This window comes from Rubneribacter badeniensis (assembly GCF_002899695.1).
GTDB lineage: Bacteria > Actinomycetota > Coriobacteriia > Coriobacteriales > Eggerthellaceae > Rubneribacter > Rubneribacter badeniensis.
In genome coordinates, this window is the sequence record NZ_PPEL01000013.1 from 1 (window position 1) to 45,015 (window position 45,015).

Sequence of the window (45,015 nt, forward strand, 5' to 3'; positions counted from 1 at the left end):
TCGGCCGCCTCGGTCAGGCTGAACCCCGCCGCGACGGCCTCCACGGCGAGCTCCCTGGTCTCCAACGGGTACATGCGGACTCCAATCCGGACACCGGAGTGTCCAACTTTTTGTCCGCACCCCCAATGAGCACCTGATCGGTCTTATAGGCTCCGTTTCCCTGTTTTTCGTTGCAAATACAACGAAAAACAGGGCGCTCAGGGTGCTTTTCGCCGACCGGCGACTCGATACGGTAAAATATTGCGCATTCTTTTCGTTTTGCTTACCGAAGTCCGTGATTCGCAGTGCGCACAAGCGGGAGTGATCGATTCGATGCGGCGCGTCACGGCCGTCGCGTGGAATTCCCTTCGCGCTTATCGCGTTGGGGATGGCTTGCAGATATGGGGTTCGTGCTGTGGACGGCGGGCGATGATCTCGGCTGGAAACCGCCTGATGTGGGCTGGCGTGAGCGGGTCGCTGCAGACGGGCCGTGGGGCGAGTGGGCTGCCGTGCTCGCTTCGCAGCGGCGGGCGCCATGACCGGACGCGGGTGAGGGGGCGAGCGCTCGACGGCGCCTGCGCGTGAAGGACGAGATTCGGGCTGGTTAAGGGCGAGGGCTCCACCTGCTGTGATTGCCGGCAAGGCATCCGATGCGGGTTGGTTGCAAGCGGGGCGCCGCAAGAACCAGCAGACTGGCGAGTGGGCAAAGCACCCGATGCGGGTTGGCTGCGAGCGGGGAGGTCGTTTGCCCCAAGCGACTGCGAAGCAAGGGAGTGCCGCCTGCTGAGGGTTGGCCTCAGGCCGGGTGCCGTCTGCTGCCAATAGGGCGTTCGATCCAGGTTGGGACGTTCGATCCGGGTTGGCCGCAGACGAGCACGCTTGCTGCTGGCGGCGGTGTTTCGGGGAGGGGAGGATGACCCCGCTTCCCATAAGGTGTCAAGATAGTAACATTTTGCCGACGGGGGGTGTTGCCCCAAGCATAATGGCGTTGTTCGCACGGTTGCGACGCATTGCGAATCCCCTGGAGAGGAGACGAACGATGAGGAAAGCAGAGATGCTCTTGAAACGGACCGCGCCGATCGCCGCCTCGGTGGTCCTTGCCCTCTCGCTGGGCACCCTTGCAGGATGCGCTTCGGCGGGTGGTTCCGACGCGCAGAGAATCGCTGAGCTCGAACGTCAGATCGACGAATTGAAATCCCAAAAATCGAACGACGGTTCCTCCTCCGGCGATACGTCGGCGAATTCGTCCGATGGCTCGTCGACGAATGCGCCGGATGCATCTGCGTCCGAAGGCGCGGGGGGCGCCGGCTCTGCGGGAAGCGGTTCGGCGGCTGCCGGCTCTGCGGGCTCGGGTATCCAGATCACCGATGCCACTGCCCAGGACTTCTCGTCGCGTGCAGACGCGCTCATTGCGGAGGCTGATGCCGCACAGCCCGATGCGGACTTCGGAGCGCGCGTTGCCGCGTACATGGACTTCGAGCAACGATTCGACGCACTTGACCGCGAGATCGACCTTTACGACGATCAGAAAGAGCTGGAATACAAGGGTGGAACTCTTGGTTGGGAGGACTATCGCTCTATCAAAGTGCAGCTTGACTACATCGAGGATCGTCTGGACTTCGCGATGAATTCCCTCGAGTTGAGATTCGGCATCGACGACTAAGCCAGTTCCCGTCTGCGACATTGGCGTGGAGCGTGGCAGAGATGGGGGCGTGGCGGGGACGCGACAGAAGGACGGAATCGTGGCGGGGACGGGAATAATGTGACATTCCGCAAAACGACCAAGGCGCAGTAAGCTTTTTGGAATGTGACATTTTCCCCGTCCCTCTGTCACGTCCCTCTGTCACGCCTGAAATACCTGCCTCGTCGGTGGCGGTCTGGCGTTTTGTGTCAAAACGCCGCACTTCCCTGTCAAACCGCTATCAATGTGACGCTATCCTCGTCGTTTCATAGCCCCTTGTCATTGTCGTGGGTTCCGGCGCTTAGTCAGGCGGGAGATGGTTTTCCGTCGGCGGGGTATCGAAGTCGGTTTTCAATCGGAGGGAGGGTTGGTTCCCTGCTGGGTCGCGCGCACGTGCGCGATGGCGTGGGCGAGGCTCGCAAATGTGGCGAACGCGGCGAACCCCAAAGAAGCCCCGAGGGAGACGGCGTGAAGCTGTCGGCCTTGCGGCCGGGGTGCGCTATACTGGGCTGATCAACGAACCCGACCGGAGAAGGAGCGCGACCATGCTCGACATCAAATTCGTCCGCGACCACCAGGAAGCCGTCGCCGAGGCGATGAAGAACCGCAACGCTTCGTGGGACGCGTCGCGCTTCTCCCGGCTTGACGAGGCGCGCCGCGCCGCCATCGCGAAGGAGGAGGCGCTGCAGGCCGAGCGCAACGCCACGTCGAAGTCCATCGGCCAGATGATGGCCGCCGGCCAGAAAGCCGAGGCCGAAGCCGCCAAGGAACGCGTGCGCGCCATCAACGACGAGATCGCCGCCATCGGCGCCGAGCGCGAGGAAGCCGACGCCGAGCTGCGCGCGCTGCTGTTGCGCACGCCCAACATGCCAGCCGACACCACGCCCGTGGGCGCGAGCGAGGACGACAACCCTGAGGTGCGCCGCTGGGGCACGCCGCGCGATTTCGCCGCCGAGGGCATCGAGATGAAGCCGCACTGGGATCTGGGCCCGGAGCTCGGCATCATCGACTTCGAGCGCGCGGTGAAGCTCGCGCGCAGCCGCTTCATCCTGCTGGGCGGCCTCGGTGCCCGCCTCGAGCGCGCGCTCATCAACTTCATGGCCGACACGCACGCCTCCCGCGGCTACAAAGAGTGGTGGTGCCCGGCCATGGCCAACGCCGAAACGCTCACCGGCACGGGTCAGCTGCCGAAGTTCGAGGAAGACCTGTTCCACACCACCGAGGGCCTCTACCTCATCCCCACGGCCGAGGTGCAGCTTACGAACATCCACGCCGGCGAGGTGCTTGACGCCAGCCAGCTGCCGCTCAAGTACTGCGCGTTCACGCCGTGCTTCCGCGAGGAGGCCGGCAGCGCCGGACGCGACACGCGCGGCCTCATCCGCGTGCACCAGTTCGACAAGGTGGAGATGGTGAAGTACGCCAAGCCCGAGGAGAGCTTCGCCGACCTCGAGGCCATGGTGGAAGACGCCGAGAACATCCTGCAGCTGCTGGGCTTGCCGTATCGCGTGATCAGCCTGTGCACGGGCGACATCGGGTTCTCCGCTGCGAAAACCTACGACCTGGAGGTGTGGCTGCCCAGCTACAACGGCTACAAGGAGATCTCGTCCTGCTCGAACTGCACGGACTTCCAGGCGCGCCGCGCGAACATCAAGTACCGCGACCCCGAGAACTTCAAGGGCTCGCGCTACGTGCACACGCTCAACGGCTCCGGCTTGGCGGTGGGCCGCACGATGGCTGCCGTCATCGAGAACTACCAGCAGGCCGATGGCACCGTGCGCGTGCCCGACGTGCTCGTGCCCTACATGGGCGGCGTCGAGGTCATCGCGCCCGAAGAGCGCGGCTGATCTCGCGGGAGAAGGCGAAGGCGTTTTTCGTGGTAACGAAGCGCACGCGCACAACCGAGGCGAATCGGAAGCGGGTGGCGGCCAAGCGCGTCGTGCCGCCCGCTCCTGCCGTCCCGCCCGCTTCGGTTCCTCCGGCCTCTCCGTCCTCCCCGACGGTTCGCCCTGTGTCGAGTGTCCGCTCTGCGGGCTTGTCCGCGTCTGGACGCTCTGCGGGAGCAACCGGGCAGGGGCGTTCCTCGGACGCGTCGCCGGCCGGTCGGGCCGTCGGCAATCGGGCCGCCGATGATCGGGCTGTCGACAACCGAGCCGCTGGCGCATCCGGATCAGGGCGCTCCGCTCGGGCCGATCGGCGCTCGCGCGCAGTCAAGAAGCGGCGCTGGCCGCTCGTCGTGGCGTTCTCGCTGCTGATTGTGGTGGCGGCGGCAGTCGGGCTGTTCTCGTGGGATCGCTGGCTGCGCTACGACGACGCCGCCGAGTTCCAGGGATCGTGGCAGGCGCACGGCACCACGGGCGTGGTGGTCATCGACGGCGAGCGCATCAACCTCACCGACGACGTGGCCTATTCCTATCGGATTGACCCGATGGCGAAAACCGTCTCGTTCTCGTTCGGCTCCTTGGAGGGGCAGGGGCGCTACCGGTTCTCGCTCGATCGGTCGCAGCTGGTCATCACGGAGGGCGCGGGCTACTCGTGGCTCTCTACGCTCGTCGACGACATCGGATGGATGGCCGATCGGCTGACGCGTTTCGTGCAAGGCCAACCGCAGGCCGAGGTGCTTCCCGGCGACGGTGTGACCGTGCTCGACCGCTTGTCGTCCGCTGCGACCGCCGCGCAGGACGACGGGGCGCTTGCGCAGGAGGGGCCCGCTGCAGATGCCAGCGGGACGTCGGACGGGGCCGCGGCCGATGACGCCGCCGGTGCCAATGGCGTCGCCGAAGCGGATGACGCCAGCGATGCGAATAGCGCGGACGGCGCCGACGATGCGAGTGGCGCGGACGGCGGTCTTGCGGAAGGGGCTGCGGAGGCGGGCGGCGCCGGCGCCGACGATGCGCAAGGCGCGCTCGGCGCCCCGAGCGCATCCGACATCCCAGGTGCGTCTGACGAAACGTCGGACGCCGCGTTGTGAGCGGGCGTTCAGGATGAGCCGTCGAACCCGCCCCTCCTTCTGCCGCCCCCGCCAAGCCGGTGGCTTGCAGGAGGATCCCCTTGCGAGCCCTGGCCGCGCTCTTCCCTCCAGCCCTCCCGCCTCCTCCGGTCTTCCCGGCTTTCCTGATCCTCCGGCTCGATCGCGCCTCTCCGAGCGTCCGTCTCGACCCGGCTCAGCAGCTTGCTCCGGCCGAAGCTCGGCGCTCCCGCACGACGGCGCTCGAAAATCTCTCGATCGACCCGATCGCCGCTGCGAGCCGGCCTCTTCCCTCGACTCTTTTGCGCCTTCCGCTCGCTCGACGTCCCGCCCCGCGCTCGTCGTCGAACGGTTGACGGTGCGCATGGGCCGCCTCGTTTGCGATGTGGCGCTCGCTCCGAGCGCCCCGCGGCTCACCTCGCCCGCGCTCGCCGCGCGCGTGCGCGCGACGTTTCCCAACCTGCCGCGCCATGCGTGCGTGAACGACGCGGGCGACACGTTCGCCGCCGTCATGGACTGCACGCCGCTGCCGCATCTGCTCGAGCATCTTGTGGTGGACCTGCAAGCCCAGGCCGCCCCTCCGGACAGCGACGACGTGTACGTCGGCGTGACCGAGTGGACCGACGAGGAGGCCGGTCGCGCCCGCATTGAGGTGAGCTTCACCGACGATTTGGTCGCTTTGCGGGCTTTTCGCGACGCTGTCGATTTTTTGAACGCCGTGGTGGTACTCTAGGCCAATGACTTCGGCTCACCTGACATTCGACCACACGAGCGACAAGATCGCCAACCGCGTCGTGAAGATGCGCTCTTCTGCCGTGCGCGATTTGTTCGCCGCTGCGTCGAACCCCAACATCATCTCGCTGTCGGGCGGCATGCCCGACGTGTCGCTTTTGCCGCACGCGGCCATCCGCAAGGCCACCCGCGCGGCGTGCGACGATGAGCGCGCCGTGGCGCTGCAGTACGGCTCCACCGATGGCCGCGTAGAGACGAAGCGCGTGTTCTGCGACCTCATGCGCGACATCGGCGTGCGCGCCAAGCCGGAGAACGTCATGATCACCACGGGCGCGCAAGAGGCGCTCGACCTCATCGCCAAGACGTTCGTCAATCCGGGCGACATCGTGCTGGCCGAAGGCCCCACCTACCTCGGCGCGTTGCAGGCGTTCTCTGCCTACGAGCCGGATATCCGCTGCATCCCCTTCGATGACGAGGGCATGCGCATGGATTTGCTGGAAGAGGAGCTTGCGCGCATCGGCAAAGGCAATCCGCGCCTCAAGTTCCTCTACACCATTCCGAACTTCCAAAACCCCGGCGGCGTCACCATGGTGCCCGCGCGTCGCAAGCGCCTCATCGAACTGTCGCACGAGTACGGCTTCATGGTGGTGGAGGATGACCCCTATGGCCGCTTGCGCTACGAGGGCGGCCACGTGCTGCCGCTCAAGGCGCTTTCGGACGACGTGGTGTACCTCGGCACTGTGTCGAAGGTGTTCGCGCCGGGTTTGCGCACGGGTTGGGTCGTGGCGCCGAAGAGCGTGCTGGCGAAGATCAACCTTGTGAAGCAGGGCACCGATCTGTGCGGCAGCGCGTTCAACCAGGTGGTGGTGGAGCACTACTTCACCGACACCCCGTGGCAGAAGACGCTGCGCACGTTCGTCAACACCTATCGCACGCGTCGCGACGCGATGCTGGCGGCGCTCGACGAGCACTTCCCGCCCGAGGCGTCGTGGACGCGCCCCGAGGGCGGCTTCTTCGTGTGGGTGACGCTTCCCGACTACGTGGACACCGGCTCCATGCTGGGCGCGGCGCTCGAGCACGGCGTGACGTACACTCCCGGAGACGGGTTCTTCCCCGACGGCAAGACCGGCAAGAACTGCATGCGCATCGCGTTTTGCTACGAGAGTCCGGAGAACCTTGCCGAGGCCGTCAAGCGACTTGCGGGTGTTATCAACGAGCGGTTGGAACTGTATCGAGCGTTCATTGATGCCGGCGCTTTGCCGAACGCCGGACGAGCCGACGCTGCGAGCCGTTCCGGCACCCAATCTTGACCCCTGTGCGCTTGCCCTCACGTGCGAAAGCACGCTTAGCCGCGCGGCGAGTCGATTTTGGACATTGGACGGCTCTCGCTGACTGATTAGGACTGGCGGTTTGGCTGCTGTTGAAAGGAAACGACATGGGCCTCAAAGTTGCAGTGTTGATGGGCGGCGCCTCGTTTGAGCGCGAGTTCTCCCTGTCCAGCGGCAAAAACGTGTGCGCGGCGCTTGAAGAGGTCGGCCACAAGGTGGTGCCGCTCGATACCACGAGCGACCTCGTTCCCACGCTGCGCAGCGAGCGTCCCGACGTGTGCTACAGCGCCCTGCACGGCAAGCACGGCGAGGATGGCACCATTCAAAGCCTGCTCGAATTCCTCGACATCCCGTTCGTCGGCTCGCCGTCGCATGTGTGCCATCGCACGTGGAACAAGGACTCCATGCATTACGAGCTGGCGACGTATCGCGCCATCACTGGCGATGCCCCCGTCGCTTCATGGCCGCAAGGCATCTACTTGGCGCGCGACGCTTTCAAGGACATGGGTGCCGCTACGGCGCTCGACTTGGTGGAAGAGCGCGTGATCGGCGGCTATCCTGTGGCGGTGAAGCCCGCGCACGGCGGTTCGGCTATGGGCGTGCATCGTGTGGATTCCGTCGATGAGCTGGGCGAGGCCATCCTCGATGCGCTGTCGTTTGACGAGGCGGTGGTGGTCGAACAGTGGGTCGAGGGCGTGGAGATGGCCGTGTCAGTGCTGGGCACCGGTTGGGACGCCTATGCGCTGCCGCCGGTGGAGATCGTGGCGAAATCGGGCCGCTATGACACCGAGGCTCGCATGACACCCGGAGCTGTGGAGTACTTCGCGCCCGTTCGGCCTGCGTCGCTTGCTCAGGATGAGGCCGATGCGCAGGCCATTCGCGCCGAGATCGAGCGCGCGGCGCTCGAGGTGTACCGCGCCTACCAGGTGCGCGACCTTGCTCGCATCGACCTCATCTGGGACGGTGCCCAAGCGCGCGCATTCGAGGTGAACGTGTCGCCCGGCATGGCCGAGCACTCCCTGTTCCCCACGGCATGCGCCGCCGCCGGGCTGTCGCTGCCGAAGGTTCTCGACAGCCTGGTCAGCCAATACGCACGATAGGGCAGGCACGTGGTAGGGGCGTGACAGGGGGACGGGGATAACGTCACATTTTGCGAGATAATCGAACGCGGTAAGCCTTTTGGGAATGTGACATTATCCCCGTCCCCCTGTCACGCCCCCGCCACGCTCGGTCGTTGCTCTCTCTCGACCTCTCTGCCTCGCTGCGTTGCAAGCGGCTTCAACGAAACGGCAACCGAATTCTATTGCGCCTGTGTTTTCCCTCCGGGCGCGCATGGATGCCCGTATAATGATCGGACAGACGAACATCCCCAGAAGGAGGCTGTCATGGGCAACAAACTAGGTGCTTTCTTGGCCGGAGGGCTTGCGGGCGCGGTCGTCGCGCTTCTGTGCGCGCCCCGTTCGGGTCAGGAAACGCGGGCCATGGTCACCGATAAAATGAACGCCGTGTGGGGCGAGGCCCAGGAGCTTGGCGCGCAGGCTGGCAGCAACGTGCAGCAGGCGTACCACGAGGCCACGGCCAAGGGCCAGGAGGTCGTCCACGACGTGGCGGCCAAGGGCCAGGAGCTGTACGGCCAGGCCACGCAGCGCGTGCAGGATGCCGCCGACACCATCAAGCCGGCGTTCTCGCAGAAAAACGACGAGCTGCGCGAGAAGATCGAGGCCGCGCGCCAGCGCATCGCTGCGCAGGTGGCGAAGAACGCCGAGCAGGCGCACGATTCGGCGAGCGAAGCCATTCCCGTGGCCGCCGACACGGCTCACGAGGTTGTCGACGCCGCGCAAGGCAAGGCCGAGGACGCGGTCGACGCCGTGAAGGGCACCGCAGAGAGCGTTGCCGACAAGATCGACGGCAAGGACGCGCAGTAGCGCTGGGTTATCGAAAGGGAAGCGGCACGCGAAATGCGAGGAGCGGCGCTGCATGCGCCGGAGGAGCCTCGTCGCGCGCCGCTTCCGTGCATCTGAACGCACGCATGGCGCTGGGGGTGCGGCTCCGAACCGCGAAGCGCGCCGTGCCGTACGGGAGAAGGACATGGCAAGCACACTCATCACCACGGGAGAGCTCACCGGCGTGCGCGTCGTGGGTGGAAAAAGCGGGCAGAAGCGCATCGGGAAGGTGCGTCATTTCGTGTTCCATCCGAAGGAGAAGCGCTGCGTCGGCTTCATCGTGAAGCGCCCCGACTTTCTGTGGATGTTTCGCCGCAAGGACAAGTTCGTGTCGATCGAGGGATACGACTTGGTGGACGGTCGCGTGGCGATTCGCGACGTTTCCGAAGCCACCGACCGGGCCGCATGCAAGGCGCTCGGCGTCAACTGGGACGACTGCGTGCTGTGGGTGGGGCTTCCCGTCATGACCGAGGACGGCCAGTCCTTCGGCGTGGTGGGCGACGTCGCTTTCAACCGGCGCACGGGCGCGGTGGAGTCCTTCGACACTGATGCAGGTGCCACGGCCAACGCCCTTTTGGGCACACGCACGATTCCGGCCGATCTCATCAAGGGGTTTCGGCGCGGCATGGGCGCGGCGGTGGCTCCAACGGGGCAGGAAGGCGTGCAGACCGACGAGGTGACGTTGGGGGCCATCCTCGTGTCCGACGAGGTCAAAGCGCTCGCGACCGAAGGCGGCGTGGCCGAGAAGGCCGGAGCCGCCACGGCGGTGACCGTCGACAAGGTGCGCACGACCGTGGACAAGGCCAAGCCCGTCGCCAGCGAGATGGCTCGGAAAACCGGCGAGGTGGTGAACAAGGGTGCCTACGCCACCGGCAAGCAGATCGCCGCGACGAAGGGCATGTTCTCCAGCTTCAAGGAGGAGTACGACAAGGCGCGCGGCCCCAAGCCTGCGAAGGGCGGTCGGGCCATCGAGAAGGCAGACGATGCGTCGAAGGGCGTCGCGAAGCCTGCGTCGAAGCCCGCTGCGAAAGCGTCGACGACTGCCAAGAAACCCGCCGCCAAGAAGCCCGCTCCGAAGAAGAACATGTTCGCTGCATTCAAGGAAGAGTACGACAAGGCCCGCCACGATGACTGACAAATTCGACACCGGAAAACTCAAGGCCCGTGCCGAGGAGCGTCGGGAGGCGTTGCATGAGAAGGCCGAGCAGGAAGTGACCGTGCGCGGGCACGCGATGGAGAAGGGCGACATCTTCAAGTTCGCCGGCCTCATCGCGTTCTTCGCGATCATGGTGCTCATCTGCGTTTTGCTGTGGCCGTATTTCCACGACCTGTTCGAGCCCGGCGGCATCGACCGCATCATCGCCGACGTGCGGGGCGCAGGGCCGGTTGGGTTCCTCATCCTTTTGGGGTTGCAGTTCCTGCAGATCGTGGTCGCGTTCATTCCCGGCGAGGTCGTGCAGGTGGCGGCGGGCATGCTGTACGGTCCGTGGGTCGGCGCGCTCGTCATCTTCGTAGGATGCGTGCTTTCGAGCGCATTCATCTTCGCGCTCGTGCACAGGCTGGGTGCGCCGTTCGTGCAGAGCATGGTGCCCACGCGCTACCTCGAGAAGTTCCGGCGATTCGAGGCGTCGGGCAAGCTCAACATCACGGTGTTCATCCTGTTTCTCATTCCCGGATTGCCGAAGGACGTGTTCACCTACCTGGTGCCCCTCACCGACATGCGCATGCGCACGTTTCTGGTGCTGTCCAACGTGGGGCGCATTCCGGGCATCGTCGTCTCCACGTATGCCGCGGACGGTTTGGTGGACGGGCGCATTTGGGAGAGCATCGTCATCTTCGCTGTGGCGGCGGTGATCGCCATCCTGGGGATCGTGTTCCGCGAGCGCATCATGAGGATGCTCGACCGCTCATCGCGCCGCGACGGCAAGTGACGGCGGGTGTCGTCGGGGCGCAGGTGCGCGGGTGTCGGTGCGGAGCGGGGCGGTGCAGGGCGCGAGTGCGCGCGTGATGGGATGGATTTGCAACGCGGCGTGAACCCCCCCCCCTCATTGGGGTGCGGGTGCGTGTGCGAAGGCGTGGAACGGGACGCGAGTACGGGGCGAGACTCGACGGCAGGCGCGGTGGATGCGCCGCGTGCGGCAGAGGCGGGGCGCGACGGCGGGGGCGATGTGCGCGGCTGGTGTTCCGCCCTTAAGAATCGATGACATCCTTAACGGTATCGTGACGGAATCGGCGAGTCGGCCTTGTCGGGCACTACCATGACGCTCAAGGAATGCCGAAGGTGAAGCGAAGATTGAGAGAGGTCCCTTATGGCTACGAACGAACCCTTGAGCAGCGCGGCAGACGAAGTTGCCGCCGCTGAAGCCGAGTTGAAGGCCGCCCAAGAGCGCTTGGCGGCTGCCAAGGCGAGGATGGCCGCAGAGTCTGCCGAGGATGCGGCGGCAGATGACCGTGGTGATGAGCGCGACGATGCGGCCCATGACGAGCGCTCTGGCGACGAGTTGGGCGGCGGGAGTGCGGATACCGAGGCGACCGCGGTTGCCGTCGCCGAAGCCGACGCTTCCGAGGCACCTGGGATGGCTGAGAGCTCCGGCGCTGCCGCGTCCGAGGCTGCCGATGTCTCCGATGATTCCGATGATTCCGATGCCGCCGGCGCTGCCGGCGCAGAGGCGCCCAACCCCGGCGTTGCGGCTGTTCGCACGACTGAGGACATCGCGGAGCCTTCCAGCGCGGGTGATGTGCCGAGTGCTGTTGGCCCTGAGGGCGCTTCCTGCGTTCCGACCCCTCCGGCACCTGTCGATGCCTCTTCAAGTTCGAATGCCCCTCGACAGGAGCCTTCTGCGACGGTTGGCGAACCCGATTGGGTCCCGTACTCCACGGCGCAGATACCCACGCCTCCTTCGTACGGTTCTCCCGTGCGGCATCCGGGCGATGCCGTCTTCCACCAGCCGCCAGCACCGGCAGGGTACGGGTATGCACCGCCGCAGCCCCAGTATCAGGCGCAACCTCAGCCTTCGGCTCAGCAGCCGCCGCATGCCGGCCCCGGCGCGGTTCCTCCGCAGCAGCCGTATTACGGTTACGCTCAGCAACCCTATTACCAACAACCCTACGCTCAGCCGGTGGTCAGCACGAAAGACCATGTCGCCGCAGGGCTGTTGGCCATCTTCCTGGGACCGTTGGGCATCCATAAGTTCTATTTGGGCTACAACACGGCTGGATTCATCATGCTTGCCGTGTCCATTGTGGGAGGGCTTCTCACGCTCTCGTTGGCGATGTGGGTGATCTGGGTCATCTCCATCATCGAGGGCATTTTGTACTTGACGAAGTCGCAGACCGAGTTCGAGCAGATGTACGTGCTGAACAAGCGCGAGTGGTTCTAGCAACCGCGCGGCAGGGCGGTGTGGCGGGGGTGCGACAGGGGTGTGACAGGGGGACGGGGATAATGTCACATTCCCGAGAGGCTTGCTACGTCCTATCATATCGCAGAATGTGACATTATCCCCCCCGTCACACCCCCGTCACATGCGCCATCGTGCTCCCGTCGCGCCGCCTCCGTGTCGCTGCGTCCCCGCCGCGCTGCACTCTCCCGTCGCATCTCCGCACTCGTTTTCCTGCTGCGCTCCCGGTCGCACTCGTCCTTCGCAGCGCTGTGACCGCGTCCCCGTCATCCCCTCCCCTCTCTCTTTCGTTGCTCCGTCGCCCGTTTTCCTGCCGCGTCTAGAAAGAAGGTCGCAGAAAATGTTTCACGTGAAACATTTGTTCTCTTGTCGCATGACATTGCAACAAGTGTTTCACGTGAAACACCCCTGCTCTTCGTTCGACTCGCTCCAGCCCGCCATCCGACTCGCTCACAACTCGCCCTCGGCTCGCCCTCAACGTCTCCAGCCCCCAGCCCGGCTCGCCCTCAACGCTTCTCAATCCGCTCCCAGCTCGCTTGGGGTTCCGCTCGCGGGGTTTTTCGATGGAACGAAGTGTTTCCCCGCGCTTTTTCGCTAGAATGACCGTATCGCTCAGGCGCTGATCCCATAAGGAGGAAATCATGCCCAAAATCACTCGTGACCAGGTGCGCGTTCCCGTTGACGTCATGCCTGAATCCCGTGACGAGTACATCGAGAACTACCTGAAGGCCACGCGCGGCACGGGCCGCCTCATGCTGTTCGCGTGCGACCAGAAGATCGAGCACCTCAACAAGGACTTCTACGGCGAGGGCATCGACATCGCCGATGTCGAGCCGGAGCATCTGTTCAAGATCGGCAGCCAGGGCGTGTGCGGCGTTCTGGCCGGTCAGCGCGGCCTCATCGCGCAGTACGCCGCCGACTACCCCGAGATCAACTACCTCGTGAAGATGAACTCCAAGACGAACCTCGTGAAGACGAGCCAGGACGACCCCTACTCGCCGCAGCTGCACGACCTCGACGCCGTGCTGGCCATGCGCGAGGCGGGCGTGAACATCGTGGGCCTGGGCTACACCATCTACCTGGGCAGCGAGTACGAATCCACCATGATGGCCGAAGCCGGCCAGCTCATCGCGCAGGCGCACGCGAACGGCCTGCTGGTGGTGCTGTGGATCTATCCGCGCGGCAAGGCCGTCACGGCCGAGAAGGACCCTGACCTCATCGCGGGCGCGGCGGGCGTGGCTTTGTGCCTCGGTGCCGACTTCGTGAAGGTGAACCCGCCGAAGCCCGAGGGCGACGACACCCGCACCCCGGCCGAAGCCCTGAGCATCGCCTCGAAGGCCGCGGGTCGCACGGGCCTTGTGTGCGCCGGCGGCTCCACGGTAGATGCCGAGACGTTCCTCACGCAGCTGCACGACCAGATCCACATCGGCGGCGCGTGCGGCAACGCCACCGGTCGCAACATCCACCAGCGCTCGCTGGACGAGGCCGTGCGCCTCACGAAGGCCATCAGCGCCATCACGCTGGCCGACTACTCCGTGGCCGACGCGCTGGCCGTGTTCAACGGCGAGAAGGACTTCGCGCTGTAAGCCGCGCACTCGACGCACTCGGCGAGTTGCAAGATACGCCGGCTCCCGCGTTCCCCCGGTGTTGCTTTCGGTGCCCCCTCCGCACAGCGCGGAGGGGGCGCTTTTTCGTTGATGCGCAGATAGCGACTGCCATTGTCGGCGCCAGTCGGTGGTCGGCGGGGCGGGGGTGAGGGGCGGTCAAGCGGTTTGGGAGGATTCTCAACCTCTTTGAGAATTCTCCCAATACGAGCCTGTTTTCTCAACTTATTTGAGAAAACATGCCATAGGAAAACGCTACATGGTGGATGCGGGATTGCGCAACGCGTTTCTTGGGAAGCGGCCGAGCGATGTGGGGCACGTGCTCGAAAACGCGGTGTTCATGGAGTTGCTGCGCCGCGGTTTCAAAGTGACCGCGGGTAAGATCGACAAGAAGGAAATCGACTTCGTTGCCGTCGGCCATACTGATCGAGTGTACGTGCAAGTGTGTCGCACGCTTGCTGATGAGAGGGTCGAACAGCGCGAATTCTCGCCCTTGCTTGCCGTCGCGGACGCCTATCCGAAATTCGTTTTGAGCATGGATCGAATCGACTACTCTCGCGAGGGCATGCATCACCTGAACATCGTCGATTTCCTGATGGGCGCTTCTTTGTCTTAGAACGGCGACTTTTTGAAGCGAAATCATGGTGGGATTTCGGGCGGCGACGGTCTGCTTAAGGGCGCTTTTCAGCTTGCAGAGCCTTGTTGCATTTCGCGTGAAGCATCAAGAGGGATTCGGTTCCTGTCTGAGATATCGGCAGACGCTATGTTGGGCAAGTCAAGGGGCACGTCAACTGCGCCGGGGGGATGCTCACCCGCTTCGCATCTCGTTGGTCAGTTCGATGATCTCCTGCTTGCTGTGGACGTCGAGCGCGGCGTAGATCTTCTTCGCATGGGTGCGCACGGTGTTCTCGGACACGAACAGCTTCTTCGCGATGGCGCGGACGTCGTAGCCGTGCGCCAGCAGCACGAGCACCTCGGTTTGCCGCTGGGACAGTTGATGCTCTGCAGCCAAGTGCTGGCAGCTCTGTTCGATGGGGTCGATCGGCCCAGGTGCGCCCGCCTTTCCGCTTCCATCTTCGGCCCGTCGATGGCCGCCGTTCGCCGCGCTCGGCTCGTTCGTACTTGCTCTGTCCGTCGCGTCCGGTGCGCGCGCGACGAAGAACATGACGATGGAGCATCCGTACAGCAGGGCCGCCACCGCCACCGCAGTGGTCGTTTCTTGCACAAGCAGCTGTTCGCGCGCGGCCTCCATCGCGAAGTTGCTCAGCCGGTTGGCACCGTAGAACAATCCGGCGAACAGACCGTACACCGCGGTCAGCCCCAGATTCCGCTCCGTGCTCACCTCGATGCTCTCGATCATGACGATCATCGAGAACACCACGAACGCGATGCCGCTCACGTAGGGGACGACGATGCGCAGCGGCGGGTCGAGGACGAGAAACAGCAGCAGGGCCGTTGCGATGATGGGGAACAGCACGGTGAACGCCCCGATGAGCGTTGTCTTCCGCTTCATCCCGAGCCAGACGATGCCCAGAACGAGCGCGGCGATGATGTTCTCGGAATGCACCATGAGCGACTGCTCGACGAAGGACATGCCAGCCATCGACCCCTCCGACACCGTGGCGATGACCGGCGTGGCGAGCCCGATCATGGCGCAGCAGAGCAAGGGCCTCCAAAACGAGGACGCCAGCGCGCTCGGCGAAACGGTGCGGGTCGGCACCTCCGCTCGGCCCTCGCGGCGGGCGATCCGCTCGTGGCCGAGCAGCGCCGCCACGTTGAGCGTGGCGAGCGCGGCGATGGTCAGCGCGATGGTGGACGCATCCAGCGTGAAGAACGCCAGGTACGGCACAGCCGACAGCACCGACCCCAGCACGATCTCCACCTTCGCCATGTCCGGCCCGTCGGCGAACAACGCGCGCGCCCAGCAGAAGAAGCAGCAGGTGGTTCCAACGCCCATGCAGGTGCCGGCTGCGACAAGCACGGCGGGGTTCTGCAGGAGCGTCGACAGGCACATCAGCGCCACGGCGGCGCTCAGAAGCGCGATCGCCGCGACGAGGGGGCTTCGACCGAACAGGCGCGGTGCACGGTACGCCCCTGCGAAAAACACGGCGAACGCTGCCACGTTGCTCAGCGACAGCGGTGTGTTCCAAAGGAGCTGGGCGTGCTCTCCGAGCGTCGTTTCGGGCAAGAGGGCGAACCCCCAGAGCGAGAACGAGTTGAGCGCCAGGAAGCACGCGAAGCCCGTGGCCGAAAGCAGGATATGCGCGATGGTTTTCTGCATGGAACCCTCCTTGCGGCATTGTACCCGATGTGGTTGCTTGAAACGACGGCTTGCATGTTGAAGAAACCGGCCGAACTGCGATTTCCCTTTGAATTCACCCAACTTATGTGAAGGTTTGACGGCCAAACGCTCATCGCGGGTGAGCGCGGGAGGCGTTGCGACGTGTTAGATTCGAGCGGTAGTTTCATCCGAAGTAAGGAGGGAAAGCATGGAATTGAACCGACGCGACTTTCTGAAGGGCGCGGGCGCGCTCGGAGCGCTCGGAGCCATGGGGACGTTGGCCTCGTGCGCGCCCGCTTCGCCGAAAACCGCGGCCGACGGTGCGGGCGAGAGTGCGACCGCTGACGGCGCGCTGACCGCGCAATCGGCCACGCAGAAGTGGAGCTTCGAGATACCGCCCGAGCCCATCGCCGATGAGGATATCGCCGAGACGTTCAGCGCCGACGTGATCGTGGTGGGCGCCGGCATGGCGGGCACGTGCTGCGCCGTCTCGGCAGCCGAGGGCGGTCTGAGCGTCATCCTCATCGACGCCGGCACCAAGGCCATCTCGCGCGGCGGGTCGAACCAGGCCATCGGCACGAAGTACCAAAAGGAGATGGGCATCGACTACACGCCGAAAGACGCGCTCGAGCACGTGAAGATCGAGCAATTGGCGGGTTTCTACAGCATGGACAAGATGAAATGGTCGCGGTGGCTTCAGTACAGCGGCGAGTCCATGGACTGGATGATCGACAAGATGACCGCCAAGGGCCTCAAAGTGAACCTCGAGCCTCCCTACACCGATCCCGACGGCACGCTGGCCGCGCCGGCCTCGGTCCACAACTTCTGGAACGACGAGAACCCGCTCGGCGTGTTCCAAGGCGCGCCCTTGTGCGCCCAGGCGTACGCCGACACGCTCACGCAGGATTTGGGTCAGGAGATACACTTCCAAACCCGCGGCGTGCAGCTCGTCCGCGAGAACGACAACACCGGGCGTGTGAGCGCCGTCATCGCGAAGCGCGCCGACGGCACCTATGCCAAGTACGAGGCCGCCAAAGCCGTGGTGCTGGCCACGGGCGACTTCTCCAAGGACGAGGACATGATGGCCAAGTACGCGCCGGACATCTACCATGCGCTGAAAGACCAGCTCACCTTCGGCGAGGACGCGGTCGATTTCGATGCCGGCATGAACTACTCCGGCCTCATGCCCGGCGACGGCCACAAGATGGGCCTGTGGGTGGGCGCGGCTTGGCAGCGGGTGTTCCCGAACCCCTGCGCCGTGAACGGCGGCGTTCCGGGCCCCAGCCACTGCGTCATCGACAACTTCTGGGGCATCAACCTCAACATCAACGGAAAGCGCTTCCAGAACGAGAACACGAACTTTGCGTTCGGTGCCCGCTCGCTGCTCACGCAGCCGCAGACGACGGCCTTCGGCATCTGGGACTCCGCGTATGCGTACACCCAAGACGAATGGGAGACGCTCGGATGCTCGGTGAACAACGTCACGCCGCAAAAGCCGCTGACCCCCGAGCAGATGATCGCCTCGTGGGACGCCAACGTGGAAAAGGGGACGTACTTCAAGGCCGACACGCTCGAAGAGCTGCTTGACCAGCTCGAGGGCATCGACAAGGAAGAGGCCCTGGCCTCCATCGAGCGCTATAACACCTACGCCGAGCAGGGCTACGACGAAGAATACCAGGTGAACCCCAGCATCCTGTTCCCCATCAGCACGCCGCCGTTCTACGGGGCTAAGACCACGGGCGTGACGTTTCTCACGGTCATGGGCGGTTTGCGCACGAACGAGAACCTTCAGATCTGCGAGGAGGACGACACCCCCATCGAAGGTTTGTACTGCGTGGGCACGATGATCGGCGACTTCTTCGCCGGCACGTACAACTTCGGTCTGCCCGGCCAGAACCTGGGAGCCTGCTGCTGCACGTTGCCGTACGTGCTCGGCCGCGACCTGGCCAAGCTTTAGCGTTCCTGTTCGGCCGCCCTTTCCCGCGCGCAAGCGCGCGGGAAAGGGCGGTGCTTGCGGGATCGCGTTGCCTTTGCCGCTCCTCGTTTGCGTCTGTGAAGGCTTACGCGCTTTGTGTCGCTCTGCGGGCGGGGAGGGGATTGGCGCGCCCGCCAGCCAATCGGCTTCTTTTGGCGGGTTTTGAGGCTCCTATTTCCCGTCAAGCCCTATTCTGGGCTTTCCCGTCTTTCTCCGGCGGACAGGCTCTCGAGCCAGCTCCGGTACCTTTGGAGAAGGGGCGCATCCGCGAGGCGCCCCCTTTCCATCTCGCTTATCCGCGCGCTCGCCACGCCGAGGGCGCGGGAGGCCTGGGCCTGCGTGGCCCCGGCCCTCAGGCGCTCCGACTTGGCCGCCCTCGCCGACGTCCTGTAGGGCTCGCAAGCCGCGTCCGTCGGGCGCACGAGGGCGCCGTACGCCTCCCGCGCGATGTAGCGAACGAGGATGCGCTCGATCTCGCGCCCGCTCTTGCCCTCCTTCGTGCGCTTGTCGACGCACGGCTTCGTGCGGGAGTCCCGCCTCATGCGCTGGCGGGCGATGGCGTGCAGCGCCCGGTTCGCCTGCCGGTCGCCGCCGCGGTTCAGGCGATGCCGCTTGACCTTGCCGCTGGAGGCCTCGACGGGGGAGGCTCCGCAAAGGGAGGCGAACGCCGACTCGCCGCCCGCCCTCTCGGGGTTGTCCCCGGCGGTCACGGCGAGCCTCGCGGCGCTTATCGTGCCGCAGCAGCGGATGCCGGGCAGGGCGGGCGCGTTGGCGAGCAGTATCTCCCTCATGGCCTCCTCGTGGGCCGCGGCCGCCTTCTTCGCGCCGATCCACGACAGCGACAGGGACCGGAGGGACTCCCAGAGCGACGACTCGACGACGTCGCGGGCCCTGCGCCTGCGGGAGAGCGCCTTCATCAGGGCGGGGGCCTTCATGCCGCCGAGCTCCCCGCGGATCGGCGCCGGCGCGGTCACGATGAGCGCGTGCGCGGAGTTCGCCGCCCTGGCCGGCCCGCTGACGGCGGCGTCGCGCGCGACCATGCGGAACCTGAGGGCCTCCACCCAGCCGCCGCCGGCCTTCGGGGCGCCGGACGCCTTGCCGGCCAGGGCGTCCCGCGCGGCCCTCTCCGCGTCGGCCGGGTCGTTCTTGTCCCGGCCCGCCATCCTCTTCTCGCGCTTGGGCCTCACCGCCTCGACGACGTCGTAGCCCAGCTCTGCGAGCCTCCTGGAGATCCCGGCCCCGTACGAGCCGGTCCCCTCCACCCCGACCACGACGCAGTCGCGCGGGTCGCCGATCGCCGCGGCGATCCGGTCGTACCCCTCGCCGTCGGCGGCGTACGCGCCGGTCGCCACGACGCGGCCGACGAGGTCGATCACGCACAGCGCGCGCGTGTCCTTGCGGGTGCCTGTCCCGGCGGCGACCGTCCCTCTCTCGTTCATCCTTCTCCTCTCCTCGGGTGCTCGGCGACCCTCGGGCGGGCAGACGCGTCACTGGCGGGAGCGCTATAATGCAGATGCTGCTCTGCGGCCGCGCCCATGCTCCTATCAAGTCATGGCCGGTCCTCGGGTCGCCGGGACGGCGCGGGGCGACTCAAACCAAAGACAGCCCTCGGGCGTCGGACGGAAAACGAGCCACCGCGCCGTCCCTGCAACGCAGGTTACCCTTCTCTGGCCAGAAGAAAAAAAGAAGGGCGAACCCATTGACGATTATCAGTGACGGAAATCCGCCTTTCGTCTTGCGCCTCTTCGACGCATTCGGATGACGGCGCTTCTCTGAACAGGCATAACATATTTTCCCTTGCTTGGTAAGGTGTTCGCGCCGTCGGTTTCGAAGGCTCCGACCGCGGATTTCCGCCAAAACCCGCCACGAACACGGGCGCTTGCTGCCGGAAGTACATGCGCTCGGCGTGCGCCATGCATCCAGCGGGTGCGATCCGGCGTGCGCGATACGCTGACGATCCGGTGCGCGCTCGTTGTCTTCCCGTTGCCCCTTGTCGGATACCATGGTGGCAAGGCGATCGAAAGGAGCGAGCATGAGGGAGCTGTCCGGTTTGGCGAAGTTCGGGTATTTCTGCGTTGGATTGTTCGGGGGCCTTCCCGGTGTGCTGGTCGCCTGGTTCATGGGCAAAGACGGTTGGGGATGGAGCGAGGGCGGCAAGAGGTTCGCTTGGCTCGGCTGCCTGTTCTTCCTTGTTCTTGGCGCTGTCATGGTGCTGACGGGCGGAGTGTTCGTCCTGCTAGCGCTCGTGACCGGCAACGCAACCGTAAACGTCTCATGATCGGTCGCTCGGTTGCGCCGCACAACTCGGAAAAGCGGCGAACCCCCGAGGCATGTGCTTCGGGGGCTCGCTTGTCTGCGGATGGTGCCCGAGGCGAGAGTCGAACTCGCACGTCAAAGACAACGGTTTTTGAGACCGCCGCGTCTGCCATTCCGCCACTCGGGCGCATCGCAGAAGTATACCGGATGTGCTGGGGCGCGTCGAGGGAAAAATGTCGCGCATTCGCGCTTGCATGCGTATACGCGCGATGGTGCGGAACGGTGATGCGGGCGGTAACGCGATAGCGCGACTGGGCGCGAAGGGTTCGCGGTAAAAACACGAGCATGTGCTGGGTGCGCGATGCGTTCGTTTGCGCGAGACGCATCGTGGAAAGCGGGCTCGTCATCGAAAGCCGGAGCCTTTGGCAAGGTGGGCTTTCAAAAACTCGGATAATCCTATGTGGCATGGTTATATAAAAATGAAGATTCCATGGAAAATGTTCTCCGGGGGGGGGGCTCGTCTGTGACTAATGAAAGAAAGGACTCGCGTCAAGGCTGTTCAGAGGGCTGTCGTCTGTGAATAATTGTCGCAGGTTGTGTGATACTCGGCTTCCTGATCGTAGTCGAATTTTTTCTAAATCGTTGCATATTTTCTGGGAGAACGGGTATGCTGGCTGTATGTATGGATTCGGCGGGTTGTTGCGGCATCCGGATCCGCACGTATGCGCGACGTGGCAAGAAATGGAGCAGAAAATGACGGCGAACAGAATCGAAAGAATAGCTCAGGGGGGGGGGGCAGCGTTCTAGGCTGTTCGCTTGCCTGATTGCCTTTGTGTTGGCGCTCTTGGTAGTGCCAACGGTTGCCTACGCAGCCGAAGGAGACGCCGTCGCCGACGGGTCTACTATCAATTCGTGGAACGGCTACGTTGAGGAGAACAACACCCAGACGGTGGGCCGCATCTGGACGGATAAGACCGTCTCCGCCGGCAACATCGAGTTGACGGGCGATATTCAGGACGGCATCATTGAAATGGATGCCGGTGCCGACTTCTTGGTTGGCCTTTCGGCGTTGTCCTCTACGTCCAATCTCACCACTGCTACCAACCAGCCGCTTGATATCGTGCTTGTGCTTGATACGTCCGGCTCGATGGCGTACGCCATGGACGGAAGTGAGAACCTTTACAACGAGGTTTATGGGCCTCAGCTTGATACGAGCAAGGCTTATTACATTAGTAGCGGCTGGAATGGCTATCGGGAAGTTACCTACAGCTCCGATGAAAACGAGTGGGGCTATCGCGATGGACGCCGTTGGCGGTCTGTTACTCCGAAAGAAAACCAAGGCGACTGGCGGAACACCCAGTTCTACGAGCGGGAGTCCTCGCGCCTTGAGGCGTTGCAGTCGGCGGTGAAGGGCTTCGTTTCCCAAACGCTTGAGGAGAACCAGAAGCAGGGCGATGAGAGCCTGATGCACCGCATCGGCATCGTCACCTTCTCCGGAGGGGCGGAGATCGAGATGGGGCTGACCCCGGTTACCGCGGATGCTGCCGGTAGGATGAACGATACGCTCGACGGCCTCCGGGCCAACGGGGGCACGGAGGCGGATGAGGGCATCGAGGCCGCCCAGAGGGAGATGCAGAGCGCTCGCGACAACGCGCAGAAGGTCGTTATCTTCTTCACTGACGGAGAACCAGGCAACTACGCGTTTGACGGCACCCGCGCCGCATCCGTCATCAACACCGCTGGGGAGATGAAGGAGGAAGACACTCTCATCTACACCATCGGTATCTTCGAGGGCGCCGACCCTTCGGACACTTCAGACAAGACCAACAACTACATGAATGCCGCTTCTAGCAATTATCCCGACGCCACCGCGACGGGCACTAAAGGCGGTGCCGATAATGCGTGGAATCCTTCCGACGGCACCCTCAGCGTGGATTTCGGCGTCCGTGAGAAGGACGCGGATTACTACAAGGCCACCTCGGATGCCGACGAGCTGAACAACATCTTCCGGGAGATCTTCGAGGACATCAAGACGCCTGGCTCCTCGCCGACCGAGACGACCGACGGCTTCGGTATGGACGGCTACATCACCTTCACCGACACGCTGGGCAAGTACATGGAGGTCAAGGGCGATACCATGACGGTGGTTTTCGCCAACGAGAAGAAGATCGGAACGCGCCAGGAGGACGGCACCATCTTCAAGTTCGAGGGCAAGTTCGAGGGCAACGGCGTGTACCAAGAAGCCGACCTCTCCAACCTCATCGTTACGGTGACGCCGGGCCAGGACGGCGAGGGCGACACGGTGACCGTGAAGGTCCCCGCGCAGCTCATCCCGCTGCGCAACTACGGGATCGATACGGATGAGGACGGCACCGTCAGCATGAGCACTGCAAAGGCGTATCCCATCCGCATCTTTTACAGCGTGGGCCTGAAGGACGGCGTCGACGAGTTGCTCGCCAAGCCTGATGCGAACATGACGGACTACATCGCCGCCAACAAGACCGAGAACGGCGAAGTGAACTTCTACTCCAACGACTACACGAAGGGCAGCGACACCGGCAACACCACTGCCGAATTCACGCCTGCCACGAGCAACAAGTTCTACTACTTCACCGAGAACACGCCGCTGTACACGGATCCGGAGTGCATGCAGCGTGCGACTCTCAACGACCTCGAGGGCAACAGCGGCGTCGAAACCGTCTACTACAAGAACGACTATTTCAAGCAGGAAGGCACCGCGGGCATCCCTGTGCCTGACCATATCTCGATTCCCGTCGCCGCTTTTACGACCGTCCATGCCGGCCACTACGGCTCGGACGCCGAGGGTGCCTTCATGAAGGCTGGCACCGCGCGCCTGAACCGCACCAGCGATTTCGACTGCGTCAAGGGCGAGGACCAGTTCAGCAGCAATGAAACCGGCACGGCGACCAAGTACATCTTCCCCGATTGGGTGGGAGAGAAGTCCATCAAGGTGTCGCTGGGCAACAACGGCAAGCGCTCCGTCGAGCAGCCCGCCACCCTCGAGGTGAGCAAGAATGTCGAGGCGGCTGATGGCTTCGACGGCAAATTGGCGGACTACCAGCAGAAGGACTTCACGTTCAACTTCACGTTCACAAACGTGCCTAATGACTCCTATCAGGCTGAGGTGAAAAACGCCGAAGGCGCCACCGTGGGCAACCCCTTCGAACTGTCCATCCAGGACGGCGCGGCCACCCACTCCCTGAAGCACGGCGAAACGCTCTACATTTACGGCCTGCCCGCGAACGCTACCTACACGGTGGCCGAGGACTTGACGACGACGCCCGGATTCACCTCGCAGGTGACCAGCGGCACCGCCGAGGGCAACCTCGCCGCCGGCAAGAACGCCGCAGTCGAATTCACCAACACCTATCAGGCAAGCCCTGTCACCGAGTTGCCGGCTGAGTACGCCATCAGCGTTGAGAAGATTCTCGAAAACCGAAACTGGCGCGACGCCGACGAGTTCACGTTCGGCATCTCGGGGGTGAACGACACTCCCGCGTTCAATCCCGCGACCGTGACCATCAAGGGCACGGACGCCAACAAGACGGCCTCCTTCAGCAAGGTGACTTTCGACAAGCCCGGCAAGTACACCTACGACGTTTGGGAGCAGGACGAGCCCGAGAGCCCGATTCCCGGTATCAATTACTCCAACGAGTCGTACCGGGTGGTCATAACCGTGGCCGACGACGGCGAGGGCGCGCTTGAGGTGACCGGCGTCACCATGACGAAGATGCGCGGCGAGGGGGAGCAGGGCGTGGACGTTCCGAATCGCGTCGCGACGTTCACGAACAGCTACGCTCCGGATGACGCCACGCAAGCGATTGTCGCCGTGAAGAGCTACGATGACAAGTCGGGCGGCGCCAACCCGTTTACCCCGGGCAAGTTCAAGGTCCAGCTCAAGGCGCTCGGCGGGTACGAGACCGTCGGCGGCTCCAGTGAGAACTACACCGTGGAAGCCGCCGATGTGCCGATGCCCGCGGATGCCGCTGAGGGCTCAACGACCGTCGAGATTGGCAACGTCAGCACTGAGTTCCGCTCCAAGGACATCACGTTCGACGGGAACGACGTCGGTTTCACCTACGAGTACGAGTTGACCGAGCTGCCGGGGTCCGAGGAGGGCATGACCTACGACACCGCGACGAAACGCGTCGTGAAGCTGGTCGTCGAGGAGGTTCCTGCGCAGGGTGATGACCCGGTGACTATCAAGGCGACCCAGCAACCCGTCAAGGATGATGTGGTGTTCGAGAACGTCTACAACCCGACGGATGTTGTGCTGTCCGACGAGACGAAGACCGCTATCAGCGGGACGAAGACCATGGTCGGGCGTGACATGCTCGGGGGCGAGAGCTTTGAGTTCGTACTGACGCCGACGGGGAACACGTTGGAGGCCATCGATAGCGGTGCCGTGATGGGCATCACAGAGGATGGCTTGAAGGCGACCGCTTCTGGCGGTGAAAAGGGTGTTACCGTCCCGTTCGCGTTCGGCGGAGAGGCGGGCATCACCTTCACGAAGGTCGGCACGTACACCTTCGATATGAAGGAGAATGCGCCGAGCGACACTGACAACTTGAAGTACGACCGCCACACCTGCGAGGTGACGGTGACCGTCACATTGAACAAGGCCGAGGGCAAACTCGAGGCGAGCGTCGTGTACGGAAGCGTCGATGCTCCGACGAACAGCTTCACCAACACCTACACCAACTCTACCAGCTACGGCGAGCTGACGAACGGCGGCCTTGAGGTGAGCAAGACCATGACCGGGCGCACGATGGACAACGGCGAGTTCGCCTTCACCATCGCGGGCGTGGAGCATGGGGGCAGCGTTCCCGCCGCCGATGCCGAGGCCAAGCTAGCCGACGCGGATAAGAGCTTTACGAACGACCGCACCGCCGCCAGCGTGGCATGGACCGTCAAGAAGCTCGCCGACGTGACGTTCACGCAGGACGACGCGGGCAAGACGTTCTCCTACTTGGTCGATGAGGCCGAGCCCACCGATGCCGAGAAGAAGCCCGGCGTGACCTACGACAAGAGCGAGTACCGCGTCGACATCACCGTGTCCGACGACGGTGAGGGCAACATGTCTGCCAAGACCACCATCACGCGGGTGAAGGACGCTGAGGGCGCTACCGCTAACGACACAGTCAATGTCGTCGCGTTCGCGAACGCCTACCAGCCCGGTGAGGTGACGATCGATTCCGGGGCGGATAACGCTTTGGCGGTCACCAAACAGGTTGAGGGCGCTCCTGCGACCGAGGCGTTCAACTTTGAACTGACGCTGGACGGCGACGCTTCTGCCGTGTTCGAGGGCTCGGGCGAAGGCAAGACCGCCTTCGACGGCATGTCCGCGACCACGCAGGAGAGTCTCGCCGATGGCGCGACCGAGACGCTGAAGTTCGGCGACATTACCTTCACGGAGGCGGGCACCTACACCTTCAAGGTGACGGAGACGAGCCAGGACGACGAGAAAAGCGGCTGGACGTACGACAACGAGCCGAAGACCATCACGGTGGTTGTGACCGATAAGGCCGAGGACGGCACCTATGCTGACACGCTGCGCATCGAGAGCATCACGGGCAACAACCCCACCGTCACCAACACGTACGCTGCGAAGCCGGTCATCATCGGCGGCGAGGGTGCCGAGAAGAGCCTGACCGTGCAGAAGACGGTCATGGGCCGCGACAACGCCGAGGACTTCAGCTTCACGCTGGCGCCGGTTGACGAGGGCGATGACAAGTGGGGCAACGTCGAACCCGTTGCGGGCTTCGATAAGACCGTGAACATCACGGATGACTTCAAGGCGGGCGAGGACAAGCGCGCCACATGGGGAGCCATCTCCTTCAACGCCGTGGGCATCTATGACTTCACGGTTGAGGAGGTTCAGGGCCGCGATGACGTGGTGGACGGCTGGAAGTACGACAACCACACCGCGACCATCATTGTCACGGTGACGGATGACGGCTACGACGGCCAGCTTGATGCCACCATCGAGTACAAGAACGACACCGCCGAGGTGGACGCCGACAAGAACGTGACGGATGCCGCCGCGTTCACGAACAGCTACACGGCTGGCCCCAATGAGGGTGTTGACTGGACCAGCGCTGCTCTGACCAAGGTGTTCACGGGCAAAGCATGGGAAGACGAGGAGTTCGAGTTCGCCATCGAGGCCGATAGTGCAAAGACGCCCGATGGTGCGGCGATCGATCCTATCCCCATGCCCGCAGAGGACACCAAGACGGTCGGGGCCCCCGAGGACGGCGGCAACACCGCGACGTTCGACTTCGGTAATATCACCTTCACCACGCCTGGCACCTACATCTATAAGGTCACCGAGACCAAGGGTGATCTGCCCGGTGTCACGTACGATGGCGGTACCGCCACGGTGACCGTTGAGGTTTCGGACAGTGGCGCGGGCAAGCTGGCCGCTGTTGCCACCGTCGCGAACGGCGAGTTCGCCAACGAGTACAAGTCCTCGCTGGACTACAACGCCAAGGGCGGCTTGACGCTCGTGAAGAACCTCGATGGCCGCAGCATCGCAGCCGACCAGTTCTCCTTCGAGGTCGCGCCCACGAACGATGACGCCAAGGCTAAGACGGGTGCGGATGCCAAGACCATCACGGTGTCTGCAGCTTCCATGAACAAGAAGACCGGCGTCGCGACGAGCACCGCTTCCGTCTTCGACAGCTTGGTGTTCAACGAGGCCGACGCGGGCAAGACCTTCACCTACACGGTGAAGGAGAACGGCACCGCGCCGACGGGGTACACCTACGACGGCACGACCTACACCGTGTCGATTGCGGTGGCCGATGACGGCAAGGGCGTCATGACGGTGAAGACTACCGTTTCCGCTGATGGCAAGGACGATGTGGTCTACACCTACACCGTTGCCGATGAGGCCGCCCCGCGCGCCGAAGTGGTCTTCAACAACTCCTACGACGCCACGGGCTCCATCCCCGCCACGGGCGAGGGCGCGCTCAAGGCTCACAAGGAGCTGACCGGCCGTGACCTGGTGTCCGGGGAGTTCACCTTTACGGTGAAGGACGACAAGGGCAACCAGGTTGCCACGGGTGCGAACGATGCCAACGGGGCTATCTCGTTCGGCGAGATCAGCTACAGCATCGACTCGCTGAAGGATATGGTTGCCCAGGGTATTGCCGAGGTGACGGATGAGAACGGTGTCGCTACGTACGCCATCAACTACACCGTTGCCGAGGACATCGCGGGGCTCGCGGAGGCTGGTGTGACCGCGACTGTCTCCAGCTTCTCCATCACGGTGAACGTGGTGGACAATGGGTCGGGCACGCTCGCCGTGTCGATTGACTATGGCAACGCGGGCAGCGAGCTGGTGTTCGAGAACACCTACGGCGCCAAGGACGAGAACCTGGCCGTCAAGGGTCAGAAGGTTGTCAAGGGTGTCGAGGGCAAGGACCTCAACGTGCCGGCGCTCAAGGGCGGGGAGTTCACCTTCACGCTTTCAGGCGAGGTCGGTGCGCCTATGCCCGAGAACGCTACGGCCCAGAATGATTCTGCCGGTAACGTGGAGTTCGACCCCATCACCTACACGCTTGAAAACGTGTGGCCCGAGGACGTGGCCGCGGACAATGGCGATGAGGGCGGTGTCGAGGCGCTTTCTGAGCCTGCGGGCCAGGTGCGCTCCAAGACCTTCACCTACACGGTTGCTGAGTCCGGCGGCATGTCCGGCGTGACGAACGAGGGCGGCGTGAAGACCTTCACGGTGACGGTGACCGACAACGGCAAGGGCAACCTGACCGCTGCCGTGACGGAGCCCTCCGGGGGCGCGGCGTTCACCTTCACGAACACCTACGACGTGACGGAGACCAGCTCCTCGCCGACCGACGGTGCGGTGACGGTGGCCAAGAGCCTTGTTGGCCGCGACCTTCAGGCTGGAGAGTTTGAGTTCACCATGACCGACCAGATGACGGGTGAGGTTGTGGCTACCGCGAAGAACGAGGCCGACGGAACGGTGAGCTTCCCGGCTATTCCGTTCAGCGAGCAGGGCACGCACACCTACACCATCGCTGAGACGGATAACAAGCTCGGCGGCGTGACGTACGATCCCGCTACCTACACGGCGACCGCAACAGTGACCGACGACGGCCAGGGCAACCTGAGCGTTGCGTGGACGGTGACGCGCGGCGAGGAGCAGGTGAAGGAGATCGTGTTCGAGAACACGTACGAAGCCGCTCCGACGAGCATCGTCTTCAACGCGAAGAAGGAGCTTGTAGGCCGCGAGCTCAAGGAAGGCGAGTTCACGTTCGAGCTGCGCGAGAACGGCGAGGTTGTTGGCACTGCTACGAATGACGCCGAGGGCAAGGTGGTATTCGAGGCTGTTCCGTATACCGAGGTGGGCTCGCACATCTACGAGATCGCCGAGGTGAAGGGCTCCGATAGCACCATCACCTACGATGACGCGGTGTACACGGTGACGGTGAACGTGACCGACAAGGATGACTCCGGTGCGGCGACCGGTAAGCTTTCGGCTGCTGATTGGGCTTACGGCGAGAACGGCGCGCCGGTGTTCGAGAACACCTACACCGCACCCGAGGAGCCCAAGCCGCTGCCTCCGGCGGACGATGCCGGCGACGGCAACACGCTCGTCAAGACGGGCGACGCCGCACCGACGGCCCTGCTGGCCAGCGGGGCTCTGGCGGTTGCGGTCGTCGCATGCGGGACAGCGCTCCGCTTGCGTCGTTCGCGTCGGAACGGGCGTTAGCGCCTAAGACGAGTGGTTGGCAAGGGGCCGCCGAGCGATCGGCGGCCCTTTTTTCATGTGGTGTCGAGAGCGGCAGGAGGGCGGGCAGGGGGGGGGGTCGCGCGCCTATCCTTTGCGAACTCTTCGGTGCGCACGGGAGACGCGGCCTCTCGATCCGAACGCTCGCTTGCCCGACAATCCTGCAACATGCTTTCGCCCGTCTGGCGCATCGGTGCCCGATGGCGCATAATAGGCCGAAACGCACGCGTATCCAAGAACAGGGAGGCATCTATGGAGCACGAAGAGCTCACGAAGAAAATCGACGCTTATTTTGAGGCCCATTGGGACGCCATGGTGGAGGACATCGCCTCCCTCGTGCGCATTCCCAGCTTCGAGGAGTTGGACAAGGCATCCGAGGGCGCGCCGTTCGGCCCCGGCCCGCGCAAGGCGCTTTCGGCGGCGCTCGACATGGCTGCTGACATGGGCTTTCAGACGCACGATGTGGACGGCTACATCGGCTACGCCGACTTCCCCGGTGAATCCGACACGCAGCTTGGCATCATCGGCCATATGGACGTGGTGCCCGCCGGCCCCGGCTGGACGTTCGAGCCCTACGACGTCGCCCGCAAGGACGGCTACCTCATCGGCCGCGGCGTGATCGACGACAAAGGTCCCAGCGTGGTGGCCCTGCACGCCATGAAGTTCTGGAAGGACATGCAGGACGCGGGAGAAGCGCCGCGTTTCCCCTACACGCTACGCTTCCTGTTCGGCGCGAACGAGGAGACCGGCATGGCCGACGTGGCCTATTACCGCGAGCGCTACGACGACCCGGCCTTTCTGTTCACCCCCGACGCCGAGTTCCCCGTGTGCTACGGCGAAAAGGGGGGCTACAGCGGCTCGTTTTCCAGCAAGCCCATTCCCGAGGCCGAGCGCGTGGTGATCGCGTTCACGGGCGGTGCTGCCACGAACGCGGTGCCCGGCATCGCCGAGGCCGTGGTGAGGGCCGATGCCGCCAGTCTGCCCGCCGCCGAGCGCCTTTCCATCGTCGCCGACGGCGAGGGCCACGCTCGCATCACCGCGTCGGGCAAGGGCGCGCACGCCTCGCTGCCCGAGACGGGCGTGAACGCCATCGGCCTTATCGTGGACTACCTGCTGGCCAACGATCTGTGCTCGCCCGACGAGCGCGCCTTCTTCGAGCTTGACCAGAAGCTGCTCGCCCACACCGACGGCAGCGGCATCGGCATCGCGTGCGAGGACGAGCACTTCGGGCCGCTCACCGTGGTTGGCGGCACCATCAAGATCGAGGGCGACCGGTTCGTGCAGACGCTCGACAGCCGCTATCCCACCTCCATCACAGCCGAGGAGATCGCCGCGCGCCTCGGGCGGCTTGTCGAAAGGGTTGGCGGGTCGCTTGGCGAGGCGCACGTGATGCCGCCGTTTCTCGTGGAGCCGGACAGCCCGGTGATCCAAGCGCTGCTCAACGCTTACAACGAGGCCACGGGCGAGGATGCCAAGCCGTTCACGATGGGTGGCGGCACGTACGCGCGCAAGTTCTCGAGCGGCGCCAGCTTCGGGCCCGAGAAGCCGTGGATCGAGGATCCCGTCTGGGTGGGCCTCATGCACGGCCCCGACGAGGGCGTGAGCGAGGAGTTGCTCAAGCAGGCGTTCAGGATCTACGCGCTCACCCTCGACAAGCTGATGAGGCTCGATTTGCGCTAGGCGCGTCTGCGCTACGCGGCCTCCTGCGGCCCACCTCGCGAATCTCCCCGCGCTTGCTGGGCGGCGCACGGCCCGATCATCCCTCCCCGCGTGCGCAGAGAAGGGGAGGGGCGCTCGCGCAGCGGGCGGTTGCGGTTCGCGGATGCGGGCAGGGCGCGGGGCGTTTGCCCTGCCCCCCTCCCTCCCGCTCGCCGGATCGTGCCTCCCGCGTGCGGGTGCGGGACGGGGGTGGCGCTCCGTCTGCCTTCTCGCCGCAAGGCCCCATCCACCCCGTCATGAAAGGCTCCGCATCATGGTCGACACCGTTCCCGATTTCACCCCGCCGCTTGCCATCGCCGATGCCGAGGGGCTCGAATGCGCCTCCGACGGGCGCATCGTGCTCGAGGGGCTTCCCAACACGCGCGACCTCGGCGGCATCCCCGCCTCCGACGGTCGCGTGGTCGCTTCCGCGCGGCTCATTCGCTCCGGCGCGCTCGACCGCGCCACCGAGCGCGACCTTCGCACGCTGCTCGACGAGTACCGCGTGCGCACGGTCATCGACCTGCGCACCGAGGAGGAGCGGCGCGAGCATCCCGACCCGGAGGACGCCATGGAGGGCGTGCGTTTCGTGAACGACCCGGTGCTCGACACGGCCGCGCTCGGCGTCACGCGCGAAGGAGGCCTTTTGGGCGCGCTCAAGGCCCTGCGCGCGCTCAAGAAGAATCCGGCTGGCGTTATGGAGGGCGTGTACGAGCGTTTGATCCTCGATGAGAAGAGCCAGCGCGGCTACGCTCGCTTTTTCGACGACGTGCTGGCCGCTGGCGCGAACGAAGGCTCCGTCTTGTGGCACTGCACGGTGGGGAAGGATCGCGCCGGTTTGGCGGCGGCGCTGCTTCTGCACGCGCTCGGCGTTCCGCGCGATGTCGTCATGGCCGATTACCTGGCCACCAACCGCCATGTGGCGTCGCATGCGCAAGACGTTGCGGACGCGCTGGCCGCGCACGGTTTGGCCGGGAAGTTCGACGAGGGCATCCGCGTGCTCAACTCGGCCGAGCCCTGCTTTCTCGAGGCGGCGTTCTCGGCTGCCGAGCGCGCTTTCGGTAGCTTCGACGACTACCTGCGCGATGCCCTCTGCGTCACGGACGAGAAGCGCGCCGCCCTGCGCGACCGCTATCTCGTGTGCCCCACGTGACCGATGGGCCCAATGCGTTCTGCCGAGCGTTCCGCGCGTTCGGGCGTCGTAGCCTGAGCATGCCTGCACGTGCGGGCCACTGGCGTCTGGGGCTAGCAGCCTGCGTGCGTCTGCGCGTATGTGACGATATCCCCGTCCTTTTGTCACGTCCTTTTGTCATGCTCGTGCCCCCCGTCCCCACGCGCACCCGCTCCCTCGCGCGGTCCGTTCCCGCCACTCGCCCCTCCGGCGGCGGATTCTCCCGATCTTTCGGCTTTTGCGCGCGGGCGGCGCGCGATGCCGTATAATACAGGGGCGATATCGATTGCAAGCGTTCGAAGCGAGGAGGCCCTGGTGTTGAAAGCGATGATCGTCGATGACGAGGCTCCCGCGCGCTCGGAACTGAAGTTCCTGCTCGACGAGCTGGGGCAGACCGAGGTTGTCGCCGAAGCTGCCAGCGTGCGCGAGGCCATCGAGAAGTTGAAGGAATACCCCTGCGATGTGATGTTCCTCGACGTGAACATGCCCGAGGCCACCGGTCTGCAGCTTGCCGAGGCGCTGCAGCACCTCAAATTCCCGCCCGCCGTGGTCTTCGTGACCGCCTACAGCGAGTTCGCGCTCGACGCGTTCAAGGTGAACGCCATTGACTATCTGGTGAAACCGGTTGAGACGGAGCGCCTTGCTCAGGCCATCGCCCGCGTGCGCGAGCACGTGTCGCTGCACGTGCAGGCGCAGAAGTCCGAGCGCATCCCTGTCGAAAAGGGCGGCAAGAAAATCCTCATCGGCATCGACAAGATCCGCTTCGTCATGGCGCGCGACGATTACGCGTACCTGCAGACGGACACGGACCGCTACTTCTCCACGGTGAGTCTCGCTCAGCTGGAGAAGCGCCTCGACGGCCACGGGTTCTTCCGCGTGCACCGCGGCTACCTGGTGAACCTGTCGATGGTGGAGGAGATCGAATCGGTGTCGGGCGGCACGCTGCTGCTCACGCTCAACGCCGTGGACGAGAAGATCCCCGTCTCGCGCCGTCGCGTTTCGGCCCTCAAGAAGGCGCTCGGGTTGTAAGACGCGCGTTGCGTCGATCGAACGCGGCCCGCTCCGAAGAGCGGGCCGCTGTGCGTTTGGGGCGGCGATAATCGGCGATCTTTCAGGGACGTTCTCCGATGCCAAAACGTCGTCCCTCGTAGCCTTTCCGTGCGCGTTGTTTCGCACGTGCCTCCCCTTGCGCTCGTTCCTCACATGCCGTTTCGTGCACGTCGTCCCTCGCGCGTTGCTCTTCTTGCTCGGCGTTTGCGCTCTTCATCATTGTTGTCGCAGGTCAAAAACCCTCTTCGCTTGCAGCCGTCCTCTGCCCCTTCTGTCGCGCTCATCGCGCGTCGCCGATCTTCCCGCAGGCGCGAGAGGTGCCCCCCCCCCTCGCTTTCTCCGCTCTCGTTCACAACTCCATCACAAGGGCGCGTTCAGCGCGGGCGCGCTTCACGCGCGTTTGCTAGAATGGGAAAACTTACGCAGAAAGAAGGTGCCCATGCTGTCTGGTGATATGGAAAAACTGTACCCTTCCGCCAAGACGCTCGTGAAAGAATGCGTCGCCAGCCGCCTTCATGGCCGGGATGCCAGCCTGTACGGCTTCTCGGACGAGGCGCGCGCGTGCGCCGAGCAGTACATGGGATGGACGGATCTCGCCAGCAATCCTCCGTATCCGCTTGAGAAGATCCAAGCGTTCGCCGACTCCATCATCGAGCAGGGGCTGAAAACCGTCGTGCTCATTGGGCAGGGCGGCTCCACCCAGGCTCCGATGACCATCACGAAGTACAACAAGCCCGATTCGTCGAAGATCACGTTCAAGACGCTCGACTCCGACTCTCCGGTGCGCGTGCGCGCCATTCTTGCCGAAGTGAAGCCCGAAACCACGCTTTTCATCATCTCCTCGAAAAGCGGCGGCACCATCGAGACGCGTCTGGCCCTGCGCGCCGTGCGCGACGCCGTGGCCGACCGCATCCCGCCCGAGGAGCTGGTCAAGCATTTGGTGGCCGTCACCGATCCCGGCTCCGACCTGGAGCGTCAGGCGCGCGAGGAGGGCTGGGGCGCGGTGTTCTCCGGCGAGCCGTCCGTGGGCGGGCGGTTCTCCGCCCTGTCGGTGTTCGGCTTGCTGCCGGCTGCGCTTGTGGGCGTCGATTTGCACGAGTTCATGGAGCATGCGGTGAACGCCGAGCGCCAATGCAGCGAGGACGCCATCGACAACCCGGCCATCGGCCTGGCCTCGTTTCTGTACGACAACTACCTGCAGGGCCGCAACAAGTTCTCGTTCCTCACGCAGAAGCGCGGCCGCGTGCTGGGTCTGTGGATCGAGCAGCTCGTGGCCGAAAGCCTGGGTAAGGACGGCCAGGGCATCCTGCCGAACATCGAGGTGGATTCGCTGCTGCTCACGAAAGATCCGGGAGATCGCAGCGTCATCGTGTACCAGACGCAGAACAACCTGTGGGACGAGCGCCGCAACTTCGAGATGAGCCTGTCCTACATCGATCCCACCATCCCGCGGGCGAACTTCAAGATCGATTCGGTCATGGAGCTTGCCGAGCACTTCGTGATGTGGGAGTACGCCATCGCCATGTGCGGCTACCTCATGCGCGTGTGCCCGTTCGACCAGCCCGATGTGGCGTCGGCGAAGGCTGCGGTGCTCGACATCCTGCGTGACGGCCAGCCCGCGCCCGACTTCGTGCAAGACTTCCTTGGCGAGGTGAACATGGGGGAGGTGGAGGTGCGCCTGTCCCCGTGCTTCAAGGACTGCACGGACGTGTGCGGTGCGCTCCGGGCGCTTCTGGGCAGCATCCAGCCGGGGGATTTCTTCGCGCTCAACGCGTTTCTGCCGTTCACCGGCGAGGGCCGACGCGAGGCGCTTGAGACGATCCGCCACGGCGTGGCCGACAAGCGCGGCGTGGTATCCTGCCTGGAAGTGGGGCCGCGCTACCTGCATTCGACGGGGCAGCTGCACAAGGGAGGCCCGAACTGCGGCGTGTTCCTCATCTTGTCGGCCGACGAGCTGAAGGACATCCCGCTTGGCCAAGAGGCTGAAAGCCTGGGGTCGCTTGCGAAGGCCCAGGCGTCGGGCGACCTCGTGACGCTGGCCGATCGCGGCCGCCGCTGCGTGCATCTGCACCTGCCCGACAACTCGGGCGTGACGCTGCGCCAGCTGGCGGAGGCGATCATGGGCATCCTCGAAGAGCTTGAGGCGCCGACGCGCTAGCGGCGATGCGACGAGTGCGCTGCGGCGTAGAGGCGCGGCAGCTTGCGTGACGCGCGGCGGCTTGCGTGAAGCGCGTCGGCTTGCGGTGGCGCGCGGCGGCCTGTTCGGCGATTGCAGCGACAGCGGCGAAGCATCGGTGCCACGGCTCGGGGAGCCGTGTGAGAAACGAAGCGAGAAAGGGCGGCCTCGGAGGCCGCCCTTGCAGGTTGAAGGCGAAGCGGAGGCTCGGAATGATCGAAGCGCTCGACATCCAGGTGAAGGGCATCGTGCAAGGGGTGGGCTTTCGCCCCTTCGTCTACCGCATGGCGAAGAAGTACCTGGTGAACGGCTGGGTACTCAACGCCGCCGATGGCGTGTTCGTCCACGCGGAAGGCGAAGGGAAGCTGCTCGACGAGTTCGTGCTCGAGTTGTCCGAGAATCCTCCGGCCGCCTCGCGTGTGGAGGAGGTCGCGCTTAAGGAGGTGCCGATCGAGGGTTTCGACTCGTTCGAGATCCGCTTTTCCGACGCCGCCGCCGTGGAGAAGACCACGCTCGTGTCGCCCGACCTTGCCACCTGCGACGATTGCGCGCGCGAACTGTTCAACCCCAACGACCGCCGCTTCCGCTATCCGTTCATCAACTGCACGAACTGCGGCCCGCGCTTCACCATCATCGAAAAGCTGCCCTACGATCGCGCCAGCACGTCCATGAAGGACTTCCCCCTGTGCGAGCGATGCGCCTCGGAGTACGGCGATCCACTCGACCGTCGCTTCCACGCCCAGCCCAACGCATGCTTTGCGTGCGGCCCGCAGGTGAGCTGGCGCGAGCACGAAGGCGGCGACGTGTCGGCGCCGCTCGGCCCGGTGTCCTGGGGCGCGACGCGCGAGGAGAGCGACGCGATTTTTGCGCGCGCCGCGAGGCTGCTGGCAGAGGGCGGCATCGTGGCGATGAAGGGGCTTGGCGGCTTCCACCTCGTGTGCGATGCGAACAACCCCGAGGCGGTGGCGAAGCTGCGCGCGCGCAAGCGGCGCGAGGGCAAGGCGTTCGCCGTGATGGCCGCCTCGGTCGACGACGCGCGCCAGGTGTGCGAGGTGGGCGACGAGGAGGCCGGCGTGCTCGCGGGGCCGCAGCGGCCCATCGTGCTCATGCGCAAGCGGCCGGACGCGACGTTCGCCCCCGGCCTTGCCGACCGTCTGCCGGAGCTGGGCGTCATGCTGCCCTACACGCCGATGCAGCACCTGCTCCTGCACGACTTCGCCGATGTGACGAAGGCGGCGAAGGCGCGGGGGTGCGGTCACATTCCGCTGCTCGTGATGACTTCGGGGAACCTGCACGACGAGCCCATCGTCATCGACGACGAGGACGCCTACGAGAAGCTGTTCGACGTCGCCGACGCGTTCCTCGGCCACAACCGCGCCATCCGCACGCGCTACGACGACTCGGTCGTTCGCGTCATCGCCGCCGGCAGCGCGGGGAAGGCCGTGCAGTTCATCCGTCGTGCCCGCGGCTACGCGCCTTTGCCTATCTCACTGGCTAGTCAGCCAGCGGAACGGGCCGACGCTGCGGAAACCCTCGCTGACGTTGGTGGACCTGCGACCGCGGCGCGCCGACACTCCGTGTTCGCCGCAGGGTCCGAGCAGAAGAACACGTTCACGCTCACGCGCGATGCCGAGGCGTTCGTGTCGCAGCACATCGGCGACATGGAAAACGCCGAGACGTACGACGCGTGGCTTGCGGCCAAGAGCCGCTACGAGGCGTTGTTCGAGATCGCACCCACCCTGCTCGCTTGCGACCTGCATCCCGAGTACCTTGCGTCGAAGTGGGCGCGCGAGCGCAGCCGCGCGTGCGGTCTGCCGCTTGCGGAGGTGCAGCATCACCATGCGCACATCGCCGCCGTTTTGGGCGAGCACGGACTGGAAGGGCCGGTGTGCGGCATCGCGTTCGACGGAACGGGCTACGGAGCGGACGGCGCCATCTGGGGCGGGGAAGTGCTGCTGGCGAATCGCGCGGCGTTCGAGCGGTTCGCGAACTTCGCCTACGTGCCCATGCCCGGCGGCGCGGCCGCGGTGCGGTATCCGCTGCGCATGGCCTACGGCGCGCTGTGGGCGTTCGACCTGCTCGACCATCCCGGCGCAGCGCGCGCGCTTGAGGCGCTTGGCGAACAGGCTGCCGTGTGCGAGCAGATGATCGAGCACGGCATCAACACCCCCCAAACCTCGTCGGTCGGTCGCCTGTTCGACGCGGCCAGCGCGCTCCTCGGCATTTGCACCGCCCCCGCCTACGAAGGTGAGCCCGCCATCCTCCTGGAAGCGGCCATCGACGCTGCCGAGCTTGACGGCGCGCCCCCCTCCGATTCGGTTGCTGCTTCGTTTGCCGCTTCGTCCACCCGTTGCGTCGCAGGGGGTTTCGACGCCGAACGAACGAATGTTTCACGTGAAACATGTTCCGCGGAACAGGAGAAATTCGCAGGTCAGGAGAAGCTTACAGGTCGGGAAGAATCCGCAGGACGAGAGGAATTTGCGGGTTGGGAAGGATCCGCGGGTCAGGAGGGGCTTGCGGATCGGGAAGAATCTGCGAGTTGGAAGGAGCTTGCGGATCGGGAAGGATCTGCGGCGCAGGAGAAGCTTGCGTGTTGGAAGGTGCCCGCTGGACAGGGTGAATCCGCAGGTCGGGAAGAATCTGCCGGCCAGGAGGAGTTCGCTGAGCAGGAGGAATCCGCGGGTTGGAAATCCGCTGGGCAAGGGGAGTCCGCGGATCGGGAGATGCCCGTAAGTCAGGGAGAATCCTCAGGTTGGGAGGAAAGCGACGATGCCGCCGCAGCCGAGCGCTACGCCATCGCCGTCCTCAAGAACACCGCCACCTCTTCGAGCACCGCGCAGGACACGTCCGTCGTTCTGTTCGACGCGGCCCCTTGCTTCCGCGCGCTGCTCGACGACGTGGTGGCCGGTGTGCCCGTTTCCGTCATAGCCCGCCGTTTCCATGATGCGTTTGTCCAGGCCGTCGTCACGGCAGCCGAGCTTGCGCGCGCCCTGTACGGCATCAAGGCGGTGGCGCTTTCCGGTGGCGTGTTCATGAACCGCTACCTCGTCGAACATGCGCTCGCCGCGCTCGAGGCGGCAGGATTCACGGTGGCCGTCAATCGCGATTTGCCGCCCAACGACGGCTGCGTTTCGTTCGGGCAAGCTGTGGTAGCATGGGCTGCGAATGAAGAGGGCGTCGCCGAGGGCGACGTGTAAGGCGCGCCTGCGAAGCCGCACTGCGATACGAAAGAAGGCATGAACCATGTGCTTGGCCATACCCGCGAAGATCATCGAGATGAAAGACGACCGCTTGGCGACCGTCGACATCCTCGGCGTCACCCGCGACATCGCGCTCGACCTCACGCCGCAGGCCGGCGTGGGCGATTTCGTGTTGGTGCACGCCGGATTCGCCATCGAGGTAGTGGATCCCGACTACGCGCAGGAGACGATCGACCTCATAGCGCAGATCCCCGAATTGGCGGCCGACGAGATGCCCATCAGCGAGGAGACGGCCCGATGAGCGCGGCAGGGTCTGGCGAGGACGCGCGGTGCGCGCGTGCGGAAGAGGCGTCAGAGGTCGAAACGGGAACAGATGTTTCACGTGAAACATCTGCCGTCTGCAGTGCTGTCGGTGCTGATACTGTAGCCACCGCCCACGCTGCCGAAGCCGACGTCATTGCCCATGCGGCCGTGGCCAGCACCGTGGTCGCCGCCACTGCCGCTGACTACGGTGCCGCCCCTCATTCCGTTTCTGTAGCTGGCACCGCCGCCCACGCTGCCGCAGCCGGCGCCACTGCCGCTCGCGCCGCCGCGGCCGACATTGCTGCCGCAGCCGGCACCGCTGCTGCAACCACCGCAGCCGACACCGCTACCGCGACCTCTATCGCAGCCCCCGTTCCCCTGCACGAGGCGCGCACGGTGGACGCCGCCGAGATGCAGCGGGAGCTGGCGGCGTTCAAGGATCCGCAGCTGGCGCGCGGCCTCATCGAATCCATCGGCAAGCTGGCCCCCGCGGGCGGCGCCACGCTCATGGAGGTGTGCGGCACGCACACCGTGGCCATCGCGCGCAACGGCATCCGCAACCTCATGCCGCCGGGCACGCGCTTGGCGAGCGGCCCCGGCTGCCCCGTGTGCGTGACCTCGAACCGCGACATTGACACGGTCATCGCCCTCGCACGCATCCCGAACGTCACCATCGCCACGTTCGGCGACATGACGCGCGTGCCGGGTTCCACCTCGAGCCTGCTGAAGGAGCAGGCGGCCGGCCGCAGCGTGCAGATCGTGTACTCGCCGCTGGACGCGCTTGCGTTGGCCGCCCAGCGCCCAGAGCGCGAGATCGTGTTCGTGGGCGTGGGCTTTGAAACCACCACGCCGCTTGTGGCGATGGCCATCAAGCGCGCCGCCGCAGCCGATCTGAAGAACTTCACCGTGTTCGCCGCGCACAAGAACATGCCGGGCGCGCTGGAGGCCATCATCAACGACCCGCAGCTGAAGCTGGACGCGCTTATCCTGCCCGGCCATGTGAGCACCATCATCGGCGCCGCGCCGTACGAGTTCCTAGCGAAGAAGTACGGCATTCCCGGCGTGATCACGGGTTTCGAGCCGGTGGACGTGCTGCAGGGCATCGCGATGATCATGCGCCAGCTGCACGAGGGCCGCGCCGAGATCGAGATCGCCTACGCGCGCGGCGTCATGCCGCAGGGCAATCCCACCGCGCTGGCCGCCATCGACGAGGTATTCGAGACGTGCCCCGCCATCTGGCGCGGCCTCGGGCGCATCGATGGCTCGGGCTACCGCATCCGCGAGGAGTTCTCGCGCTTCGACGCCGTGCGCCACTTCCAGCCCGACGTGGAGCCCACGCAGGACCCGAAGGGCTGCCGCTGCGGCGACGTGCTGCGCGGCATCATGGCGCCGAGCGACTGCCCGCTCTTCCGCACGGTATGCACGCCGGAGAACCCGGTGGGCCCCTGCATGGTGTCTTCCGAGGGCAGCTGCGCCGCATACTACCGCTATTACTAAAGTAGGGGCGCGCGAAGGGGTTCGAGCGAAGAGCGCGAAAGGGCACCTGCCTCCACTGCGTCGCTGATGCTGGCGTTGATGGATGCGAATAGGGGCTCGAGCAAAGGGTGCGAAAAAAGAGAGACCAAAAGGCTGGTTCTCGGATCGGATCGGATCGGGCTATCCGCGACGGAGCGGGGGATCCGGTGGGAGAGTCCTCGCATCCCGCCATTGCGCGCCTTGCGTTTCGCGTTCGCGCGCTTCGTTTGCTTTGCGCTCTGCGCTTCAAACCGTGCCTTCTTCTTCCGCGAGCAACTTTTCACGGATGTTTCACGTGAAACATCCGTTTCGCGTGGCTGCGTCGCCGCCGTCCCCTCGCTTTCCTTGCCTCTCCGCTCGCATTCTCCCGTCCCGTCTTTTGGTTACGCCATCATGACGCGAGCAAGCAAGCGACGAAAACAACCGCGCCGGAAGCGCGCATCAGAAGCGCGCGCAGTGAAAACGGGCCGAAGCATTGCTTCGGCCCGTCGTGCTGAGAAGCGCCGCCGAGGGAGGGGAAGGCGGCGCGGTGTCGTTGCCGGTTGTCGATGCGCCGCAGCGTTACTCGGCTGTGTTCGCGAGGGCGTTTTGCGCCGAGATGCGGCCGAATACCAGGCATTCGGCCACGTTGCCGCCGCCTTCGTAGTAGTGGCCCCAGATGGAACCGAACTCGCCGGCTGAGTACAGGCCGGGGATGGGGTTGCCGTCGTAGTCGAGGATCTCGCCCTTGGCGCTGCGCACGGGGCCGCCGTCGGTGTTGAGGAACGACGGCGCGCACAGCTGCGCGTAGAACGGCGGGGTCTGCACCGGTACGAGCGTGCTTTCGGGACGATGGAAATACACGTCCTTGCCCTTGGCGCAGCATTCGTTCCATTGCTCCACCGTGGTCGTCAGCTCTTCGACCGGAACCTCCATGAGTGCGGCCAACTCTTCGATGGTGTCGGCGGCGTATGCGTAGCCTTTGGAGTCGGGCGTGGAGCCGTCGTCCGAAGGCGGGATGGCGCCCTGAGCCAATCCCTCGGAGTCGAACACGAACCACGCCTTCGAGGGCATGGGCAGGTGGGGCCATTCGCCGCCGAACTGCATGTGGCCGTGGCGCGAACCCACGTGTACGGTCATATCCGAGAGGTAGGGGTATTTCTCGCGCACGTTGTAGCCGTCCCAGTCCATGTAGAAGCGCCGTCCGTTGATGCCGACGGTGATGCCGAAGCCCTTGGGTGCAGGCTTGTAGATGGGTGGGTTCGTGTACGAGGTGTTCTCGAGGTCGCGTCCGGCCATCCAGAATCCGGCCACGTTGTTCATGTGCCAGAAGTCCGCGCCGAGGCGAGCGCAGATGCGATGTCCGTCGCCGGTGTTCATCGATCCGGCGGCTGGGACGGCCGCGCCCTGACCCAGGTAGTTCTGCATCATCTCGGGATTGTGCTCGAATCCTCCCAGGCACATGATGACGCCGCGCTTGGCGCGGATGCGCTTCGGGTTTTTCTCGCCCGCGATCACGCCGGTCACGGCACCGGTTTCGGCGTCTTGCACGAGGTCGACGAGCGGCGTGCTTGTGCGGTAGTCCACGACATCGCTTCGTTGCGCGACCGCCTGCTCCAGAAACACTTGCACGTGGTTGGGCCCCTTCACCTCCACGTCCTTGCTCTTGCCGATGGCGAAGTACCCGAACGCGTACGAGTTCTCCAGCTCATGGTACTCGGCGTTCTGCCCCTCGGGGTCGGTCGCGGGCTCGGTGATGCTCATCTCGTCTTTGTTGGCTCCCAGCTCGATGACCCAGTCGAACACCCAGCCAAGGCCCTCCGCATAGGCGTCGATCACGTCGTCGGGCGTCGTGCCGTGGGCAAGCTCTTTCAGGTACGTGGCGAAGGTGGGCACGTCGTTCGTCCAGATGGCATCGCCTTTGCAGAACGGGCTGTTGCCACTGGGCGTGGAACCCTTCTCGATGAGCAAGCACGTTGCCCCGTTCCCTTCGGTGGCGACGGTTAGCGCGGCGGCTTGACCCGCGATGCCGCCTCCCACCACGATCACGTCGAACTCTTCGTCCCAGGTGCCTTCTGCGGTTGCGTCGACGCTCGCGTCCGAGCTGCCTGACGGGGCGCATCCGGCCAGCCCTATGGCGGCTGCGCCCGCAAGCGCGATGCCGGCGGTCTTCACGAACCCGCGGCGCGTTTGCTCCATGCCACGGTTGGAGGCGGCGCTCTGTCCGGCTTCGCTCATTCTCATGCTGTCGTTGTTGCTCATGATCCCTCCTTGGTTTGTGGTGAATTGGACGACAACGTTTCGATCATCTGCGTTTTCGTCGGTTTTGCCTATCGGCGAAAAGGGAGATTCTTGCCGATGGGGAAGCATCCCCAAAACGGATGATGTTGCGTTTGCTCTCGCCCGGTGTATGATGATGCCGCCGAAAACGTTGGAAAACGGGAAGGGGGGGGGGTCTGTTCTGGGCTCTTTAAAGCGCTACCGCGTTGCATGCTGCGTGGCTGTGGGTTGGGCCTTGCTGGCTGCTTGGGCCGACCTGTTTGGCCATTCGGCTGGATTCGCCCAGTCGTATTCGGGATTGTCCGGGCTTGGCAATATGCGCATTTATTGGTTGGTGGGGTTGCTGCTTCTAGCTGCCGCCATGGCGGCGTTTCCCCGCAGGTTCGAGCGTGCACGGCGCAGTTTGTTCTTCTGTCTGCCCCTCGCTGCTTCGTTCGGCACGATGGCGTTTGCGGTTGCTCCGCAGCAAGCGTTTTTTCAGCCGGAGGTGGTCGCGCTCCTGGGCATTGTGGTGGCGGGTGCCGGTTACACATGGTTTACCTGCCTGTTCTGCGGCATCTTGGCTGAGACGCAAAGCATGTCGCGCGCTATCGGCGGCATTGTGGCAAGTCTGGCGCTCAAGACCATGCTTGTTCAGGTGCTTACGGGCGTGCTTTCGGAGCCGATGCAGGTGGGGCTTGCCGTCGTGCTGCCGTTCGCCATCGCCGTGCTGGCGGGCGTGGCCGAGCGCGGCCCTTGCACGCGCATTGAGCGCGACGAGTGGAAGCCTGCATCCGATGCGTCGGCGGCGTACCGCTATGTGGTGCCGCAGATGCTTGTGGCCGCGCTGGCTGTGGCTACGACGCGCGTGCTGACGCCGCTGGGCTTCTTCGGCGATCCGCTTCACCAGTTCTCGGGCGCGATGCTCGCGGCTGCGGGCACGTTGGGCGTGGTGGCGGTGCTTGTGGCGCTTTCGCACGCAGTGCTGGTCAAGCGCGTGAAGATCCATCTCAACCGACGGTTCATACCGGCGTTTCTCGTGGTGGTCATCGCGTTTTTCGTGTCGGCTCTCACCCCTTCGTGGCAGGGGGTCGTCCCTGCGGTTTCGGAGGTGTTCGTCACGGCGGTCGAGGCGTTGACGCATGCGCTGTTCTGGACGTTGGCCGTCACTTCGATCCGTCTGAAGGGGGCGTCTCCGTTTCGTGTGGTGGGCTTGGCTGCGGGGTTCTACGACGCGGTGTCCATCGTATGGGTTGCGTGCTTTTTCGACTTGGGCGTTGCGAACAGCGGCGTTGTCCTGCTGGTTGCGCTTGTGCTGGCGGTGCTGGTCATCTGGCTGATCGATCGCGGCGGGGGAGAGGAGCGCCCCGCCGTTCCTCCCGAGTTGATCGTCGACCGTCGTGGTGAGGTAGCCGAGCGCGCCGGCTTGTCCCCGCGTGAGACGGAGGTGTTCATGATGCTCGCGCAAGGGCGTTCGCGCGCCTTCATCAGCGAGGAGCTTGTGCTATCCGAGGGCACGGTGAAAACCCATATCTCCCATATCTATGCCAAGCTGAACGTGCACGGACGCCAGGAGATGTTCGATTTACTGTTGGCCGAGGGCACTAACTCAGATCGTCGCTGACGTCTCGCCGCGCCCTTTTGCGCTGCTATCCGTCGGGAGCGTTGCTGTTGTGCGCCTCTGTCTGCTCTGCGTCGCTTGCGCTCGGTTTTGGTGATCCCGTTCCCTGTCGCGCTCTCGCGCCGCTAGCTTCCCCTCCTTTCGTTCCGCGGTGCTTCTGCGGTCTTTTCTCCGAACTCTGCGTCCGTGCTGAACCGCCATCGGTGCGGGCCTGCGTTCGCCGGATGCCGAGTCGGGCCTCCTCTGACCCGGCGCCTCGGAAGGCCCCCGATGGGCAGGGCCTTACGAGGCGCCGGAGCGGGCCGTGCGCGGCGATTCCGCCGTTAAACCAGGATTGACACGAACCCGCGTTCGCCGAGTCGCCCCCCGAAGCCCCCGATCGGGTGCCTCAGGGGGGCTTCCCGCTTGCCGGCTGGAACCTCCGAAGCGATGGCAGAGCCTTGCACGACGAGCCGACTTGGCCCATGCCAATCCTGGTTTAACAGCGGAGCGTCGATGCGGTAGCACAAAATAACGGTTAAGAACGATTTTTTGACCAGATTTGATTTCGCGACCTGGCGTTTCTCCAAAAACACCCTTCCAAGGAACAGAAAAATCGTTCTTAACCGTCATTTTGTGCTAGATGCTTTCCGACTCTATATGAAGCCAAAATCGACATGGTATATGAAACCAAGATTGACATGGGCCAGGTCGGCCCGCCGAGCAAGGCCTCCCGTCGGGTGAACTGCTTCCCATTTCTTTTGTCCAAGAAATGGGAAGCAGTTCAAGGGAACCTCCGAAGCGACCGATCGGAATAAGCTTGGTTCGGGGTTTGGCGATATGAGTTCGTGTCAATCGCGGTTTGCAGAGAGCTTCAGGATTCCGTGAAAGTTTTCCGTTTTTGGGAGCTAATAAAACGGAGAGGCGAGCAGCCATCGGGGGTTTCTTCTTCAAGTGCTAACACGGCGGGGGAAACAAGCTGAATATGCTCCCAAAAACGAAAAAACTTGCACAAGAAACTCCCGTCGGGGGTGCGGACGTTTTTCCGGACGGCCTAGGCGGCCAGCCCCAGCCGCCTCCTGCGGCCGGCTATCGTATCGTACACCTTGCGCCCTCCCTCGTCGAACGCCTTCAGCCTCCCCTCCCGGTACC

General features: G+C 64.5%; 26 protein-coding genes and 1 tRNA gene. 23 read left to right on the forward strand and 4 right to left on the reverse strand.

From position 1 onward, the window contains the following. The first annotated feature begins 961 nt into the window (after positions 1 to 961). The 12 genes from C2L80_RS04000 to C2L80_RS04055 all read left to right on the forward strand — a co-directional run bounded on the left by C2L80_RS04000 (position 962) and on the right by C2L80_RS04055 (position 14,246). Positions 962 to 1,642, forward strand: a complete 681-nt coding sequence (locus C2L80_RS04000) for a hypothetical protein (RefSeq protein ID WP_129589887.1) — start codon at positions 962 to 964, stop codon at positions 1,640 to 1,642. Positions 1,643 to 2,205: 563 nt separating this feature from the next. Further along, on the forward strand, positions 2,206 to 3,504 hold the full coding sequence (gene serS / locus C2L80_RS04005) for a serine--tRNA ligase (RefSeq protein WP_087196479.1): 1,299 nt from the start codon (positions 2,206 to 2,208) through the stop codon (positions 3,502 to 3,504). A gap of 389 nt (positions 3,505 to 3,893) precedes the next feature. Continuing rightward, a complete protein-coding gene (locus tag C2L80_RS04010; RefSeq protein WP_087196478.1) occupies positions 3,894 to 4,628 on the forward strand; it encodes a hypothetical protein in 735 nt (244 codons plus the stop codon). 361 nt (positions 4,629 to 4,989) lie between these two features. Continuing rightward, positions 4,990 to 5,358 carry a cyanophycin synthetase family protein gene (locus tag C2L80_RS04015; protein ID WP_087196495.1) on the forward strand — a complete coding sequence of 123 codons (369 nt, stop codon included), beginning with the start codon at positions 4,990 to 4,992 and terminating at the stop codon, positions 5,356 to 5,358. 4 nt (positions 5,359 to 5,362) lie between these two features. Then, positions 5,363 to 6,667 (forward strand): aminotransferase-like domain-containing protein, encoded by a 1,305-nt coding sequence (locus C2L80_RS04020; RefSeq protein ID WP_087196476.1) that lies wholly within the window; start codon positions 5,363 to 5,365, stop codon positions 6,665 to 6,667. Between the two features lie 125 nt (positions 6,668 to 6,792). Further along, entirely contained in the window at positions 6,793 to 7,785 is a 993-nt protein-coding gene (locus tag C2L80_RS04025) for a D-alanine--D-alanine ligase family protein (RefSeq protein WP_087196474.1), read from the forward strand. A 285-nt stretch (positions 7,786 to 8,070) separates the two neighbouring features. After that, on the forward strand, positions 8,071 to 8,610 hold the full coding sequence (locus C2L80_RS04030) for a YtxH domain-containing protein (RefSeq protein WP_087196471.1): 540 nt from the start codon (positions 8,071 to 8,073) through the stop codon (positions 8,608 to 8,610). Between the two features lie 163 nt (positions 8,611 to 8,773). Next, entirely contained in the window at positions 8,774 to 9,763 is a 990-nt protein-coding gene (locus tag C2L80_RS04035) for a PRC-barrel domain-containing protein (protein WP_103262694.1), read from the forward strand. After that, positions 9,756 to 10,559, forward strand: coding sequence for a TVP38/TMEM64 family protein (locus tag C2L80_RS04040; RefSeq protein ID WP_087196467.1), 804 nt, complete (start codon positions 9,756 to 9,758; stop codon positions 10,557 to 10,559). The genes C2L80_RS04035 and C2L80_RS04040 overlap by 8 nt, the downstream gene beginning before the upstream one ends. A gap of 378 nt (positions 10,560 to 10,937) precedes the next feature. Next, positions 10,938 to 12,008 carry a TM2 domain-containing protein gene (locus tag C2L80_RS04045; RefSeq protein ID WP_103262695.1) on the forward strand — a complete coding sequence of 357 codons (1,071 nt, stop codon included), beginning with the start codon at positions 10,938 to 10,940 and terminating at the stop codon, positions 12,006 to 12,008. A gap of 659 nt (positions 12,009 to 12,667) precedes the next feature. After that, positions 12,668 to 13,612, forward strand: a complete 945-nt coding sequence (locus C2L80_RS04050; protein WP_087196463.1) for a beta/alpha barrel domain-containing protein — start codon at positions 12,668 to 12,670, stop codon at positions 13,610 to 13,612. A 247-nt stretch (positions 13,613 to 13,859) separates the two neighbouring features. Then, positions 13,860 to 14,246 carry a DUF4143 domain-containing protein gene (locus tag C2L80_RS04055; RefSeq protein WP_275668728.1) on the forward strand — a complete coding sequence of 129 codons (387 nt, stop codon included), beginning with the start codon at positions 13,860 to 13,862 and terminating at the stop codon, positions 14,244 to 14,246. Positions 14,247 to 14,438: 192 nt separating this feature from the next. Here the strand turns inward: C2L80_RS04055 and C2L80_RS04060 are convergent, their stop codons facing one another. Further along, entirely contained in the window at positions 14,439 to 15,911 is a 1,473-nt protein-coding gene (locus C2L80_RS04060) for a helix-turn-helix transcriptional regulator (protein ID WP_103262697.1), read from the reverse strand. 208 nt (positions 15,912 to 16,119) lie between these two features. Between C2L80_RS04060 and C2L80_RS04065 the strand changes: the two genes are divergently transcribed. Next, positions 16,120 to 17,868, forward strand: coding sequence for an FAD-dependent oxidoreductase (locus C2L80_RS04065; RefSeq protein ID WP_103262698.1), 1,749 nt, complete (start codon positions 16,120 to 16,122; stop codon positions 17,866 to 17,868). A gap of 206 nt (positions 17,869 to 18,074) precedes the next feature. Here C2L80_RS04065 and C2L80_RS04070 read toward each other — a convergent pair whose 3' ends face one another. Continuing rightward, positions 18,075 to 19,325 (reverse strand): transposase, encoded by a 1,251-nt coding sequence (locus tag C2L80_RS04070; RefSeq protein WP_103262699.1) that lies wholly within the window; start codon positions 19,323 to 19,325, stop codon positions 18,075 to 18,077. A gap of 593 nt (positions 19,326 to 19,918) precedes the next feature. On the opposite strand from C2L80_RS04070, the gene C2L80_RS04075 reads away from it, so the two are divergent. Continuing rightward, positions 19,919 to 20,164, forward strand: a complete 246-nt coding sequence (locus C2L80_RS04075; RefSeq protein ID WP_103262700.1) for a hypothetical protein — start codon at positions 19,919 to 19,921, stop codon at positions 20,162 to 20,164. Between the two features lie 82 nt (positions 20,165 to 20,246). Here C2L80_RS04075 and C2L80_RS04080 read toward each other — a convergent pair. Continuing rightward, positions 20,247 to 20,329, reverse strand: a tRNA-Leu gene (locus C2L80_RS04080). Between the two features lie 663 nt (positions 20,330 to 20,992). On the opposite strand from C2L80_RS04080, the gene C2L80_RS04085 reads away from it, so the two are divergent. The 8 genes from C2L80_RS04085 (at position 20,993) to hypD (ending at position 40,007) form a co-directional block, all read left to right on the forward strand. Then, positions 20,993 to 28,894: a Spy0128 family protein gene (locus C2L80_RS04085; RefSeq protein ID WP_129589888.1), complete on the forward strand. Its 7,902-nt coding sequence runs from the start codon at positions 20,993 to 20,995 to the stop codon at positions 28,892 to 28,894. Positions 28,895 to 29,164: 270 nt separating this feature from the next. Then, complete coding sequence (locus tag C2L80_RS04090) at positions 29,165 to 30,592, forward strand: Sapep family Mn(2+)-dependent dipeptidase (RefSeq protein WP_103262702.1); 1,428 nt, start codon at positions 29,165 to 29,167, stop codon at positions 30,590 to 30,592. Between the two features lie 292 nt (positions 30,593 to 30,884). Continuing rightward, the gene (locus C2L80_RS04095; protein WP_103262703.1) at positions 30,885 to 31,763 is read left to right on the forward strand and encodes a tyrosine-protein phosphatase; all 879 of its coding nucleotides are present in this window, start codon (positions 30,885 to 30,887) and stop codon (positions 31,761 to 31,763) included. Between the two features lie 333 nt (positions 31,764 to 32,096). After that, complete coding sequence (locus C2L80_RS04100) at positions 32,097 to 32,810, forward strand: LytR/AlgR family response regulator transcription factor (protein WP_087198464.1); 714 nt, start codon at positions 32,097 to 32,099, stop codon at positions 32,808 to 32,810. Between the two features lie 460 nt (positions 32,811 to 33,270). Further along, a complete protein-coding gene (locus C2L80_RS04105; RefSeq protein WP_087198466.1) occupies positions 33,271 to 34,989 on the forward strand; it encodes a glucose-6-phosphate isomerase in 1,719 nt (572 codons plus the stop codon). 230 nt (positions 34,990 to 35,219) lie between these two features. Further along, positions 35,220 to 38,204 carry a carbamoyltransferase HypF gene (gene hypF / locus C2L80_RS04110; RefSeq protein ID WP_239938695.1) on the forward strand — a complete coding sequence of 995 codons (2,985 nt, stop codon included), beginning with the start codon at positions 35,220 to 35,222 and terminating at the stop codon, positions 38,202 to 38,204. 46 nt (positions 38,205 to 38,250) lie between these two features. Beyond that, on the forward strand, positions 38,251 to 38,508 hold the full coding sequence (locus C2L80_RS04120) for a HypC/HybG/HupF family hydrogenase formation chaperone (protein ID WP_087198468.1): 258 nt from the start codon (positions 38,251 to 38,253) through the stop codon (positions 38,506 to 38,508). Between the two features lie 413 nt (positions 38,509 to 38,921). Beyond that, positions 38,922 to 40,007 carry a hydrogenase formation protein HypD gene (hypD, locus tag C2L80_RS04125; RefSeq protein ID WP_087198478.1) on the forward strand — a complete coding sequence of 362 codons (1,086 nt, stop codon included), beginning with the start codon at positions 38,922 to 38,924 and terminating at the stop codon, positions 40,005 to 40,007. Between the two features lie 579 nt (positions 40,008 to 40,586). Here the strand turns inward: hypD and C2L80_RS04130 are convergent. Continuing rightward, entirely contained in the window at positions 40,587 to 42,266 is a 1,680-nt protein-coding gene (locus C2L80_RS04130; protein ID WP_224758865.1) for an FAD-dependent oxidoreductase, read from the reverse strand. Between the two features lie 235 nt (positions 42,267 to 42,501). Here C2L80_RS04130 and C2L80_RS04135 point away from each other — a divergent pair, with 235 nt between their 5' ends. Beyond that, positions 42,502 to 43,887 (forward strand): helix-turn-helix transcriptional regulator, encoded by a 1,386-nt coding sequence (locus tag C2L80_RS04135; protein ID WP_157941008.1) that lies wholly within the window; start codon positions 42,502 to 42,504, stop codon positions 43,885 to 43,887. Positions 43,888 to 45,015: the final 1,128 nt, after the last annotated feature.

What these genes read in the sequence shown, in the direction of transcription:
- C2L80_RS04000 (WP_129589887.1), top strand. Translation starts at nt 962, where the DNA reads ATGGCGTTGTTCGCACGGTTGCGACGCATTGCGAATCCCCTGGAGAGG.
- serS (WP_087196479.1), top strand. Translation starts at nt 2,206, where the DNA reads ATGCTCGACATCAAATTCGTCCGCGACCACCAGGAAGCCGTCGCCGAG.
- C2L80_RS04015 (WP_087196495.1), top strand. Translation starts at nt 4,990, where the DNA reads ATGGGCCGCCTCGTTTGCGATGTGGCGCTCGCTCCGAGCGCCCCGCGG.
- C2L80_RS04020 (WP_087196476.1), top strand. Translation starts at nt 5,363, where the DNA reads ATGACTTCGGCTCACCTGACATTCGACCACACGAGCGACAAGATCGCC.
- C2L80_RS04025 (WP_087196474.1), top strand. Translation starts at nt 6,793, where the DNA reads ATGGGCCTCAAAGTTGCAGTGTTGATGGGCGGCGCCTCGTTTGAGCGC.
- C2L80_RS04030 (WP_087196471.1), top strand. Translation starts at nt 8,071, where the DNA reads ATGGGCAACAAACTAGGTGCTTTCTTGGCCGGAGGGCTTGCGGGCGCG.
- C2L80_RS04035 (WP_103262694.1), top strand. Translation starts at nt 8,774, where the DNA reads ATGGCAAGCACACTCATCACCACGGGAGAGCTCACCGGCGTGCGCGTC.
- C2L80_RS04040 (WP_087196467.1), top strand. Translation starts at nt 9,756, where the DNA reads ATGACTGACAAATTCGACACCGGAAAACTCAAGGCCCGTGCCGAGGAG.
- C2L80_RS04045 (WP_103262695.1), top strand. Translation starts at nt 10,938, where the DNA reads ATGGCTACGAACGAACCCTTGAGCAGCGCGGCAGACGAAGTTGCCGCC.
- C2L80_RS04050 (WP_087196463.1), top strand. Translation starts at nt 12,668, where the DNA reads ATGCCCAAAATCACTCGTGACCAGGTGCGCGTTCCCGTTGACGTCATG.
- C2L80_RS04060 (WP_103262697.1), bottom strand. Translation starts at nt 15,911, where the DNA reads ATGCAGAAAACCATCGCGCATATCCTGCTTTCGGCCACGGGCTTCGCG.
- C2L80_RS04065 (WP_103262698.1), top strand. Translation starts at nt 16,120, where the DNA reads ATGGAATTGAACCGACGCGACTTTCTGAAGGGCGCGGGCGCGCTCGGA.
- C2L80_RS04070 (WP_103262699.1), bottom strand. Translation starts at nt 19,325, where the DNA reads ATGAACGAGAGAGGGACGGTCGCCGCCGGGACAGGCACCCGCAAGGAC.
- C2L80_RS04075 (WP_103262700.1), top strand. Translation starts at nt 19,919, where the DNA reads ATGAGGGAGCTGTCCGGTTTGGCGAAGTTCGGGTATTTCTGCGTTGGA.
- C2L80_RS04090 (WP_103262702.1), top strand. Translation starts at nt 29,165, where the DNA reads ATGGAGCACGAAGAGCTCACGAAGAAAATCGACGCTTATTTTGAGGCC.
- C2L80_RS04095 (WP_103262703.1), top strand. Translation starts at nt 30,885, where the DNA reads ATGGTCGACACCGTTCCCGATTTCACCCCGCCGCTTGCCATCGCCGAT.
- C2L80_RS04105 (WP_087198466.1), top strand. Translation starts at nt 33,271, where the DNA reads ATGCTGTCTGGTGATATGGAAAAACTGTACCCTTCCGCCAAGACGCTC.
- hypF (WP_239938695.1), top strand. Translation starts at nt 35,220, where the DNA reads ATGATCGAAGCGCTCGACATCCAGGTGAAGGGCATCGTGCAAGGGGTG.
- C2L80_RS04120 (WP_087198468.1), top strand. Translation starts at nt 38,251, where the DNA reads ATGTGCTTGGCCATACCCGCGAAGATCATCGAGATGAAAGACGACCGC.
- hypD (WP_087198478.1), top strand. Translation starts at nt 38,922, where the DNA reads ATGCAGCGGGAGCTGGCGGCGTTCAAGGATCCGCAGCTGGCGCGCGGC.
- C2L80_RS04130 (WP_224758865.1), bottom strand. Translation starts at nt 42,266, where the DNA reads ATGAGCAACAACGACAGCATGAGAATGAGCGAAGCCGGACAGAGCGCC.